This is a genomic window from Ruegeria sp. AL1, assembly GCF_056540905.1.
Map to the genome: position 1 here is coordinate 332,103 of NZ_JBQFXP010000002.1, position 57,671 is coordinate 389,773.

Genomic DNA, 57,671 nt, shown 5'->3' on the forward strand with positions numbered 1-57,671 from the left:
GCAAACCCCGGCAGGCGTTTGCCAATGGATGGCTTGGGCTTGAGACCTTTGGCCGGGTAACATTCGTTGCTGTGACACAGGTGGAACCCGCTGAAATTGAACAGATAACCGAAAGTCTGGCCCAGCATTTCGTGCAGTTCTACGGAGCCCCTTCGATCGAGGCGGCCAAGGGCGTGGCGCAAGCTGAAATCGCACATATGTCTGAGTTGTGTGACGAACATGGGCCAAACACGCTGCTGACCGTCGCGCGTGAGTTGACAGGGGCAGGGGTGCACGAAGCGTTTCGCGTGATAACACCGCAGGACGCCGAGTTGGAGGCGCTGGCTGTACACGGTTCACTGGACGAGTGATCAGATCAGATCGGCAAAGCCGCCGAACTGCCCGCGTTTGAAGATCAGGCCCTGACCGGGGCGATGCATGACCTGTTCTACATGTCCGACCAGGATGAGGTGGTCGCCAGCCTCGTGGCAGTCAAACAGGCGGCAGTCAAATCGCGCCAGACATCCCGTAAGCTGCGGTCGCCCCGCCGGATCGCTCTGCCAATCGGCGTGAGAGAAGTCCAGACCGTTGCGGGCAAAACGCAGCGCCTGATCATGCTGGTCCTGCGCCATGACGTGGATCGAGTACGTCTGACAGGTGCTGAACGCATCGAACCGGTTCGACTCTTTGTCCAGACACCAAAGAACCAGCGGAGGGTCCAGCGATACCGAGGCGAAGGAGTTGACAGTGATCGCTACCGGCCCGGTGTCGGTCTGCGTCGTGATCACGGTGACGCCGGTGCCAAAGCACCCCAAGGCCTCGCGAAAGGCAGGACCTTGGTCCGGGCCGGGGGTGAATGTTCTTTCGGTCATCGCGCGCTCGTGTCCTGGGCAGATGTCAGGTGCCACGGGCGGTCCGGTTTGTCCATGGAAAGCTTGCGGCACATCCGCGATTTGTGGTCAGTTCAGATCTTCCAGCAGGCGTCCATGTTTGCGTGTTTCCGAGATGACATCACCAAAGGTCTCCATGCCGCGCGCCGATAGCATCGGCAGCATCCTGACCAGCGCTTCGGCCGTAGCGACGGCATCGCCCAGTGCGGTGTGCCGCAATTCGGCGGGGATGGTGATGCTCAGCCGTTCACACACGGCGTCCAGAGTGTGGGTCTCGCTGGCCCCGAACAGGACGGCGGATAACAGGACGGTGTCCAGAATGGGATGGTCCCATTCAACATCCATCCGTTTCGCGTGCCGACGCAGAAATGCCATATCGAATGGTGCGTTATGGGCCACGATGACTGCATCGCGGGCAAACTGATGAAAGCTGCGTCCGGCTTCGACAATATCAGGTGCCCCACGAACCATAGTGTCGCTGATCTTGTGAACCTTGGTCGAAGCCGGCGGAATGGGCATGCCGGGATCAACCAGCACATCCACACGCTCGCCCTCGACGATGCGTCCGTTCACGACCCGCACTGCGCCGATCTGCACGATCTCGTCCTTATGCGGCAAGAGCCCGGTCGTTTCCGTGTCGAAGACAACAAAGCAAAGGTCCGAGAGCTGCCGGTTCTCAAAAGCATCATCGCCGGGGGTGTCCAGCAGATCAAAATCATAGACCAACGGGCGTGCCTCTTCGGGCTGTATCCGGGCGACGCTGTCCTCGAACACAAGCATGTAACCTGGCGCGTCACCTAGCGGTTTCATCCGAGCCGAATAGGATTGCTTTCCATCCGCGCTGTTGAGCGTGCAGGTCACGTCCAATCCGGTTTTGGACAATTGTGTATAAGCATCCTGTAGTCCCTTCCGCTCCAGATAATCAAAGAGTGAGGCATTCAGACGGGGATGTGCGATCTGGGCCAGCACTTCGGCCGCCTGCGCGTCATAAAGCACGATCTGGTGGGTGGGACCGGCCAATAGAATCGCAACCGGAATCTCGGTCAGCAGGGCGGTCAGGCGCTGTTTCTCTGTGGCCAGATGCGCGGTTTCGGCGGCGACGGCTTCGGCGGTGGACAGGGTGCTGACCGACAATTGCTCGGCCAGACCGGCAGCAGCAGGAGCCAGATCGCCCAAATACCGCGCCGCCTGTACGTCCAGATCGGTGCTGACACCCGCATGGGCCCGCGCGCGCAACTGCGCCGAGAGCCTTTCGATGGGTTTGGCCACGTTGTCGTCGAACAACAGCCAGACCCCGGCGATCAGGGCCAGCAACCCGAACGAGGTCAACAAGCCGCTGAATACAAAGGCGCTTGCGGCATTTTGTGGGTCAAGCCGCTGATACCCGACCCAAAGCGCGGCACAGCTGAGCGCGACACCGCCCAGAGCCAGCAGGCAGAAGAACAGAAAAATCCTCAGACGCAGGCTCAGATGGTTTAACATGATCAGACTCCGCAGGTTGCCTCGATGATCGGGTCGCCTGCGCCAGCGACGAACCAGTCCGCGTTCAACAGTCTTCCGTCATCGGCAAACTCGGCCCCGTCCGCCAGATTGGCGCGGCTGTTGTCAGCGCAGTTCACCGCCACAGGGACCATCGATCTGGGGGCCCAGCGACCAAAGAAATACAAATCCACCAGGCGCTGTTCGGGCAGGTTTTCATTGGTACGAACTGAGACGGTATCGATTGCTGCAAAGCGGTCCACAAACGGGATTGCATAGGTCCAGGGGCGATAAAAGGCGCGGCTTTCGACCTCCTGCACGATGGTCAGTTCTTGCGGCAGGGTTTCACTTGTCCGGTCGTACCATGAATACTCGCTGACGATTGTCATGATGATCATCCCCAGGCCCGCTGCGACCGGCATGGCCCAGCGGGGCAAGCGGCCTCCGGTCAGCTTGTTCAGAACCAAAACAAGGCCCGCAAAAGCGACCCCCGCAAAAATCGTGCCGATCAGTTCCAGAAACATCTGTATCCTCCACCCTTCAGGCGCGTACCGCCCGTTCTTCTCGTTCCAAATACGGTCGCCGAAGGCGATCCTGTGCGGGTGACGCTAGCCCAGCATTCCCTTGCCGTGACCCACCGCCGATTGCATTGTCTTTACCACGACAAAGGCGTCGCGCAGATGACTTCGCTCAAAGTCGGACAAATCTGAGGGCGGCAGGTAGTTATCCGGCGCGCTGCCCGATTTTATCAGATGAACCTGATGTTCCAGCCGGGTTTCCGCGATCAGATCATAGGCGTCCAGCAAATCCCGCGCGCCCGAGGGGCTGAGCACACCGGCAAGCTCAGCCGCTTTCAGACGCGCGCGCGTGTTGGCTTCGGGCAGCTTGCCTTGCAGGCTGTAAATACGGGCAAGGTCCACCACCGGAACAACGCCGTTGTGTTTGAGATCCAACGTATTGCGGTGCTCGCCCGACCGGATCGTGGCGAAGCCCCGCAACAGACCCAAAGGCGGCGTGTGTTTTAGCGAGTTCGAAATCATATGCGCCACGAATATCGAATTGCCTTGCGCCGCGTTGAGTGTCTCGGCCTGAAGGTTTGAAAACAGCTCGGTCGTGCCACCGATCGGACGCAGGTCAAACATCACCGAGGCCAGCATCTGTGCCTCGGGGTTGGGTTTGGCGATCCAACCCTTGAAGTAATCGCGCCAGACGCGCACGGGCTGACACCAGCGCGGATTGGTCGCCATCATGTCGCCGGGGCAATAGAAATAACCACAGACATCCAGACCGTCCGACACGAATTTGGCCAGCGCGTGAAAGTAGGGCATGTCGTCATCGGTGACACTGTCATCCAGCATCAGGCAATTGTCCTGATCGGATACTCCGGTTTGTTCCTGCCGACCTTGCGAGCCGCAGGCCAGCCACAGATATGGCACGGGTGGGGGGCCAAGCTTTTCTTCACCCAGCGCCAGAAGACGTCGGGTCACTGTATCGGCGATGTCGGTGATCAGACGGGTGGTGATCTCATGCCGATTTCCAGCAGCCACCAGTTGCACCAGCAATTGCGGGATTTCCGCTGTCACGCCGGCCATCTGTTTCGCCGTTGTTGCACCGGCGATGCGGCGCACCAGTTCGGCCGAGTTCACGGCCTGATAATGGGTCAGATCAGTCTGCGTGACGATCCCCACAAGGCGTCCGGCCTCGGACACGGGAATGTGGCCGATCCCGCGTTCCATCATCACGTGGAGAACATCCGATCCGACGTCGCTTGGGGCCAGTGTGATCGGGTCGGCTGTCATGATGACCGAGATTGGCGTGTCCTGGGGCATTCCTCCGGCAACGAATTTGCCCGAGATATCCCGAAGGGTGACAATCCCTTTAAGTGCATCTTCTTCCGTGACGCAGAGCGAGGATATGTGTTTGTCGCGCATGATCTGCGCGGCTTTCTGAACCGGGGTTTCGGGCAGGCAGGTCGCCGGATCGCGCGCCATCAGCACGTCGATGGTGCTGGTCGCGAGGCTTTGCGGTCCCGCTTTGGACTCGCGTGTGCGATTGAAGAATTTCGAGACGACATCATGTTTGTCGATCAGGTCCAGCACCAGTTTGGGCGGCAGAACGATCAGGATCGACGATGTATGGGCCCGTGCTCTGGTAGAGGCTTTGCCGTCCTTCAAGAGCCCGCGTTCGCCAAAAGAATTGCGCAGTCCCAGATGAGAGACGACCGAGCCGTTCTCATCCGTGATTTCAACCTGCCCCTCGTAGATGACAAAGACGCCGGGCAGGGGGTGACCCAACTCATAGACCGGGGCGTCCTCTTTGATTTCCCACACGTCGATCTGACGGATCAACTCGTCAAAAGCGTCATCCGGCAACGCGTCATATGGATGGACGGATTTCAGAAACCGGGTGATTTCGTCTTGGGACAGGGGCATCGTATGACTCGGGTGTACTTAGGAAAAATCCCGCCCGGTGGTGTGCCGGGCGGGAGCAGTCAGTCGAAAGACGCGGCCCTGTGAGCTTAGCCCAGGGCCGCATCAGGCTCAATGATCCTGAGCTGCGCCCGCACCACGGGGAATGCGGATGCTTTCGACCATATCTTTGATCTCCTGCGGGGTCTCTTTGGTTGCGCCCGAAACGAAGTAGGCGACAGCAAAGTTGACCATTGCACCAATCGCGCCGAACGAGGTCGACTTGATCGGGCCCAGCAGCGGGTCAGCATCGGTGAACGAGTTGGTGCCCGGAATGAACAGCCAGCCCTTGTGCAGGAAGATGTAGACCAGTGTGACGACCAGACCAGCCAGCATACCTGCAACCGCGCCGGTGTTGTTGATGCGGGTCGAGAAGATCCCCATCATCAGCGCCGGGAAGATCGAGGCAGCCGCCAGACCAAAGGCCAAGGCCACTGTCTGCGCCGCGAAGCCCGGAGGATTCAGACCCAGATAGGTTGCCACAACAATGGCCACAGCCATTGCGATCCGTGCCGACAGAAGCTCGCCTTTTTCCGAGATCTGCGGGTTGATCGCGCCCTTGATCAGGTCGTGGGACACAGCCGACGAGATCGCCAGCAACAGGCCCGCAGCGGTCGACAGAGCAGCAGCCAGACCACCGGCAGCGACCAGACCGATCACCCAACCCGGAAGGTTGGCAATCTCGGGGTTGGCCAGAACCAGGATGTCACGGTTGAACTTGGTCAGTTCGTTGCCCGCCCAGCCTTTTTCCTCGGCAATCGCGTTCAGAGCGTCCGACTTGTCATTGTAGTACTGGATTTTGCCGTCGCCGTTCTTGTCTTCCCAGTCCAGCAGACCGGTTTTCTGCCACGTGGCCATCCAGTCATAGCGCGGGTCATTGTTGATTTCCTCGACCGAGACAGCGCCACCTTCGATGCCACCATTGGGCCACATCATGTCACTGATGTTCAGACGGGCCATTGCGCCAACCGCAGGGGCGGTCAGGTACAGCAGCGCGATGAAGACCAGCGCCCAGCCAGCGGACCAACGTGCGTCAGACACTTTCGGCACGGTGAAGAAGCGCATGATCACGTGCGGCAGACCGGCGGTACCGATCATCAGCGACAGCGTGAACAGCACCATGTTCAGTGTGTTCGAATGGTGTGTCGTGTACTCGTTGAAACCCAGCTCGGTCACGATGGCATCCAGCTTGGTCAGCAGGGGCTCACCGCTAGCGGTGTCACCGAACAGACCCAGTGCCGGAATAGGAGTACCGGTCAGCTGCAGCGAGATGAAGATCGCCGGGATGGTGTAGGCGGTGATCAGCACGCAATACTGAGCGACCTGAGTGTAGGTCACGCCTTTCATCCCACCAAACACCGCGTAGGCGAACACAACGGCAGCACCGATCAGCAGGCCCGAGGTGTTGGACACTTCGAGGAAGCGGCCAAAGGCCACGCCAACGCCGGTCATCTGACCGATCACGTAGGTCACCGAAGCCACGATCAGGCAGATCACCGCAACGATCCGTGCGGTCTGGCTGTAGAAACGGTCGCCGATGAATTCCGAGACGGTGAATTTGCCGAACTTACGCAGGTAAGGCGCAAGCAACAGTGCCAGCAGCACGTAGCCGCCGGTCCAACCCATCAGGAAGGTCGAGTTGTCATAGCCGGTAAAGGCAATCAGGCCCGCCATCGAGATGAACGAGGCCGCAGACATCCAGTCTGCCGCTGTCGCCATACCGTTGGTGACCGGGTGAACGCCGCGACCAGCGGCGTAGAATTCCGACGTGGATCCCGCACGGGCCCAGATCGCGATGCCGATATACAGCGCAAAGGATGCGCCGACAAACAGCAGGTTGATGGTAAACTGGTCCATGCTGTTACTCCTCGTCGACGCCGTATTCAGCGTCCAGCTTGTTCATGCGCCAGGCGTAGTTGAAGATCAGCACCAAAAAGACCAGGATCGATCCTTGCTGAGCGAACCAAAAGCCCAGATCTGTACCTCCGACGGAGATGCCCGACAGCAGCGGACGCAGCAGAATGCCGAATCCAAACGAGACCAGCGCCCAAATGATGAGGCTGATGTAGATGAGGCGCAGGTTGGCCTGCCAATAGCCCTTGTCGGACTCGGCAGCCTGCGCGGAGTTTGTAGATTGATCCGCCATGCGGTTCCTCCTTCGCTTTCTCGTTGGGCGGCCCGTTGCCCAACTCCTCCAGTGCGTTGGGCCGCTTCTCGATTGTGCCAGACGCCCCGTGACGTCAGACAAAACTTCTCTGGTCCGCCAAGGCGGGTCCTTCGAAGTATTCTGTTTTGGGATCAAAGCCCTAAGGCTTATCTCCCCCCTTTTCAGGTCATCGCTTCGCCGACGATCGTTTCAAGATCGTTCGCGATTGCGTTGATCTCTCCCATGGCCGGTTGGCGTTTCAGAACGCCCTGACCCTGGTAATAGTCAATCAGCGGCGCAGTCTGTGCGTGATAGGCCGACAGCCGCGAGGCCACGGTTTCCGCATTGTCATCCGCACGCCGCTTGAATTCGGTGCTGCCACAGTTGTCGCATTTGCCTTCGACGGCAGGTACCTTGTACGTGTCGTGATAGCCTTCACCGCACATAGCGCAGGTGTAGCGACCAGAAATTCGGGTCACCATCTCCGCGTCCTCGACTTCGAGGCTGATGGCAGCGTTGATCTTCTGTCCGCTTTCCGACAGCAGGTCATCCAAAGCCTGTGCCTGAACCGTGGTGCGCGGAAAACCGTCCAGAATGACGCCTTTGGCGCAGTCGGGCTCGGCCATGCGGTCGCGCAGGATGTTGATGACGATCTGGTCGCTGACCAGTTCACCCGCTTCCATTACGGCCTTTGCCGCCTTGCCTGCTTCGGTTCCGGCTGCGACCGCTGCGCGCAGCAGGTCTCCGGTGCTCAACTGAACCAGACCGAACTTGTCTTCCAGCATCCGCGCCTGTGTGCCTTTCCCGGCACCCGGAGGGCCGAGAAGGATCAACGCGGCTGGTGTTGTTGTCGCTGCGATGGTCATTATTTCACCGCCCGGTTCTGGATCAGATCATCGACAACCGACGGATCAGCCAGCGTTGACGTATCACCCAGCGCGCCAAAGTCATTCTCGGCAATCTTGCGCAGGATACGGCGCATGATCTTGCCCGAACGGGTCTTGGGCAGGCCCGGGGCCCACTGAATGACGTCGGGCGAGGCAATCGGACCGATCTCGGTCCGGACCCAAGTGCGCAGCTCTTTCAGCAGATCATCCGAAGGCTCACGGTCATTCATCAAGGTGACATAGCAATAGATGCCTTGCCCTTTGATTTCATGGGGATAACCCACAACGGCAGCCTCGGCGACGGCGGCATGCGCGACCAACGCGCTTTCCACTTCGGCGGTGCCCATACGGTGACCCGAGACGTTGATCACGTCATCGACGCGGCCGGTGATCCAATAATCGCCGTCTTCGTCGCGGCGGCAACCGTCACCGGTGAAGTAATAGCCTTTGTAATCCGAGAAGTAGGTCTTCTCGAACCGCTCATGATCACCCCAAACGGTGCGCATCTGGCCGGGCCAGCTGTCTTTGATACACAGAACGCCTTCGACACCGTTGCCGTTGATCTCGACACCCGATTGAGGGTCGAGAACCACAGGCTGAACGCCAAAGAACGGTTTCTGGGCCGAGCCGGGCTTGAGCGCATGCGCGCCGGGTAGGGGGGTCATCATGTGGCCACCGGTCTCGGTCTGCCACCATGTATCGACGATGGGGCATTTGCCTTTGCCGACCACGTCATTGTACCAGTTCCACGCTTCGGGGTTGATCGGTTCGCCAACGGTGCCCAGCAGGCGCAGATCGCTCAGATCGTGCTTTTCGACCCATTCGTTGCCCTGACCCATCAGCGCGCGGATCGCGGTGGGGGCGGTATAGAATTGGTTGACCTTGTGCTTGGCGCAAACCTCCCAGAACCGGCCCGCATCGGGGAAGGTCGGAACGCCCTCGAACATCAGCGTGGTCGCGCCATTGGCCAGAGGGCCATAGACGATATAGCTGTGGCCCGTGACCCAGCCCACATCGGCAGTACACCAGTACACGTCGCCCTCGTGATAGTCGAACGTGACCTCATGCGTCAGCGAGGCATAGACCAGATAGCCACCGGTTGTGTGAACAACACCTTTGGGCTGACCGGTCGAGCCGGAGGTGTAGAGCACAAACAGCGGGTCTTCGGCGTTCATCTCGGCGGGGGCGCAGTAATCGTCGGCCTCCAGTGCCATTTCGTTATAGTCAAAGTCGCGACCGTCGATCCATGTGGTCTGGCCTCCGGTGCGCTTTACCACCAGACACTTCACGGTGTCCTTGCAGTGCAGCAGCGCGGCATCGGCGTTCGACTTGAGCGGCGTTTTGCGCCCGCCACGGGGTGCCTCATCCGCTGTGATGACAACCTTGGCGTCGCAGCCATTGACCCGCGCGGCCAGCGCATCCGGCGAGAAACCGGCAAAGACAATCGAATGGATCGCGCCGATGCGCGCACAGGCCAGCATGGCATAGGCGGCCTCGGGGATCATCGGCAGGTAAATGATCACACGGTCGCCCTTGCGCACGCCCATCGATTCAAGAATGTTGGCCATCCGGCAGGTGCGGCGATGCAGCTCGGCATAGGTGATGTGCTGAGCAGGGTCCTTTGGATCGTCCGGCTCCCAGATGATTGCTGTTTGATCGCCGCGTGTTTTCAGGTGGCGATCCAGGCAGTTGGCGGATACGTTCAGTGTGCCATCCGCGTACCAGTTGATCTTGACCGAGCCGAAATCGTAGTTGACGTCCTTGACCTGCGTAAAGGGCTTGATCCAGTCGACACGCTTGCCTTGCTCGCCCCAGAAGGCCTCGGGGTCGGCCACAGATGCTGCATACATCTGGTCATATTTCTCGGCATCGACATGCGCGCGCGCCACGGTTTCTGCGTTTGGCGGATAAACTTTGGCATCTGCCGGAACAGCGGTGGTCATTCTGAGGCTCCTCCCTCTAGGACTGAAATTCGTAGGATCTTTCTTGCCCGCAGAACCGGCAATGTCGATCCGCTTCCTCCCAATACCGAATAATACGGAGATATGAAAACAAGGAAATAAATTACCGAAATCTATGGATTAGTTTGTAAATAAATTTCTTATCGGTGGTTTAATCTGTAAACATATGTGAAAAAAAATATAGAAAAACGTTAATTTGCCGAAACATAGATGTCATTAACACGTGTTTGAGTCAGACCGCGGGAAACGGCAATAATCTGCATCTAAAACGCATCTTCAGGTTGTTAGCGCATGACACATCCCGCTTGTCGCTCGGTAAAGAGGCAGCAGGAGTTGGCACATTTTTATGTTGGCGCTAGCTTGAAGCCCAAGCGCCTCGGGAAAGGGGCGCACCAAAGGGAGACTTCACGATGAAAAAGATGTTGAGCGGCGCAGCTGTGGCCGCTTTGGCGGCGGCTTTTGTAACCGAGGCTGCAGCAACCGAATGGAACGCATCGGTCTGGGGCAAACGTCGCGCCTTTACTGAACATGTGGAAAAGCTGGCAGAGCTGGTGAGCGAGAAAACCGATGGAGAGTTCACCATCAATGTCAGCTATGGTGGTCTGTCCAAGCCGCGCGAAAACCTGGATGGGATCGAGATCGGGGCGTTTGAGATGGCACAGTTCTGCGCCGGATATCACCGGGACAAGAACCGCGCGATCACCGTTCTGGAACTGCCTTTCCTCGGCGTGAACACGCTGGACGAAGAGGTTGCGGTTAGCCACGCCGTATACGATCATCCGGCCGTCAAAGATGAGATGGCGCAGTGGAATGCGCGCATCATCATGACCTCGCCCATGCCACAGTATAATCTGGTCGGCACCGGTGATCCGCGCGACAAGCTTGCGGATTTTGACGGAATGCGGGTGCGTGCCACAGGTGGTCTTGGTCAGGCATTCGAGGCCGTGGGCGGTGTCCCGACATCCGTGCCAGCGACCGAAGCGTTTAATGCGATGGAATCGGGCGTTGTTGACACCGTCGCCTTCGCCCAGCATGCGCATCTGTCCTTCGGTACCATTAACGAGGCCGACTGGTGGACGGCCAACCTCAACCCCGGCACGGTGAATTGCCCGGTGGTCGTGAACATCGACGCATATGAATCTCTGCCTGCAGATCATCGCGAGGCTCTGAACAGCTCGATCGACGAGGCCATTGATCACTATCTGGCAAACTATGCCGGGCTACTTGAGCAGTGGGATGGCGTTCTGGCCGAAAAAGGCGTCGAAAAGGTCAGTATCGACGAGTCGGTGATCGACGAATTCCGCACCAAAGCCGCTGATCCCATCCGCGAGGAATGGATCGCCACCATGTCTTCGCAAGGTCTTCCGGCACAGGATCTTTATGATCTTGTTCAGGCGACTCTGAAACAGCAGCGCGGCGGCAACTGATCGCGCAGAACCGGGCGCTTTCCAGGCGCCCGGAGCTTGTCGAAGTAAAGGATCACCGCGATGGCAGGACAGGCCACGGTGCTGGAAGACGGCAGTCGACTCAGCCGTCTGGATCACAGCTTGTTAAAACTCGAACGCGTGCTGGCGCTGATCAGCGGTATGGCGGTCTTTGGGCTGATGGTGCTGGCAGTTGTTTCTGTCAGCGGGCGCAACGCCTTCAACGCGCCGCTTCCCGGATATGTGGACTGGATCGAACAAGCGATGCCGCTGATCGCCTTTCTCGGTATATCCTATGTCCAGCGGGATGGCGGGCATATCCGAATGGACATCGTGATCTCACGTCTCAAGGGACGTGCACTTTGGCTGTTCGAGCTGATCTCGGTCCTGTTGATCCTGCTTCTGATGCTGGCGTTGGTCTGGGGCAGCTGGTCCCATTTCGACCGCTCTTTCGACTTTGGCGCGCCTTTGTGGAGCCGCGACAGCTCCATTGATATCGGCATCCCGATCTGGCCGGCCAAGTTACTGGCGCCGATTGCTTTCTCGGTGCTTTGCGCACGCCTGATGGTGCAGGTCTGGGGCTATGGCCGCGCCTTCCTTCTTGGCCTTGAAAGCCCGGTCGCCGTACCGTTGGTGCAGGATGCCGCTGCTCAGGCCGCAGCGGAAGCCGAGCAATTCGAAGGGCAAGCCTGACCCATGGATACAATTGACATTGGCCTTTGGGTGACCGGTGGGTTGCTGGTTCTGGTTGTTGCGGGGATGCGCGTGGCCTTCGCTGCCGGGTTGGCCGGGCTGATCGGTCTGGTTTGGATATTCTGGGCCAAGTTCGGCTATGATCCCGACCGGTTCGGCAAGGCGCTGACCGTGGCCGTAAAAACAGCCGGGCAGGTGCCGCATTCCAAGGTCGCCTCGCATACCTTAAGTCTGATCCCGACATTCATCCTGATTGGATATCTGGCCTATTATGCCGGTCTGACACGAGCCCTGTTCGAGGCGGCCAAACGATGGGTCGCCTGGGTTCCGGGCGGGTTGGCAGTGTCGACGATTTTTGCCACGGCCGGTTTTGCAGCTGTGTCCGGCGCATCGGTGGCAACATCGGCCGTCTTCGCCCGTATCGCCATTCCCGAAATGCTGAGCGTAGGTTACAACAAACGCTTTGCTGCAGGCGTCGTTGCCGCCGGCGGCACACTCGCCTCGCTTATCCCGCCTTCGGCGATCCTTGTGATTTATGCGATCATTGTCGAACAGGATGTGGGCAAACTGCTTTTGGCGGGGTTCATTCCCGGCGCGTTCTCTGCCTTGATCTACGGTCTGTTGATCGTAGGTATCGCTGTTGTGTTCAAATCCGTTGGCCCCCCGGTCACCGGATTTACATGGAAACAGAGATTTGCCGCCCTGCCGGGGGCGCTGCCCATTGTTGCCGTCATCCTGATCATCATCTGCTTTGTCTACAATCCGTTTGGCGATCAGGCCTGGGGCACACCGACCGAAGGTGGTGCAATTGGGGCATTCATCGTGTTCTGCTTTGCCCTGTTTCACGGGATGCGCTGGCAGCAATTCAAATCGGCGCTGCTTGAAACCGCTAAACTGACAGCCATGATCTTCGCGATCATCTGGGGCGTGCTGATCTATGTCCGGTTCCTGGGATTCGCGGATCTGCCGGGCGCGTTTTCCGACTGGATCACATCGCTGGACATGTCGCCTATGCTAATTCTGATCTGCATCCTGCTGGCTTATGCTGTGCTTGGCATGTTCATGGATGCGATCGGAATGCTGCTTCTGACGTTACCGGTCGTCTATCCTGCCGTGATGGCTCTCAACGGTGGTGAAACTGTCAGCGCAGCAGAAAGCGCCTTTGGCATGTCCGGACCAATGTGTGCCATCTGGTTCGGTATTCTGGTTGTGAAAATGGCCGAGTTCTGCCTGATCACCCCACCGATAGGATTGAACTGTTTTGTTGTGGCAGGCGTCCGACCGGATCTGAGCGTCCAGGACGTTTTCAAAGGCGTAACCCCATTCTTCCTTGCGGATGCTATGACGATCGCGTTGCTCGTAGCCTTTCCGGGGATTGTATTGTATCTGCCGTCGCTTGCCGGGTAGTTTTTTGCGAGGCTCTGCCTCGCGCTCCGGAGTATTTTGAAAAAGATGAAGTACAGGTATTCTCTTCATCTTTTCAAAAAATACTCCCGGGGGAGACGCGGCTTGCCGCGGCGGGGGCAGAGCCCCCTTACCTTGCGAATGTTATGTGGCCCGCATAAGCATACCGAATAGATCCCGTGGATCGTCTGGATCCGCGAGCATATCCAGAGCTGTAAAGTAATCCGTGCCTTCGATGGCTCTTTTGATGTAACGCAAGGATGAGAAATCTTCGATTGCGAAGCCGACACTGTCGAACAGAGTAATTTGGCGGTCGTCCGTGCGGCCTTTGGCTGTGCCGGTCATGACCTGCCACAGTTCGGTCACCGGGTGATCCTGTTCCAGAGCCTGGATCTCGCCTTCTATGCGGGTTTGTTCCGGGTATTCGACGAAGATGTCAGACCGCAAGAGGATGTCACGGTGCAGCTCGGTTTTGCCGGGGCAATCGCCGCCGATGGCATTGATGTGAACCCCCGGGCCGATCATGTTGTCGGTCAAAATCGTGGCGTATTTCTTGTCTGCCGTGCATGTGGTGATGATCTGTGCGCCTTCGATGGCATCTTCGGGCGTTGTGCAGGAGATGACTGTCAGACCAGTTCCTTGAAGATTGGATGCGCATTTCTGAGTCGCGTTTGGATCCGTGTCATACAGCCGGACAGTCTTGATCCCGCACATTGCTTTGAAGGCAAGACATTGGAATTCGGATTGGGCGCCATTGCCGATCATGGCCATGGTTGTCGCGTGTTTAGGGGCCAGATAGCGTCCCACCAGCGCAGAGGTCGCCGCCGTTCTCAGGGCAGTTAGCAGGGTCATTTCGGTCAACAAAGTCGGATAGCCGGTATAGACATCGGCCAACAATCCAAAAGCCGTGACAGTTTGCAGCCCTTCCGAGGTGTTCTTGGGGTGGCCGTTGACGTATTTGAACCCATAGGCCTCGCCATCCGAGGTTGGCATCAACTCGATCACGCCGTGGGGAGAATGGGCCGGGATGCGCGGGGTTTTGTCAAAGCTTTCCCAGCGCTTGAAGTCGGCTTCGATCTGATCTGCGATTTCGGTGATCATGCGTTCGACGCCCACGTGATGCACCAGTCGCATCATGTTATCGACGGATACAAAAGGGACGAGGGCTTTGTCAGAGGGTTGGGTCATCAGAAGCTCCGGGTCGGGCGGTCAAAGATGCGGCGGCCGAACAGGGATGCCGTCAGGTCGACCATCAGTTTCGCGGTGCGGCCGCGTTCATCAAGAAAGGGGTTCAGTTCGACCAGGTCCAGCGAGCAGACAAGGCCACTTTCGTGCAACAACTCCATCACCAGATGGGCTTCGCGTACGGTCGCGCCACCGGGTACGGTCGTACCGACTGCGGGCGCGATGGATGGGTCGAGAAAGTCGACATCCAGTGACACGTGAAGCAGCCCGTTGGCCGCTCGTACTTTGTCGAGAAAGGCCAGCAGCGGGGCTTTGATACCGTGTTCGTCCACGGTACGCATGTCAGCCAGCATCGCGTTGTCTTCTTCCAGCCGCGCCCGTTCGGCCGGATCGACGGACCGTAACCCGATCATGCCCACACGGTCTGTCGGGACCGGGGCGGCCAATGGTGGGAAGGCCTCGAACCCGTGCTGACCGGTGACATAGGCCACGGGCGTGCCATGCAGATTGCCGCTGGCGGTGCTGTCTGGAGTGTGGAAGTCGCTATGCGCGTCAAGCCACAGAACGAACAGAGGTCTGTTGATACTGTGCGCATGCGCCGCCATGCCTGAAACGGTTCCCATCGACAGGGCGTGATCCCCACCCAGAAAAATGGGCAGCCCGTCTTGCGCGGCCTCTTGCGCCGCCCGGCTAAGTGCGCGGGTCCAGCCGACGCAGTCGGGCAGTGCAAACAGGTGCGGATGATCGGGTGTGTCCACCGGATCCGGTTGCGTATCCCCCACATCCCGTGTGGCGTGGCCCAGATCGGTCAGCGCTTCGGCCAGCCCGGCCACACGATAGGCGTCAGGTCCCATGCGGCATCCTTGTCGCCGTTTTCCGGCGTCCATGGGAGCGCCGATCAGTATGAGGTCTCTTTTGTCCATAAGCCTATCTATGGGCGCGTGTTGGGTTGCGAAAAGAGAGCAAAATGCTCAAAATGAAATGCGGGCTTTCGTTTTGGTAAAGAAATATGGACAAACTGGATAACAAGCTGCTGAATGCGTTGCACAGGGATGCCCGGGCGTCGCTGTCGGAACTGGCTGATGTTCTGGGCGTGACACGGACGACGGTGCGCAGCCGGTTGCACCGGCTCAAGCAGTCCGGCGAGATTGTCGGTTTCACCGTGGTAACCCGACAGGCCGTTTCGGAAAGCCCCGTTCGAGGTTTGATGATGCTGGAGATCGAGGGGCGTGGCACCGAGCGGATCATGTCCCGCATCGCGGCCATGCGGCAGGTCAGGGCCGTACATTCCACCAACGGCAGTTGGGATCTGATTGCCGAGATCGGTACTGAAACTCTGGTCGAGTTGGATGAGGTTCTGTTCCAGATCCGGCGGATCGACGGAGTAACACGGTCTGAAACCAATCTGTTACTGTCTACGCGTAAGGGGCGAACATGACTGACGTTTCCTTGATCTTTGCCATCGACCGAATCTGTGCAAAGCTCTGGCCCAAAGCCGTTCTGAACGGATGCTTAGACAAATCGGCATGGTCAGTGGCAATGGGGCAGGGGCGTTCGCAATGAACTCAGACATCGCACAGGACGTGTCGCGCGTGGCACGCATGGCTGCGCGCGTCACGGCGCTTTTGGAGAGGCCATTGGTCAAGATCGCCGTGCCGGTGCTGGTGACGTTGCTGGCGCTGTTTGTGCTGCATGACCTCTCGGTGCATGTGAAATGGTCGGATGTTCAGACCGACATTGCAGGAACATCCTGGCGGCTCATGTTCTTTGCGCTGTGTTGGACCGCCGTCAGCTTTCTGTCGTTGTCCTTTTACGACGTCCTGGCCGTGCAGAGTGTCGCCGATGGCAAAGTACCTTTGCCGGTCGCTGGGCTCGCCGGAGCCAGCGGATATGCGGTGTCCAATTGTCTGGGTTTTTCCTACATCACGGGTACGGCCATCCGGTACCGGATTTATGCCTCGCTGGGGTTGGATCTGGGGCGTGTTGCGGGGGTGATTGCCACGTCGTGGGTGGCGTTCTGGATGGGGTTCGTGCTGCTGCTGGGACTGCTGCTGACCTTTCATCCAGACGGTGTCGCCAAGGTTGTGCCGATCAGCGAGACGGTCGAGACGGTGATCGGCCTGAGTCTGCTGGCGGCACTGGCGGGGCTGTTTGTCTGGTTGTCCAGTGGCGGGCGCCGATTGGGCTATGGCGGGTTCGGATTTAACCTGCCCGGCGGCAAGCTGGCGGGACTGCTGACCGTCTCCGCCGTTGGCGATTTGTTCGGTGCATCGATGGCCCTGTATGTTCTGATGCCCGATGATTTGGGTGTTGGGTTTCCATATTTCTTCACGATTTATATCGCGGCCATCGCCGTTGGGATCATCAGCCATGCGCCGGGTGGTATCGGAGTGTTCGAGGCCACGTTAATCGCGGGCCTCGGCGCATCGGGCCGATCTGATGTGATTGCGGCGCTCTTGCTGTATCGCGTCGTCTATACTTTCCTGCCGTTTGGCATTGCCACCGTGTCAATCGCGGGGGCATCGGCCATCCATCACAGACGCCGGATTGGCGGCGCGGCGACATGGCTTTACCGCGCGATCCGTCCGATCATTCCGATGGTCGCTGCCGGGGTGGCTGCAGTGGCGGGGGTGATCCTGCTGGTCTCGGGCGCATTGCCGGGCAGCTCGCAAAAGCTGGGCGTTCTGCGAGAGGTCCTGCCGCTGTCCTTTGTCGAGGCTTCGCATCTGCTGGGCAGCGCCGTGGGGGTCCTGCTGCTGCTGGTCTCGCGCGGATTGTTCCGCAAGCTCTATCGCGCGTGGATTGTCGCCATGTTGCTGATGGTGGCGGGGTTTGCCGCCTCGCTGGCAAAGGGGCTGGACACGCATGAGGCGCTTTCGATGCTGGCGACCATCGCGCTATTGGCGAGTTTCCGCGATGCGTTCTACCGGGTTAGCGGCGCGTCGGTGTTTCGTCTGAATATCCCCTGGCTGGTCAGCGTGGTCGCGCTGCTTGCGGTGATCTTCTGGGTCGGTTTGTTTGCCTATTCGCATGTCGAATACCAAAACGCCTTGTGGTGGGAGTTCGCCTGGAACGGGGATGCTTCGCGGTTCTTGCGCTCCAGCCTTGTGGTGGCCGTGATCCTTGGTGTGGTCGCTGTGAATTCCTTGTTCGGGCGCGAGATACCGGCACCGGTCCGCACAGAGATCCCCGAAGTGGTCGAACGGTTGGTGATGGAGTGCGAGGACACCGAATCCCAGATCTCGCTGACCGGAGACAAGCAATTCCTGATTGCGCCGGATGACAGCGCGTTTTTGGCCTATGCCGATACCGGCAACGCGCTGATTACCAAAGGTGAGCCGGTAGGCGACGAGGCGGCAGGCCAACAGCTGATTTGGCAGTTGCGCGAACGGGCTGACCGCGAGGGCAAGCTGTGCGCCTTCTACAGCGTGTCGACCAAATACTTGCCGACTTTCCTTGATCTGGGCCTGTCGATTCTGAAAATCGGCGAGGTCGCGCGGGTACCGCTCAAGGACTTCACATTGGACGGCAAATCGCGCAAACGCTTCCGTCAGGCCAGGAACCGCGCTGCGCGCGAGGGCTATGTTTTCGAGATCATTCCGAAACAGGATCTTGCGCCCGTTCTGCCAGAGCTGAAGGCTATTTCAGATCACTGGTTGTCGGGCAAGTCAGGCGAGGAAAAGGGATTTGCGCTGGGTGGGTTTGATGAGAAATACCTGTCCTATTTTGACCACGCGGTCCTGCGTAACGAAGCGGGCAAGATCATGGCCTTTGCCAATCTGTTTCAGGGCGGCAACAAGTCGGAACTGTCGCTGGACCTGATGCGATATGAGCCCGACAGCCCCAGCTTTGTGATGGACGCGCTGTTTGCCGAGATGATGTCATGGGGGTCCGAGCAGGGCTTTCACTGGTTTTCGCTGGGTGCCGCGCCGTTTTCGGGGATTGAAAACCGGCAATTGGCCTCGCTCTGGAACCGGATCGGCGGGTTCGTCTACGAGCATGGCGAACAGTTCTATCATTTCGAGGGGCTACGGTCGTTCAAGCAGAAATTCGACCCGGAATGGAGCCCGAATTACCTGGCCAGCCCCGGCGGGCTGGCGGCTCCGCGTATTCTGTACGAGGTGAATATCCTGATCTCGGGCGGCCTGCGCGGGCTGACCAAATAATCCCTAGTTCAAGCTGGCGCGTGTCGGGGCCTGCTCCAGCAGATCACCCCAGTCTGTGCGGTATGCCATCTCTGCCAGAACCGTGTCCGGCAGGAACTCCTGATTCTGCCGGATTTGCCAGCCGCCGCCCAGCCCTTTGTAAACGGACACCAGATTGGCCGAGACCTCTTGCTGCGCCTGAATCAGATTGGATTGGGATCGCAGCAGCGCGGTTTGCGTGTTCAGGACCCGCGAATAGTCGGCGATGCCATCGCGGTACTGATTGACCGCGATTTCAGAGGCTTTGCGCGATGCCTCGACGCTGCGTTGGTAGAAGGTGACTTGTTTGCGGGCTTCGGAGTAAGCGACCATGGCGCTTTCAACCTCGGAATAGGCGGACAGGACCGTATTCTGGTAATTGGCGATCAACGCCTGATACGCCGCGTCCTGCGCCCGGACATTGTTCTTGATCCGTCCGTAATTCAGAACGTTCCAGACCACCCCGGCACTGGCCAGCCCGGTCGTGCTGTTGGACGAAAACAGATCGCGCCCGCCCGAGGCCTGCAGCCCGATCGACCCAGACAGGATGAACTGCGGATACAGATCAGCCAGCGCGATTCCCACCTGCGCCGATTGCGTTGCGGCGGCCAACTCTGCCGCCCGCACGTCCGGGCGACGCCGCAGTAATTCAGCAGGAACACCCACGGCGACATTGGACCGCGCCGAAGGGATGGTCCCCGAGCGGCTGAGCATGCTGTTCACCCGCGATGGTGTGTTGCCCAGCAAAACCGCCATCGCGTTCTTGCCCTGCTGCAACTCGGTTTCCAGTTGTGGCACAACGGCCTTGGTGTTGTTCAGCAAGGCGGTGGATTCCTGCACGTCCAGCTCGGTCGTCACACCGTTGTTGAACCGCAGTTGAGTCAGGTCGGCAGATTCTTGTTGCAGCCTGATATTCTCGCGCGCGACACCAAGACCCTCCTGCACGGCCCTAATGTTGATGTAGAGCGCGGCCACATCCCCGGTCAGTGTCACCAAAGCGTCGTCGTAATTGGCAACCTGCAGCGCCAGATTGGACCGGGCGGCCTGTACGCCGCGCCGCTGCTGCCCCCAGATGTCCAGTTCCCATTGCGCATCGAACCCGACCTGCGAGGTCGAAAACTCGGTGTCCAAAGGAATGATCCGGTTGATGTCGGAAATCGGCCCCAAATTCTCGCTGATCTGACGCCGTTCAATCGAGCCTCCGATGGCCTGCGACTGCGGATAAAGCTCTCCGAAAGCAATGCCAAGCTGGGCTCGGGCCTGCAAGACGCGGGCTCCGGCCACCTGTAATGTCAGGTTTTGGGCATAGGCTTCGGCGATCAGTGTGTTCAGGGTGGGATCGTTGAATGTCTCCCACCATTTCACCACGGGCGCGCTGCGCGATGTCAGTCCGCTGGCATTGGCATCGGGGCTGTTGACCTCGATCCACTGTTTCACGACCGGAGAGTTTGGCCGAACAAAATCCGGCCCGACCGGCGCGCAGCCGACCAAAAAAGCGGCGCAGATCGCCGATCCCATCAGACGTCGGAAGGTCGATTTTCCCATGGTCAGATATCCAGTGGTCTGATGAAGTTGGCGAAAGAATACAGGCGTATATTGATGCGTCTGAGGAATTCAAAGCTTTTGCCTTGCCCGGTGTAGATGGCCACCGCTGCATGCCCGCCTGCAGGCAAGATATGGTGTTCGGGCAGCTCAACGCTGATCTGGACGGCGATGCGGCCGGGCAGCTCGGGCAATTCGAACCCTGGCAACCGCCCCGAGGGAAGGTACTGGCCCTGACGCGTGGCCCACCAGATCGCCTCGACCTTGCCGGGAAGGATTTCGCCGGGATACAGGTCCAGCGCCACTTCGACCGGCTGCCCGGGTTCCACGAATTTCAGGTTCTGCTGCCGGAACGTGGCAAGGATATAGGGGTTGTCTTCGGTCACGAAACTGGCGATTGCGCCTAGCCGAATATCGCCGACCACCAGCCCGGGGCGGGCCTGTTGCGATACGATCATTCCATTTTCAGGCGCATAAATCGTTGTGTTCTCGAGGAAATACTTGGCTTCGGCCAGTTCCGCCTGGGCCTGCAGAATGCCTGTGTTCACCCCGTCAATCTGAGATTCGAGCGCCAGTTCCGCCTTCTTGAGGTTGGCCAGTGCCTGCTTCACCGCGGCCTCATCCTCGGTCACCTGTTCGTTCCAGCGATCCAGCTCGTCCTGTCGGGCGCCACCTGCCGGAACAAGCGCCTCGTATCGGGCTTGCTGAGTGAAAGCATAGTCCAGCTGCGCGTTGGCGCGTTCAACAGCTTCGGTCGCGGCGACCACATCCTGTTCCAGGATTTTGGCGTTCTGCTCGGCCCCGACCAGCTGTGCCTGAGCCTTCTCAACCGCCAGCGCGAAGACCGTGTCGTCAAACCGATATAGCGGATCGCCTTTTGTCACCTGCGTATTCGGTTCGACCAGAACCTCGGTCAGGATGGTCGGTTGTGTGAGACGCGGCAGAATCTGGATGGTCGACCGGACCACGTGACTGTCGAGCGAGAAGGGCTGAAAGAACCGCAGCGCGACCAGAAAGATCAGCAGCAGATGCGCGCCAACCCAGAACGAGACGATGCCCCAGGTGATGTTGAATTTCAGCCATTTGACCTTGAAGAAGATGAACCAAACGAAAATGACATAAAAAAGCGTGATGCCGAGGGCGACGAACATAATGTGTGATTTCCTTGGGCGTTAGCTTTTCTGCGTCGGGTCGCTGTCGGTCCGGTCCTGATATTCGGGTTTGACCTCGCCGCCCAGCCGTTCGATTTCTTTGCGAATGGCGTCTTTCTCTTCATCGGGGCCGCGCCGCATATCGACCGTGACCCCATCGTGGAAGGCCCAGATAAAGGCGTGAACCCATGGGATTATGGCCAGAAATCCCATCCAGCCCATTATTTTGACCGCTTCGGCGTGTGGGTGATTGCGCTTGATCGCGATGCGTCCGGGCAGCCCCATGATGAACAGGAACAGCGCCATCACGGCTGCAAGCAGCAGGATCAGTGCCACAAATGTCAGATAGTCATAGTAGCCCAGCGGCTGCCCCAACAGTCCCATATCCTTGCCTCCGTTTGGGAAGGTTGTGTCTATCCTCAGGTGTTGCCGCGTCGTTCGTCAATCAGTTTCTCGCGGCCCGACCCATATACGCTGTCGCGTGCCCGGTGTTGGCCATAAAACCGATTTGGCACGTTTTCCGAAGTTGATGCCGCATTTCGAAAACACCAAACGCGGTAGAAGTTCGGCAGATAGGGCGAATCAACCAGACATTGTTTCGTCAGCGTACCTGCAGACCACGATCTCCGTCTGCCAGTCCTGGCAGGCGCGCGCCAAAGAGCTGTTTAACGGGGCATCGGTGAAGAACGTGTCGATATCGGCAAGCGAGGCAATACGCGCGGGGGCTGTGCGCTGGAATTTGGAATGATCCGCCACAAGACACGTGTGTCGCGCCTGTGCAATTATCGTCTGGCTGACCAGAATCTCTTGCAGATCAAAGTCCAGCAGATCGCCCTGCGCATCCAGGGCCGAACATCCGATGACTGCGTTATCAAATCTGAATTGCTGAATGGTCGATACTGCCAGATTTCCCACCAAACCGGCATCCGACCGGCGCAGTACGCCGCCCGCCAGCACGATCTCGCAATTCGGATTGTCGACCAGAATGTTGGCAACATTCATGTTGTTGGTCACAACCAACAGGTTCCTGTGAGACAGCAGTTGCCGGGCAACGGCCTCGGTCGATGTGCCTATGTTCAGAAAGACTGAGCTTCCGTCCGAGATGCCATCGGCGCAACGCTTGGCGATCTCTGCCTTGATGTCGGCGTTCAGTGCGCGCCGGTCATCGTAGCCGATATTCGAGACGCCAGACCGCAAGACGGCACCGCCATGAACCCGGTCCAGCAGTCCCGCTTCTGACAATTCGGTCAGGTCGCGGCGGATGGTTTGTACAGTGACGTCAAAGCGCGCTGCCAAGTCCTCGACCGCGACGCGACCGTCTTGTCTGGCGATGTCTAGAATGTCGGATTGACGGAATGAGAGGGACATGAGGTGCTCCGGATGGGGTTATTTTCGTTTTTGTTCTTTTCTCCCCTTAAGGCAATAAAAACTTGGTAAGATCAGCGCGAAAATGACTCGAAGTTTAGAATATCGCGATTATTCGCGTAAAATCGAAAGAAATCGAAAAATATAGTTGACGGTGCGCGCGCCGATCCGGTTAATGCGCGCAACTCCATCGGATAGGGAATCGGCTGATTATGTCGTCGCAAAACGCTGAGGTGACCGATCTTTTTGTGATCGGTGGCGGGATCAACGGGTGTGGTATCGCACGTGATGCGGCAGGGCGTGGTCTGTCGGTGACGTTGGCCGAGATGAATGATCTGGCTTCGGCCACGTCTTCGGCCTCGACCAAGCTGTTTCACGGCGGGCTGCGGTATTTGGAGTATTTCGAGTTCCGCCTGGTGCGCGAGGCGTTGATCGAACGCGAGACATTGCTGCGCGCGATGCCTCATATCAGCTGGCCGATGCGGTTCGTCTTGCCTTACCACGCTGATATGCGTTTCGATTCCGATACACCGACCTCGCGTTTATTAGGGCTGGTGATGCCCTGGATGCGCGGCCGGCGCCCAGCCTGGCTGATCCGGTTGGGATTGTTCATGTATGACCATCTCGGCGGACGAAAGATTCTGCCGGGAACCCGCTCGGTCAATCTGCGCATGGGGCCCGAAGGAAAGCCGTTGCTGGGCAAGTTCGAAACTGCCTATGAATACTCGGATTGCTGGGTCGAGGATTCCCGTCTGGTGGTCCTGAACGCCCGCGATGCCGAGGCGCGCGGCGCGACAATCATGGTCCGGACCGAGGTTGTATCGGCTGAGCGTGTGGGCGATCTTTGGGAGGTTACGATCAGGGATCGCGACAGTGGTGAAGTCAAAAAAATCCACGCAAAGATGCTGATTAACGCAGGCGGGCCGTGGGTTGGCGATATCATCCAGACCAAAATCCGAATTAACTCGCGCGAGGGTGTCCGTCTGGTGCGCGGCAGCCATATCGTGACGCGTAAGCTATACGATCATGACAAGTGTTACTTCTTTCAGGGCCAAGATGGTCGTATCATTTTCGCCATTCCCTATGAGCAGGATTTTACTCTGATTGGAACGACCGATCAGGATCACTCTGATCCGTCGGAACGCCCGGTCTGTACCGAAGCCGAGCAGGATTACCTGTGTGCCTTCGCGTCAAAATACTTCGAAACCGCAATCAGCCGCGATGATGTTGTCTGGACCTACTCCGGCGTGCGTCCTTTGTACGACGACGGGGCCAGCAGCGCGACGGCGGCCACGCGGGATTATACGCTGAAGGTGGACGCCGAGGGTGGGGCGCCTGTGCTCAATGTTTTTGGCGGCAAGATCACAACGTATCGCCGCCTTGCCGAAAGCGCACTGGAAAAGGTGGCCGAGCAATTTCCAGATCTTGCAGGGCCATGGACGGCGGGTGTTCCATTGCCGGGTGGGGACTTCCCGGTGGACGGGGTGGAGGCTTTGGTCGATGCCCTGATGCGGGATTACGGTTTTCTGGACCGACCCTGGGCAGAGCGCCTTGTACGTGCCTATGGCACCGACGCGCGTATCATCCTCGGGTCGGCGCACAAGCCCGAAGATCTGGGTGAAGCCTTCGGTGCGACACTGACCGAGGCAGAGGTGAAATGGCTGATCGACAAGGAATATGCGCGCCGCGCCGAAGACGTTGTCTGGCGGCGCAACAAGCAGGGACTACGATTGTCTGAACCCCAGATCGCGCGGATCGATGCGTGGATGGCGACTCAGCTTTAGCAGGCAAATGCAGTAATCAAAAAAAAGCCCCGCCAGCTTGGCGGGGCTTTCAGCTTTGGCGCTCAGGCCGCTGTTTCAGTTGGGTCCGGGTCTTTCTTGCCGCCCTTCAGAAGCTCTCGCAAACTCTGCATCACGGCGTAAAGGACAGGTACAAGGATCACGCCAAACAGCGTGGCTGCAAGCATTCCGCCGAACACGGCGACCCCGATCGCCTTTTGGCTGGCCGCACCCGCGCCGCTGGCGGCCAGCAGCGGGACCACACCCAACAGGAAGGACAGGGCCGTCATCATCACCGCGCGGAAACGCTGGTACGCGGCCTCGGCTGCGGCGTCCTTGATCGAACGCCCACTGGCGCGCTGTTCCATCGCGAATTCCACGATTAGAATCCCGTTCTTCGAGGCAAGCCCCACCAGCATGATCATCCCGATCTGCGTATACAGGTTGATGTCACTGCCCACGATTGCCACGGCGGCTACCGCGCCAAACAGAGCCACGATCACCGACAGAAGGATCGAGACAGGCATCGTCCAGCTTTCATATTGTCCCACAAGGAACAGATAACCGAACAACACCGCCAGCCCGAGGATCACAATCACCAGCCCGCCGGACGCCAATTGTTGTTGTGCCGTGCCGGTCCATTCGAACGTGTAACCCGGGGGCAGGGCGGTCTCAGACTCTTCCGTCATGACCCGGATCGCATCCCCCGAAGACAACCCTTCTGCCGGGACGGCAGTCACCGTCGCCGAACGGAACAGGTTATGCCGTTTCAGCAAGACCGGCCCCAACACGTTTTCCACGTCGATCAATGTGCCCAGCGGCACCATTTCGCCTTTGGTCGAGCGGACATAGAGGTTCGAGATATCCTCGACATTGTCACGATAGCTGCCATCGGCCTGGATCATGACGCGGTAGACACGGCCAAACAGGTTGAAGTCGTTGACGTAATACGACCCCAGCTGCGCCTGCATGGTCTGGAATATCTCTGAGACCGACACTTGCAGGGTCTTTGCTTTCTCGCGATCCAGATCGACGAACAGCTGCGGCACGTTGGCCCGGAAGGTTGTATAGGCCTGCCCGATTTCCGGCCGCTGGTTGGCTGCGTAGACGTAAGAGCCGACAGCCGAGGCCAGGTCCTGTGGCGATCCGCCACCGGTTTGCTGAACTTCCATTTCGACGCCCGCTGACATGCCAAGACCCTGAATGGGCGGGGGGTTGAATGCCACGATTGACGCGGCGGATTCGCCGTTCGCGATGGCGAGAACCTTGCCCAAAATGGCGTCGGCGGTCAGGTCGTCGTCCTGCCGTTCCTCCCAGTTGTCAAGGTTGACAAAGATCGCGGCGCCGTTGGTGATCGTGCCGTTCAGCAACGAAAACCCGTTCACCAGAACCGTATTGGCGACGCCGGGAATCTCTCGGATTTGATCATCGACCCGTTTGGTCACGGTTTCTGTCCGCTCCAGCGTCGCGGCATCGGGCAGCTGCACGTCCACAAACAGATAGCCGTTATCCTCCAGCGGAAGAAAGCCCGACGAGGTGTTCGACATGATGGTCACGCCGCCAAAAGCGAAGGCGCCGATGATCGCCAGCGAGACGACCGGCAGGATCAGTAACTTGCGCACAACGGATACATAGCCGCCTCGGATGCCGCCGATGAACGATTCAAAGACGGCCAGAATGCCCTTGGGCGGGCCAGAGCGTGCGCGCAGCACAAGACCACACAATGCGGGCGACAGGGTCAGCGCGTTGATCGACGAGATGACCACAGCGGTCGAGATCGTCACCGCGAATTGCGAGTAAAGTCGCCCCGAGATACCCGGCATGAAGGTGACGGGCACGAAAACGGCAAGCAGAACCAGTGTTGTTGCGATGACAGGGCCAGTGATCTGCCCCATCGCTTTTCGTGTCGCCTCGGCCGGAGGCAAGCCTTCGTCGGCAATGATACGTTCAACGTTTTCGACTACGACAATCGCGTCATCCACCACGATCCCGATGGCCAGAACCAAGGCAAACAGCGAGATCGTGTTAAGCGACATTCCAAACAACAGCAGGAAGGCAAATGTTCCGATCAGAGACACCGGAATAGCCACGGCAGGAATGATGGTGGCCCGCCAACTGCCAAGGAAGACAAACACAACCGAGATCACCAGAATGAAGGTCAGGATCAGGGTGGAAACCACGTCATTTAACGATTGCTCGACGAAATCCGTGGTGTTGAACGGAACATCATATTCCACATCTGTCGGGAAGGTTCGGGACAGACGGTCCAGTTCGGTCTGAACACGCTCGGCCACCGCCAAAGCGTTGGCGCCCGGCGCCTGATAGATACCGATCACCGTGGCTGGAACGCTTTGGTAAAAGCCCGAGGCGGCATAAAACTGAGCACCCAGTTCGACCCGCGCAATGTCACGAACCCGAACGATCGAGCCCGCATCACCTGTGCGGATCACGATATCGCCGAATTCCGCAGCCGATGTCAGCCGGCCTTTGGTCTTGATCGTGTATTGAAACGTCTGACCTTCGGGCACCGGGGGCGCGCCGATGGAACCGGCTGAGACCTCGATATTCTGTTCCCGAATGGCGCTGATCACATCCCCGGGCGTGATCGACAGGGCCGCCATTTTGTCCGGGTCCATCCAGATCCGCATGGCGTATTCCAGATTGGTCAGGACGTCGGCTTTGCCGACGCCCTGAATCCGCGCCAGCGCGTCTTTAAGGTTGATCGACGCATAGTTGGACAAAAACACACTGTCATAGGTGCCGTTCGGTGATGTCAGGGTCACCAGAAGCAGCATGTTTGTAGAGGATTTTTGCGTGACGACGCCCGAGGCTGTCACCTCGGTCGGCAGCGATGACATGGCCTGCGCCACCCGGTTTTGCACGTTGACCGACGCAATGTCGGGGTCGGTGCCCACCTCGAAGGTCACGTTCAGCGAGTAAGAACCGTTATCGGAGGAAGTCGACGTCATGTAGATCATGTCGTCGACACCATTCACCTGCGCCTCGATCGGGGCGGCAACGGTATTCTCTACGGTCTCTGCGTTTGCGCCGGTATACGAGGCTGAAACACTTACAACGGGCGGCGTGATGTCAGGAAACTGCGCTACGGGCAGGACCAGATAGCCGATGCCGCCCATGATGGTCAGCAACAGCGAGATGACAAGCGCCAGCTTCGGCCGGCTGATGAACAGGGCTGAGAACATCTGTTACTCTCCCGGCTGATCAGACGCGACAACGGCGTCCACGGCCACCCCGGGGCGCACGCGTTGCAATCCCTCGACGATCACACTTTCGCCTTCGCGAAGCCCGTCCTTGACGATGACAGATGTCTCAAAATTGTCGCCGGTGGTGATGTAACGCTGTTCGACCATCTGCTGATCGTTGACGACCAGAACAAATGCGCCGCGCTGGTCCCGCTGCAACGCGGCCTGCGGGATCAGAACCTCCAGTGTCGGTTGCAGGGCTTCAATGTGAACACTCAGAAACGCTCCATCAATGATCAATCGGCTGGAATTGTCGAACTGGGCGCGGATGGTAATTGCGCCGGTCAGAGGGTCGATCCTGTTGTCCACAAAGACAATTTTGCCTTCTTCATCCAGTTCCGACCCATTCGGGAGCGTCACGCGGACGATTGGGCTTTTGTTGCTCTCCGCCAGGCTGGCAGCATTCTCGCCTACCACTTCCAGAACGCTGGTAAACTGTTTTTCATTTAGTGAAAAATTGACGTAAATCGGAGCTTCGCTGACGATATTCACCAGAGGCGGGTTCGTAGGTCCGACCACGTCACCCACACTGATCGCAACCCGTCCGATACGCCCAGTAAAGGGCGCGTGAATTTCTGTATAGCTCAGGTCCAGTTCGGCTTGCTGGATTGCGGCCTTCGCTGCTTTGACCTCGGCTTCGGCCACCAATTCATTGGCTCGCGCGATATCGCGTTCGGATTCCGGTGTGGCGTCTCGCTTGTACAGCTCTTCCTTACGCGCCAAATCGACCTTGGCCAGCTCCAGATTTGCCTGCGCCCGGTCCAGGTCGGCATTTCGCGCTTCAAGCGTGGCCTCATAAAGATCGGGTTCGATTGTGAACAGAACATCGCCTTCGTTCACCAATGCGCCGTCTTCGACATTCTGACTATCCAGAAATCCACTGACGCGGGCCACGATATCCGCCTTGTTCAGCGCTTCGGCCCGACCGATAAAGACAGCCTCTTCGGTAATCTCCTGCGTGTAGGCGGCTGCGATGGACACTTTGGGCGGAGCCGCGTCCTCGGCACCTTGTGCAAAGGCGGTCTGCGCCAGGCTCGTGCAGATCACCATCGCCGAACAGGTTAAAATCCCACGCAAAAAGCTGCCGGAGCGGGATGTTGCGAAGATCGGTACAGGGGACATGATAATTGCCTCGTCATGGTAAATCAGGGCGCGACGCCAATCGGGTTTAGCCGACCGAGTCATCTGAGCTTGGCTTGAGGATGGCGGGTTTGCCCGAATTACTCAAGCGTGTTGGTCGCCACGACAGGCGTTTGCGTGCAGAAAATATGCTTTCGCAGCGCAGGCTTACCGCCACACCTCGCAAATCAGCGGGTGACGGAACAAAGGTAATGTCAAACGCAGGTGTAACGGCCAGAGGGTTCCCCCTCTGGTCTCATGTGCGTTTGACTGGCTCAGGTGCGCGTACCGGCAAAGCGGGATTGCCAATCCTCGCGCTGTTCATCGGCGATCTTGGTAAACAATACATCGGGAACCGTGAACTCGTGACCCGCGGGCAGGGCGTTCAGCGCGGCGTCGACGTCGTCAGGCCAACCCGTGTCCAGCGTGTTCATCGCGCTGAACATCCGGGCTGAGGCATCGGGAATGAACGGTGCGCTGAGTACGGCATACAGACGGATCAGGTTCAGACCCAGGCGCACCTGTGCCGCTGCCTGCTCGGGGTCTTCCTTAAATTTCGACCACGGCGCGGCGGCTTGCAGATATTCGTTCCCAGCAACCCAGATGGCCCGCAGTTCCTGAGCGGATTTGCGAACCTCCATCGCCTCCATAAAGCCCTCATAGGCCCGAACGCGTTTCGTGAGCTCCGTGATCAAAGCCTGTTCGCGTTCACCGTGCGAACCGCCTTCGGGCACAGCCTCGCCAAACTTCGAACGGCAGAATTTGGTAATCCGGCTGACGAAGTTGCCCAGCACATCGGCGAGGTCCTTGTTCACGGACTGCTGGAAGTTCTCCCACGTGAACTCACTGTCGCTGCTCTCGGGCGCATGGCTTAGCAGCCACCAGCGCCAATAGTCGGCAGGCAGAATTTCCAGTGCCTGATCCATGAACACGCCGCGACCTTGCGAGGTCGAGAACTGGCCACCGTCATAATTCAGATAGTTGAACGATTTCAGGTGATCGACCATCTTCCACGGCTCGCCCGAACCCAGAATGGTGGCCGGGAAAGAAAGCGTATGGAAGGGCACGTTGTCCTTGCCCATGAACTGCACATACCGCACGTCATCCGCGCCTTTGTCGGTGCGCCACCAGCGCTCCCATTCGGCATCCGGTTTGCCAGTGGAATCAGCCCATTCCTTGGCGCAGGCAATGTATTCGATGGGGGCATCGAACCAGACATAGAAGACTTTGCCCTCCATGCCGGGCCAGTCCTGATCACCTTTTTTGACCGGCACACCCCAGTCCAGATCGCGGGTGATGCCGCGATCCTGCAGCCCGTCGCCATCATGCAGCCATTTCTTGGCGATGGATGTGGTCAGGATCGGCCAATCGGTCTTGGAGTCGATCCACGCGTCCAGCTGATCTTTCATCGCGGACTGGCGCAGATAGAGGTGCTTGGTCTCGCGCACCTCCAGATCGGTCGAGCCGCTGATCGCGCTGCGCGGTTCGATCAGATCGGTCGGGTCCAGTTGCTTGGTGCAGTTCTCGCACTGATCGCCGCGCGCACGGTCATAACCGCAATTGGGGCAGATGCCCTCGATATAGCGGTCCGGCAGAAACCGGCCGTCGGCATTGGAATAGACCTGCTTTTCGCTGACCTCACGGATCAGCCCGGCCTCGTCCAGCTTGCCCGCAAAATGCTGGGTCAGATGCTTGTTCTGATCGCTGGACGAACGACCAAAGTGATCGAAGCTAAGCCCGAAACGCTTGGCGATATCGGCCTGTACCGCGTACATATCCGCACAATACTCCGCAACCGGCTTGCCCGCCTTGGCTGCTGCCAGTTCAGCAGGAGTGCCGTGTTCGTCGGTGGCGCACAGAAACATGACCTCGTTCCCCCGGCCACGCTGATAGCGTGCGTAAAGATCGGCGGGCAGCTGCGAGCCGATCAGGTTGCCGAGGTGTTTGATCCCGTTGATGTAGGGGATCGCCGAGGTGATGAGAATCCGAGCCATGTTCCGTTTCCACGTATCTAACTGCGCGCTCGTCTACCTTATGTGACCGCCCAGCAAAAGCCCGGCTTTCATGGTGTTGTCGTTTTAGTCCCCCGGGAATTCAAAAACAGACTTGTTTTGCGCTGCCGGATTGCAACTCTGGGATTGGCGGGATTATCCATAGGTTGAAATATAGAATCACAAACTCTTGAAATTAATGAGATGACCTCCCATCTTAATTGCATACCAAAGTATACAATAAAAGGGACATTGTGCTGATGTTCAGCTTTCTGCTTGAGGGTGCGTTTGTGCCCTTTACCATTGCGCTTGCGCTCTTGTTCGGCCTTCTGGGGCTGGAACTGATTGCGCTGATGCTGGGCGGCAGTCTGATGACGGGCGAGGGCGACGTTGATCTGGAAGTAATCGATGCCCCCGATCTGGACGTCGCTGATTTTGATCTTGATATCGATGCGGATATCGACCTGGGCGATTTCGAACTGGCCGAGGTTGAGGCCGAGATGCCCGAGGGCGCATCAGCTGGGCCTTTCGGGTGGCTGGGCATTGGCAAGATGCCGTTCATGATCTGGTTGGTGGTTCTGCTTGCAGGCTTTGGTCTGTCCGGCATGGGTCTGCAACTGGCCCTGCGTGACCTGTTGGACTTTGACCTGCCGACTTGGATGGCCGCGATCCCTGCCTGCGCCTTCGGCCTGTGGTTCGCACGTGGATTTGGCGGCGTTTTTGCCCGCCTTCTGCCCAAAACCGAAACCGAAGCGATGTCCGAACGGATGCTCGCCCGACGTCGGGGCGTGATCACGCAGGGCACTGCATCCCGAGGCCGTCCCGCCGAGGTGCGCGTGATGGATCGGTTCGGAAACACTCATTACCTGCGCGCAGAACCGCTGCAGGACAAGGATGCGCTGGATCAGGGAACCGAAGTCCTTGTTCTGCGTGATCGACGGCGCGACCGGTTCGTTCTGGTCGGCATGTCTGACTAACCAAGTTTTTTTAACCCCAAGAAGGAGGATTTGCATGGAACTTCAATTCCTGGCCGTCACAGTTGTGACCATTTTAGCGGTACTTTTATTCATCGGTCTTGTGCTGGGCCGTCTCTATCGTCGCGCGACCCGCGAAGTCAGCCTGGTCAAAACCGGAGCAGGCGGCAAGAAAGTCATCATGGATGGTGGCGTCATCATTGTGCCGCTGTTGCATGAGGTGAGCCCGGTCAACATGAAGACCCTGCGCCTTGAAGTGCAGCGCAGCGGCGAGGCTGCCCTGATTACCAAAGACCGGATGCGCGTGGATGTTGGCGTTGAATTCTACGTCTCGGTCATGGCCACCGAAGAGGGGATCGCGCGCGCAGCCCAAACGCTGGGTGATCGCACCTTCGACGTCGAGCAACTGCGCGAGATGATCGAGGGCAAGCTGATCGATGGTCTGCGCGCCGTGGCCGCTCAGATGACCATGGACGGTCTGCATGAAAACCGCGCCGACTTTGTGCAGGAGGTGCAGAATGCGGTGTCTGAGGATCTGTTGAAAAACGGTCTGTCGCTGGAATCTGTCTCTTTGACTGCGCTGGACCAGACGCCGTTCGAAGCTCTGGACGAGAACAACGCGTTTAACGCCGTTGGTATGCGTAAACTGGCCGAGGTGATCGCGGTTTCCAAGAAAGAACGCGCCCAGATTGATGCCGAGGCCGAGGTCGAAGTGCGCCGCGCCGCGATGGAGGCTGAGCGCCAGAAGTTGCTGATCGAACAGGACGAAGCGCAGGCGCGGATTGAGCAGACGCAGAAGGTCGAAACCCTGCGCGTGGCGCAAGAGGCCGAGATCGCGGCGCGGACCGAGGACTCGGTCCGTGAAACCGAGCGCGCCCGGATCGCGCGTGAAGAGGCCATTCGTGCGGCTGAGATTGAGCGGGAGCGCAAAATCCGCGACGCCGAGATCGCCAAAGAGCGTGAGATCGAAGTGGCCGAACAGGAACGTCAGATCATCATCGCGCAGAAATCCGAAGAGGAAAGCCGCGCGCGTGCCTCTGCTGATCTGGCCCGCGCCGAGGCGACCAAGGCGACCGAAGCCGTGGCGACTGCGCGTGAAGTGGCTGAGGCCGAGCGTCAGAAGCAGATCGTTCTGATCGAAGCGACCCGTGAAGCCGAACGTCAGGCCACCGCGATCCGTCTGGCCGCGCAGGCCGAGAAAGAGGCCGCTGCCGACCGCGCCGAAGCGCGCCGTGAGGAAGCTCAGGCCGAAGCGGATGCGCTGAATATTCGCGCGGAGGCCAAGAAGAACGACATGCTGGCCGAAGCGGAAGGTAAGCGTGCGATTGTCGAGGCTGACAACGCTCTGTCGTCCGCTCAGATCCGCATGAAGGTGGATCTGGCACGGATCGAGACTATGCCCTCTATCATCTCGGAAATGGTCAAACCGGCTGAGAAGATCGACTCGATCAAGATCCATCAGGTTGGTGGTATTGGTGGTACGACTGGTGGCAGTGCATCGGGCGGAGACAAGCCGGTGGTCAATCAAGCTCTGGATTCGATCATGGGGATGGCGGTGCAGATGCCCGCGCTCAAGAAACTGGGCGAGGAACTGGGCCTGTCGATGGAGAATGGCGTTGGTGGCGTGGTCAACGGGGCGCTGGATGCAACGCCCGACCCGGCCGACACCGTTGAGGTGCTGGAGGATGAGATGCCTCCGACCCAATAACCAAAGCAAGGGCCGGGATTTCCCGGCCCTTTATTCTTCGCGCGATCGTTTCAGCAAGCGCCCGATAGTAAAGGACGTGCGCGGGGCATAGACATAATTGGTGCGTTCGTCTGGTGTGGGGCGCGACCGCATTCGGGCCAGTCCAAACACAATCAGGAAAACATGACCCAACGCGACAAAGGCAAACAGCGCTCCGGGTCCATACTGCTGGATCAGTGAGGACGAAACATAGGGCGAGGCGATCGCCCCCAACGCGTACCAGAACATCAGAGCAGCGGAAAGCTCGACCCGCTGCTCGGTCGTGGCAAAGTCGTTTGCGTGCGCTGACGAAACCGAGAAGATCGGGAAAGTGGTCAGCCCGAAGAACCCGGCGGCCAGCATGACGCCGACCGTTCCTGCCGAACTGGCCAGCATGGTAATGCCGCAGCTGAGAACCGCGGCTGCGGACAGCCAGATCAAGACCCAACGACGGTCATATTTATCGGCCAGCCAGCCCAGCGGATACTGTGCCAGCGCGCCGCCCAGAACAAAAGACGCAAGAAAAAACGCGATCTGATCAACGCCCAGGCCGACCTCTTGCCCATAAACCGGCCCTACCATACGCATGGAGGCCGAGCTGAGCGCTGCGACGATCACACCCGCCACGGCCAGAGGAGAGCTGTGCCATGCAAGCCTGGGTCTCAGGCGCGGTGCGTCCGGGGTTTTGGGTTGGCTGGCCCGTGTCAAGGTCAGCGGCAACAGCGAGGCACAGCACAGGATCGCCAGAATGTTATACGACACATAAGAGGCAGGCGGCAGTACTGCGATGATCAGCTGCGCGCAAAGCGAGGCACCCATATCGGCGATCCGATAGGTGCCCATCGCACGCCCGCGGGTTTCATTGGTCACCTTGGCGTTCAGCCAAGCCTCGATCACCGTATAGCATCCCGCAACGCAGGTGCCCGAGGCAATCCGAAGGACTGCCCAATTACGGGGATCGTCTGTCAATGTATGCCCCAGCAGCCCCATCGCGCCCAGCGCGGTGCAGACCGCAAAAGCCCGGGAATGGCCCACATTGCCCATCAGGCGTGGGGCCCACCAGCAGCCGATGAAGAAACCCAGAAAATGCGCCGACCCCAACAGACCGATCTGTTCCGTCGAGAACTGAAGTGTCAGGCCCGAGATCGCATCCAACGGACCAACTCCGCCCGTCGACAATTGCAGCAGAATGACCGAGAGAAACAGGGCAGCGAAGGAAATAATCGTACGCATAATGGGTTAAGCTTGCCGCATCACCCTGCCGATGCGCGCGGCTTATCGACTTTCTCGCGTCGTTTTTGGCCTATTCGGCCTTTTTGATTTCGGCCCGGATGTCCAGCCCCACGGTGTCCTGTACCAGATCAGCATAGCCGGACGCGCCGAAGTCATGCCGGTTCAGCGCTCCGGTCAGGCGAATGGACAGGTCATCCAGGTTATCCGACGTACTGCCCGGCGGGCGGTACAGATCGGCTTTCAGAACAATCGGGCGTGTGACGCCGCGCACGGTCAGATCTCCGCTGATCTTCGCCCCGCCGGATATTCGCCCGTCTTCACCAAGTTGCACACCGGTCGAGACAAACTGGATCGTCGGAAACCCTTCGGCGTGCAGAACGCTTTCACTCAGCATCGGTTTGCGCGCGAAAGGCAGTCTGGTGCGGGCTTTGGCGACATTCAGGACCACATCAACGCGGCTGTTGAGCAGATCGTTCAGATCGATCTGGATGTCGGCGGATTTGATCGGCATGGTTCCCGACTGGGCGATGCCCGAGACGTCAAAGGTGAAATCAACCGAGGTCTCATCCTGCACCAGCTCGTAAGCCAGTGGCGCGGCCAGACCCGGGCCGGTCAGCGCCAGAGCGGCAAGCCCGGCCAACAGCGTGCGTCGTGTGGTTGAAGTCATGCCAGAACCTCTTGCCTGCGGGGACGCGACCGTTTCAACAGCATCAGCAGGATTGCGATGTTGATCCCGTTCCAAAGGATGCCATTGATAAAGGCCAATTGATAATTTCCGGTTAAGTCGTAAATCCAGCCGGACATCCAGCCGCCCAATGCCATGCCCATGATGGTCATCATCATGACAAACCCGACGCGGGCACCGGCCTCTTGCGGGGGCATGTATTCCCGTACGACCAGCGCATAACTGGGCACGATACCGCCCTGTGCCAATCCGAACATCAGGCTGATGATGTAAAGTGAGACCATCCCGTCGTAGGGCAGGAACAGGAACAAGGCGATGCATTGAAGGATCGACCCGATCAGCAAAGTCATCAACCCGCCCAGCTTATCGGCCACCATTCCCGAGATGACACGGCTGACCACGCCGCCCAGCAACATCAGCGACAGCATCTCGGCCCCGACGGCGGGGCCATAGCCCAGCCCGACGCAATACGAGACGATATGAACCTGTGGCATCGACATCGCCACGCAACAACCGATCCCGGCGAGACCCAGGATATACTGCAGTGCGCGGGGCGAGATTCCGACGCTGCTGGCGTTGATCTGCGCGTTTGTGGCGGCAGTCTGATGCGCCTCGGGGGGGACGTTTCGGCGCAAAAGCAGAGACAGGGGGACGACCACAATCAGCGTGATGACGGCCAAAGTCAGATAGACCTGCTGCCAGCCGTCGCGTGCCAGAATGCCCGACAGCAGGGTGGGCCAGATTGCTCCGGACAGATAGTTCCCACTGGCCACCAGTGCGACCGCGATGCCGCGCCGTTTCATGAACCAGTGCGAGATATCGGCGATCAGCGGCCCGAACCCGATCGAGGTGCCGAGCCCCAGAAACAGATGCGCCAGCGACAGCATTGTCATGTTCGGGGCCAGCGCCACCAGAAGATAGCTTATTGCACTCAGGACGGCGGCCCCGATCAGGGCCTTGGTCACGCCCAGCCGGTCGACCAGTTGCCCCAGCCACATGTTCCCCAGCGCAAAGCCGATCATTGTCAGAACGTAGGGCATCGACGCGGCTGCGCGGCCCGCGTCGAACTGTGCTTCGATGGCAGGCATCACCACGATCACCGCCCACATGCCCACATTCGCCACCGTTGCAATGGCGAGCGTGATCAGAAGGCGCAGCCAGGAATAGCGGCTATCGTGGATTGCGTGGGTCATCCCGGAACGCTAGGGCGGGGCCGGGTCTTTGGCCAGTCACATCTTGCGTGATCACCTGAAGAGTGTCACGCCAAAGCCGCGTCAACCCCGATCCTTTGCAGGTTCAGCCCGGCGCGTGGCTTGGTCTGGGTGGCCTGCCAGCTGACCGGGGGCAGGGCGCGGGCGCGGCGGCGGGTCAGGGTCCAGCAGCGGGCCTCTCCGGCATGATCGGCAGCCATGTGCCAGCGCGTCTCAACCCCCTGCGCGCCGCCATCTCCGGGTGTCAGCAGCAAGCCCAGCGGAGCACGTCCCATCGCGCCGCCCTGTTCGGCGGCCAGATGCATCCGCCGGACCGGCGTCAGCCCCGGCGCACGGGGCAGATCGCCGATGACCAGCGGGATCGCCCCGCTGCGCAGCGCCTCCTCCATGCACCACAGAAGGTCCTCGGGCCGGGTGGGGCGGACAAAGAGGAACCGGGCAGGATCGGCGAAGGGCATCATCCCGTCGGGGTTCAACTGACCAGGCTCCCACGCGGGGGAAATCCACAGGACCTGACCCTGCGCCTGACCGGCCAGCCACATGGCAAAGCTGCGCCGGGCAGGGCCGCAAGCCTCGTGCACGCGGGCCAGTTGCAGGGTGATCTGAGGATGCAGCACCAGCCCTGGTGCGGCACGCGCGGGTTTGCGGCCAAGAAGATTTGTGGACATGCCGTCAGATTAGCATGTTCTCATTTTGTTCTCAATCTGGAAATGCCGTCAGCGCGACAAGACCAGACGACCCTCGGCGAACTGGATATTCGAGAACCGGTGCAGGTAATCCATCCCCAGCAGCGACTGGTGCAAGTCACCCTCGTTGATCGATGCCGGGACATTGCGGTCCGTAATCGGCCCCAGCGTCAGCGTCTCCAGTCGCACCGGAGCGGTCCGGACCTCGCCATTCGCGGTGAGCGCGCGGCCGAAATAATTCAACTGGTCGGGATCGATCCCAATGCGCTCGGCGTCCCGCGCGCTCAGAACAATCTGGCTGGCACCGGTATCGACCAGAAAGTTGATCGTTTCGCCATTTACCTCGACCGGCAAATAGTAATGACCGTCCGGTGCGCGGGGCACCTGGATTGTCTGACCCGTTACTGTCATCTGCGGGACAGGGGCCACGGTGGTTCGGATATCTTCCCACAATCCAACCACAGCGATAACGCCGATAAAAATGAACACCCAGGCCATCGCCTGTTGCAGCGTCTTGTTCAGATTCTGACGGTTCTGCGAGACAAACCACGCCACCACAGCCGCCCCAAGCAGGCTCAAATATGCCAAACGCGCAATGTTGTCGCCATCCATGCTGCTACCCTAACCAATAACCCCGACAGGTATATGGGGATTCAGGATGCAAAACCAAAGGCCTTGAGACCGTCAAGAATGAACTGAACCGACAGTGCAGCCAGCAGCATGCCCAGCAACCGGGTCAGCACGTTCAGGCCGGTTTTGCCCAGTACGCGCGCCACGGCGCCGGATGACAGATACATCACGAACACCATCGCCAGAACGACCAGCATGACGCCGATGACAACTGCCAGCCCCTGAATTCCGGGCTGTTGTCCGGCCAGCAGGATCATGGTGGCAATCGCACCGGGACCGGCAATCAGAGGAATTGCCAGAGGAAAGACCGAAGGGTCGGGGTGTTCTTCTTCTTCGGCACTGTTTTCGCGCCGCTTTGTCCGCCGCTCGAACAACATATCCAGCGCGGTCAGAAACAGCAGCACACCACCGGCCACCCGGAAGGCTTCCATCGAGATGCCGACAAAACCCAGAACGGCCTCGCCGAAGGCTGCGAAAACGGCCAGTATGATACCCGCCGTCAGGCACGCCCTGATCGCAATCGAGCGTCGGGTGTGCCAGTCCATGCCCTGCGTCAGTGCCACAAAGATCGGTGTCTGGGCGGGTGGATCGAGAACCACAAACAGCGTTGTGAATGCGGTGATCAGAAATAGGCTGTCCATCATGCTGCTTTCTCTGCCTGTTCAAGCCGTTCGGCGGCGGCCACCCAAAGGGCCTCGGCCTTTTGCATGGCCTCGACCACTTCGGCGAACTTGCGGTTCCAGGTTTCCAGATCGTTGACACGGTCATCTTCATACAATGCCGGATCGGCCAGCTTGGCCGACAGCTTCTCGTGCATGTCCGATAGTTTCTCGATCCGGTCTTCGCACTTACGTAGATCGGCGCGCAACGCCAGTAACGTATCGCGCGAGGGGCGTTTTGGCTTGGCTGCCTTTGGCTTTTCTTTCACCGGCTTTTCGCGCGCCAGCAGAAGGTTGCGATAGGCTTCGAGATCGCCGTCAAAAGGTTTGACGGTACCTTCGGAAACAAGCCACAGCCGGTCGGCCACCAGCGACAGCAGGTGCATATCGTGGCTGACCAGAACCACTGCACCGGAATAGGCGGTCAACGCCTCGACCAGCGCCTCGCGGCTTTCGATGTCCAAATGGTTGGTCGGCTCGTCGAGGATCAGCATATGCGGCGCGTCGATGGTGGCGATCAGCAGCGACAGCCGAGCCTTTTGCCCGCCCGACAGGCGGCCAACCACTGTTTCGGCTTGATCTGCATTCAATCCGAACCCGGCAAGACGCGAGCGCCACTTGCCCGGAGCCTCATCCGGGCGCAGGCGGCGCAAATGGTCCAGCGGTGTTTCGTCAACGTAAAGCTCATCCACCTGATGCTGCGCGAAATACCCGATGCGCAGCTTGTTGCTGCGTGTCATCTTGCCCGCCATCAGCGGCAGGCGGTCCGACAGCAGCTTGGACAGCGTGGACTTGCCCTGGCCGTTCTTACCCAGCAATGCGATCCGATCATCCTGATCGATGCGCAGGTTCAGGCGGCGCAGCACTTCGGTTTCGCCATACCCGGTCACGCCACCTTCGATCTGAATGATCGGGGGTGACAATTCCTCGGGTTCGGGGAAGGAAAACGCGCGCAGGGCGGCCTCTTGCGGGGTTGAGACCAACTGGATGCGTTCGATCATCTTCAGGCGCGACTGGGCCTGAACGGCCTTCGACGCCTTATAGCGAAACCGGTCCACATAGCTTTGCAGATGGGCGATGCGGGCCTTGGCTTTGGCGTTTTCCGATTCCGCCTGCGCCAGACGTTCGGCACGGCGCTCGGCGAATTTGTCGTAAGGCACCGCGTAATAGGTGAGCTTGCGATCTTCCAGATGCAGGATCGACCCCACAGCGCGGTTCAGCAGTCCCCGGTCGTGGCTGATGATGATGACCGTGTGAGGGTACTTGGCCAGATAGCTTTCCAGCCAAAGCGCGCCCTCGAGGTCGAGATAGTTGGTTGGTTCATCCAGCAGCAGCAGGTCGGGCTGCGCAAACAGCACCGCCGCCAAAGCGACACGCATTCGCCAGCCACCCGAGAAATCCGAACAGGGTTTCAGCTGATCTTCGTCATCAAACCCCAGACCTTTGAGGATCGAGGCCGCACGCGCCTCGGCCGACCAGGCATCGATATCCGCCAGCCGGGTCTGGATCTCGGCGATGCGGGCAGGGTCGGTGGCGCTTTCGGCCTCAGCCAACAGGGAACTGCGTTCGGTATCGGCGGCCAGAACGGTATTGATCAGCGAGACATCGGACGAGGGGACCTCTTGCGCCACACCCCCGATGCGCGCGCGTTTGGGAACGGCGATATTGCCCGATTCCAACGACAACTCACCCCGGATCAGGCGGAACAACGTGGTTTTGCCGGTCCCGTTGCGACCCACAAGGCCGACCTTGTGGCCATCGGGAATAGTCGCGCTGGCCCCGTCGAACAGGGGACGGCCTTCGACGGCATAGGTGATGTCTTCGATCCGTAGCATGGGGGCTGTGTGGCTCAAGCAGAAAGCCGGGTCAATCCGTCATAAGGCATAGACAGGTTTTGAAAGACGGATCGGCCGTGTTAGGCTTTATTGTATTCACAAAAACAGTCTTACAGCCGCATATATTTCGGAGGTTTCCTGCCATGGCCAACATCATTGTCTGCTGCGACGGAACCTGGAATTCGGCGGATAACAGCGATGATGGGCTGCCGGCCCCGACCAATGTACGAAAATTCTATGCCGATGTCGCCAAGCAGGACGGGAACGGAGTTCCGCAAAAATCCTATTACCGCAATGGCGTGGGCACCAGCGGGGGTTTTCTGAAACGCGCATTGGGGGGCGCGATTGGCCTTGGGCTCGAAGATGACATCAAAAGTGCGTACAAGTTCCTGGCCGAAACCTACGAGGGTCCGCAGGACAATATCTATTTGCTTGGTTTCAGCCGTGGCGCCTATACGGCGCGCAGCCTGGCGGGAATGCTGGGTCAGATTGGGTTGTGCGATCTGACCGATCCCGAACTTGCAGAGAAAGAGAAATGGGACGCGGTCACCGCCTCGTTGCTTTGGTATCAGGCAAAAAAGCGGGATGGTGATCTGCGCTTTATGCAAAAGCACGTGTGGTTGAAAAACTCGAAAACACCACTGCCTCAACTGGATTACAGGGAAATCAACATTCATTTTCTTGGGGTCTGGGATACGGTCGGCTCGCTTGGTGTTCCGGACGATCTGGGTTTGCTGAATGCGTTGATCGGCGATCCGCGTAAACACGCGTTTCACGACACCAAGCTGGGAGATTGCGTAAAACAGGCCCGCCACGCTGTGGCGATAGATGAGCGTCGACTGGATTTTACACCAACGCTTTGGACCGAGATCGATGAAAGCCGCGTGAAACAGGTCTGGTTTCCCGGTGTGCATGGTGACGTGGGGGGCGGGTATGCACAGCACAGCCTAGGCGACACAACTTTGCGCTGGATGATGATGGAGGCAGAAGACGAGGGGCTGCATTTTCGCAGAGACCCGAAAACCGCGTTGACGGCGAACCCGCAGGGACTGTTGCACGACTCCGTCTCGGGCGTGTTCCGGTTTCGCCGCACCCGCCCACGCTCAACCCCCAGCTTCGTCACACACCGGGACGACCTGTCCAGCCTCAGCGGCGAGGCGATTGCGCGCAACAACCTGCCTGCGCTGGGTGAGCCGGACTACTGGCCTTGCGACCATCTTGATCTGAATGCATCCGTAACTCTGCGGATCAGCGCACGAGAAAGATGGAACCGAACAGGTGTTTTTGTGCAAAAGGGCGAGGAATACACCCTGACCGCGCGGGGGGAATGGCTGGACGCGGGAATCACAGCCTCACCGCGCGGAGCAAATCCCGGCTTCAAACCGGCCAAAGCCGCCTATCTTCTGGCCAAGATCCCCGAGTCCTACCGCAGGACGCTGCGCCGGTTCAGGCAGACGCGAAACGCGGACAATTCGTTTTCCAGACGATTTTCCGAAGCCCCGTGGTTTTCGCTGATCGGGATGGTGTCGAATGGAAAAGGAGTCGACCCGGGTTCCATGAAGCTGGATACCCACCAGTATTTTGAAATCGGGGAAGGCTGTACACTGACCCCTAAGGAAGATGGCTTTCTGTACGCCTTCGCCAATGACGCCTGGGCGACCTATGGCAACAACTCGGGACACGTCGAATTGACAATTGAACGCATAAAGTGACCCTCTGCATCAGGTCCAATGCTGTTCTGGCCATGTTCATCTTGCGGATGATGTGTTAGCGCTGTGCCGGTTGGCATATTTAGACGGCTATTCCCATGCGCGCGGCTCAGTCGCCCCCATCACTGATTACATTGGTTCTGATCACGGCGCTGTCGGTGCTGTCACTGAACATGTTCCTGCCGTCGCTGCCGCATATCGGCGCCGACCTGGAGGCCAGTTATGGGTTGGTCAATCTGTCAGTGGCGGGATATCTGGCGTTGTCGGCGGTGCTGCAACTGATCATGGGGCCGCTGTCAGACCGGTACGGACGTCGCCCGGTTCTGTTGATCTGCATGGGGATATTCGTTCTGGCATCAATCGGATGCGCGCTTGCCGGGTCGATCTGGGTGTTTCTCGGGTTCCGAATGTTGCAGGGCGCGGTTATTGCGGGACAGGTACTGGCCCGCGCGGCAATCCGTGACATGCACCCGCCGAACGAAGCTGCAAGCAAGCTGGGATATGTCTCGATGGCCATGGCACTGGCTCCGATGCTGGGCCCTATGCTGGGCGGTGTGCTTGAGATGCTGTTCGGTTGGCGGGCCGGGTTTGCACTTTATGTCCTGATGGGAGCCAGCCTGCTGGCGCTGGTCTGGGTCGATCTGGGTGAGACCAACACAAACACCACGGCCACATTCGCCACCCAGATGAGGCTGTATCCGCACCTGTTCAACTCTCGCAGGTTCTGGGGGTATTCGTTCTGTGCGGCGTTCTCGATCGGGGGGTTCTACGCCTTCATTACCGGCGCGCCGCTGGTTGCGGCCACGTGGTTTGACCTGAACCCGGCTCTGCTGGGCTTGGGGATCGGGATTATTACATTGGGCTTTATGGCGGGCAGTTACCTGACCGGACGAATGGCGGGGCATACCCGGCTGAATACCCTGATTCTGGCGGGGCGAATAATTGCTTCGGTCGGCCCGGTTTTTGGGTTGATGAGCTTTGCAGCCGGGTTCGGCAATGTCTGGACCTTTTTTGGTTCGGCCGTTCTGGTGGGGTTCGGCAATGGATTGACGGTGGCCAACGCAACGGCGGGTCTGATGTCCGTGCGCCCGCAGTTGGCAGGCAGCGCGGCTGGTCTGTCCGGGGCGATGACGGTGGCACTGGGCGCTGTGCTGACCTTTGCCACAGGCACATATGTCACCGCAGCCAACGCCCCGTTTCTGGTTCTGGGTATGATGTTTGTCAGCAGTTTCGCGGGTCTTGTTGCCATCTTCTACGTTCGTTGGGTGGACCTGCAAGATCCATTGCCGGATACGATCTGAACCTTGGCCCACATAGTGCTTTTCATAGGCGACAGACCATGCTAGGCGGCCCGCGATGGATTTCGGCGCGGGGGTCGCGCCTTATAGTAAGGAGAGGCCGACATGGCACTGGAACGCACATTCTCGATCATCAAACCCGATGCAACCCGCCGTAACCTGACCGGTAAGATCAATGCCAAGTTTGAAGAGGCTGGCCTGCGCATCGTCGCGCAAAAGCGCATCCACATGACCAAAGCGCAGGCAGGCAAGTTCTACGAAGTTCACGCCGAGCGTCCGTTCTATGACGAACTGTGCGAATTCATGTCTTCGGCACCGGTCGTTGTTCAGGTTCTGGAAGGCGAAGGCGCCATTGCGAAGAACCGCGAAGTCATGGGCGCAACCAACCCCGCAGACGCCGCAGCCGGCACCATCCGCGCCGAGTTCGCTGAATCGGTTGGTGAAAACTCGGTCCACGGTTCGGACGCACCGGAAACGGCTGCGGTTGAGATCGCATATTTCTTCTCGGGCATCGAACTGGTCGGCTAAGCCGCAAAAAAACCAAGCTTCAAGCCGTTCCCGTGTTGGGGACGGCTTTTTTATTGAGTTTCCAGGTCACTGGCCGAGATGCGAACACCAATCGCATCCAATTCCGAGATCATCTGGTTTTTCGGTGCGACCATGGTGCTTGATTTGATTGCGTCAAACCTTTGACGTAACGCCTTTTTCTCATCGCCTTTACAATCGTTCCATGGGCGTCCCTGAAGGCCCATCACCAAAACGTAATAGCCGATGAAATGCGGGCGGGATCCGGATTGCAGCAGCCGGGCATATGCTGCATCCGCCCCCAGTTCACGCAATTCCTGCGCAGAATGGATGCCCGCACGAGTGCAGGCTTGTTCGAATGCAGGGCCGAGATTGCGGATTGATGAGACCGGATCAGACATGCCCTCAGTCTTACCGCTGCGCCGTGGCGCTGTCACCTGACAGTTTCATCGGACCGGACGGATTGGAGATCCGATCAACGGGTCGAAGATGCCACTTGCACGCTTATTCCAAACGCGTACTCATGTGATCAAATGACCGTTTCCTTCCAAAGACGGAGCGCCTGTTGACCAGACTGCTTGGAAGCGCCAGCGGTCAGATTACCATTGATGTGCGGGCCGAGAACAACCTCGGGTCATCAGGAAGGGGCGGCTCATGACTGGAAGACACGGTTCGGTTTATGTCTTCCCGCAGGCGTTGAATCTGAGCGCGCTGTCGGATCGCCTGAACACATTGACCATTCAACGGCAAACCGGCACGGCACCACAGCCGTTCCAGCTGTTGGATTGCCACGACCAGTCCCTGCGAAAATCCAATCAGGTTCTTCTGGAAAGTGGCGGCGAGGCCCATCTGATTGAGGATGGAAGGCCAATTCTGACCCAGTCGATTCTAGCCAAGGGGCAATTCGTGCAGAACTTGCCTGACGGCCCGGTTAAGAACGCAATCCGTGGGGTTCCCAAACTGCGTGCACTGATAAGCTGGGGCGAGGGTCAGCTAGAGCAGACGCTTTTTGTCGTTCAGGATGATCTGCAAAAGATACATGTCCGGGGCGAGATGATTTCGCTTACCTCATCTGATGGGCAGGTCACGGTTGTCTCGATCCATTCGCTGCGGGGATACGAAAAATCCGGCGCGGTTGTTTGCGATGCGCTGCGCGGGATGCGGCCCACACGCGATGCGGGGCGCGTCATCGAGCTCCTTTTTCCGTCGGTGATGCCTTACAATCCCAAACCCGAGATTGTGATGAGCACAGATGAACCATCAATTCAGGTGGCCAAGGATATTATAGAGGTTTTTCTGAAGGTTGCGCGGCAAAATGAATGGGGGGCCGTCGCGGATATCGACACAGAATTCCTGCACGACTACCGCGTGTCTCTGCGCCGCATCCGCTCGGTTCTGAGCCTGTTCAAAGGGGTCTTTTCCGAGCAGCAAACGCGGGTGTTGAAACAAGAGTTTTCTGACTTGATGGCCGCAACCGGTCGGTTGCGCGATCTGGATGTGTATCTGCTAGAAAAAGACAGTTTTTACAATTTTGTGCCATCAAAACTTCATCCAGGGGTCGACGCGATGTTCGGCGCGTTTCAAGCCGAGCGGAACCGCGAGTTGATCAATCTGTCCAGACATTTGCAAAGCAAAGCTTATACCCAAAAAATGGACGACCTGACCGCGCTGTTTGCCGATGTGAACCACCTTGAGCCAGGTCCAAATGCGGACCGGGCCGCCTATGATTACGCCTGCGCGCTGATCTGGAAACGCTATCGTAAAGTTTGCAAAATTGCGCGCCGCATCACGGTGGACACACCGGATGACGTCATTCATGCTTTGCGCATTGATTGCAAGAAACTGCGTTATCTGATGGAGTTTTTTGCCCCGTTATTCGAAGCGCCTGCTTTCAAGACGATTATCAAACCCTTGAAAAAGCTCCAAAACAACCTGGGTTATTTTAACGACTATGCGGTGCAGCAGGACGCATTGATGACGTATGTAAGCCAACGGTCTGCTACGCACACAAAGGCGGACATACAAGTGACGTTGGCTGTTGGCGGCCTGATTGCAGTGCTCAGCCAAAGACAAGCCGCCGAGCGAGATCGCGTGATGGCCAATTTCGCGCATTTTGACAGCGAGAAAATCAGGGCATTGTTTCAGGACCTGTTTCACCGGAAGGAGCGTTGAGGGATGAAGATTATTGCTTGCTACAGCAACAAGGGCGGTGTCGGGAAAACCGCGACCTCGGTCAATCTGGCCTATGCTTGCGCGCAGGCGGGATTGCAGGTTCTCTTGTGCGATCTGGACCCGCAAGGCGCGTCGGGTTTTTATTTTCGGGTCAAACCGTCGAAGAAACTGACCGAGGCCCGGTTCTTCGAGGACGTGAAGCGTTTCACCAAGTCAATCCGGGCCAGTGACTACGAGGGTTTGGATGTTCTGCCCGCCAATCTGACCTTTCGTGACTTCGATATTTTCCTGTCCCGCATGCGCAACAAACGGTCGCGTCTGAAAAAGGCGCTGACCTCGGTCGGCGGGGATTATGATGTGATCATCCTGGATTGCCCCCCAAATTTCTCGACCCTTTCCGAGAATATCTTCAAGGCCGCTGACACCATTGTTGTGCCGGTCATTCCCAGCACCTTGTCCGAGCGCACGTTCAGCCAGTTGGTGAGCTTTTTCGACGAACATAAAATCCCGAAGAAAAAGCTGCGTGCTTTCTTTTCGATGGTCCAGAAACGCAAGACCCTGCATCTTGAGACAATGCAGGCGATGCGGAAACAGTACCAAAAACGGTTTCTCAAGTCCGAGATTCCATTTGTCGCCGATATCGAGCGTATGGGATTGCATCGCGCGCCGGTGCTGACCTATGCCGGTCGCAGTGCGGCGGGTGCGGCGTATAATGCCCTGTTTAAAGAGCTGAAAGCGGGATTGGGGTCGCGCAAATGAGCAATGAGATCGAACGCAAGTTTCTGGTCGCTCGGACACCCGACCTGATGCGGGCGCAAAAAGCGGTGGTGCGGCAAGGGTATCTTACCGCGCCCGAGGATTCGACCGAGCTGCGGCTGCGGCAAAAGAACGACACCTATTATCTCACTCTGAAAGGGGCCGGCGGCATGGTGCGCACTGAGCGTGAGTCGGAGATACCGCAGGCTCAATTCGAGATGTTCTGGCCCGAGACCGAGGGGCGCCGGGTCGAAAAAGAGCGGTTCACCGGATCACTACCTAACGGAATGATTTATGAGTTGGACGTGTTTCTGGGCGACCTCGCTCCGCTGCGTCTGGTCGAGGTTGAGTTCACGACCGAGGCCGAGGCGCTGAGCTTCAACGTACCCGATTGGTTCGGACCCGAGGTGACGGATGATAAACGCTATAAAAACAAGAATATGGCGATCAATGGTAAACCGGATTAAGGCTGCCGTCTGATCCGGATCGTTGTTTCAAGGCCGGGATCACAATTCCGCGCCACAAACCGGCCGCCGTGCATATGCGATATGGCGGCGACCAAGGCCAGACCCAGACCCGCATTGCGTTCCGTTCGCGCCGGATCGAGCGTGACAAAGGGCATCTGCAGGCGCGGAAGGTCGGCCTTGGGCACGCCCGGCCCGCGGTCGCGAACGCTGAGCAGTGTATCTGGTCCATCCTCGCCCACATGGATCGTGATCTCGCTGTCCGGTGGGGCATAGCGCAACGCATTCTCCAACAGATTGGACAGCGCTTGCGACAAAAGCGGCCGGTGACCCTGTATCGGAGGGGCGGTGCCTGTGACCTCAAGCCGGATACCCTGATCGGCGGCGACAGGGTCGTAAAGCTCAACTGCGTCTGCAACCAGCCGCAGGATATTGACGGTTTCGAATTGTTCGCGGCCCAGCCCGGCTTCGGCGCGGGAAATCTCGGTCAGTTGGCTTAGCACGCGCAACAGATGGTCGATCTCGCCGGATGCGCGCGCGGTGTCGATTTCGCGCTCCTGATCTGTTTTGCCGGGCTCAGCCAGCGCTTCGACGCGCTGTCGCAAGCGCGACAGGGGCGAGCGGAGGTCATGCGCGATGGAATTGGATGTGGTTCTGAGATTGCTGATCAGTTCCTCAATCCGGTCCAGCATGTTGTTCAAGGTACCTGCGACCTGATCAAACTCATCCCCGGTGCCGCGTATCGGCATTCGCTGAGACAGATCGCCGGACACAATCGTATCCGCCGTGCCCGCGATATCTTTCAGCCGCGAGAAGACCAGACGGGTCAGTAGCCATCCGGTCAGAAGGCTCAGCGCTAATGCGGTCGCAAGTGCCAGTGCGACAGACCGCAGCAAGACGCGGTCAAACTGCTGCCGGGCCAGCGCGTCACGCCCGACCAACAGCCGTTCACCGCCCGGCAGTCGGATTGAGGCGGCAGAGATCGGGACAACCTGATCCGCCTCGCCCCGGTGTAGCTCCAGATCGACCCAGCCGCTGCCCGCCACAATGCCTTCAGGCCATCGGGTGAGGTTTCCGGCAAGTTTGGTGCCCTGACGTCCGGTGAGCAGATACAGCGCATCGCGCTCGGCGGCTGTGGGCAGGCGGCGTTCGATTGCGGTGATCAGGCCGATCATGCCGCGCCGCTCGTATTCATCCGCAAGGCCGGTCAGTTCGGCGGATACAACCGACCGTGTCTCGCCCGAGATGGTCCGGTTGGCGGTGACATAAACCATGGCCAGAACGGTTGCGGTCAGCAATGTGCTCAGAACCATGCTGGCCAGCACCAGTCGGGTTCGGGAATTCTTCAAGGAAAGTCGAAGGTTATCCATCCGAGACCATGTAGCCGGCCCCCCGGACGGTTTCAATGATCGGAGAAGCCCCGTCTTCGTCCAGCTGACGGCGCAGTTTCGAAATATGCACATCCACCACATTGGTGTTGGGGTCAAAATGATAGTCCCAGACGCCCTCTAGCAACATCGTGCGCGACACGACGCGGTTCTTGCGGCGCAGGAAAAACTCCAGAATCTGGAATTCGCGCGGGGTCAGGGTGATCTCTCGTCCGTCGCGAGTGACTTTGCGGGTCAGCAGATCCATTTCCAGATCACGACAGGTCAGGGTAGGGGTTTCTTCGGATTCCTGCGGACGTCGCAACAGCGCCTCGATCCGGGCGTGCAGTTCCTGAAACGAGAATGGTTTGACCAGATAGTCATCCGCCCCGGCCCGTAGGCCCTTGACGCGTTCGTCAACTGCACTCATCGCGGTCAGCATCAGAACCGGTGTCTTCAAGCCAGCGGCGCGCATGGATTTGATCAGGGACAATCCGTCCAGCCCCGGCAACATGCGATCCAGCACGACCGCGTCAAATCCTCCGTCGGTTGCGTGGTAAAGCCCTTCGCGGCCGTCAGCGGCCACTTCGACCACGTACCCTTCTTCGCTGAACCCTTTTGCGATGAAGTCCCGCGTGTCCTGGTCATCTTCAACGATCAATAGTCGTCTGCTCATGCTGGGGGTCCTTTCACTGGCAATTTAAACATATCTGCTGGCTGAAAAAAACATGCCGGGTGCGACGCCGCACCCGGCAGTCCCGGCGGTACGTGGACAATCCGCACCGCTGGAAAAGCGCACCATATTTCCCCATCATGTGGCGCGCTTTGGTTTTGGTCAGGCGATCTCGACGGCGACGAAGATCTGGTTACCTGCCCTGTTGATCAGAACCAGCGCTGGATCGGTCTTTTCGCTGTCTAATGCGGATTTCAGGGCTTCCGGCGTTGCCGTGTCCAGATTGCCCAGGCGGACGATCACATCGCCGCGTTGCAAACCGGCCTTGGCCGCCGGGCCATCGGGGTTCAGCTCGGTCACCACGACCCCGTCAACATTGGTGTCCACACCCATCTCGGCGCGCGCAGCCTCGGTCAGCGGGGCCACCATGACGCCCAGCGAGGTGCCTTCGAACTTTTCTTCGACCACGCTGTCCACCTCGGCCGAGGCGGTCTGATGTTGTCCGATGGTGATCTGCAGCTGTTCTTCCTTGCCGTTTCGCAACACGGTCAGGGTGCTGTCAGTTCCGACCTTTGTGGTGCCCACAAGGATCGGCAGATCGCTGCTGGAGTCCACGGCTTCGTCGTTGAACGACAGAATGACATCCCCTTGCTGCAGGACACCATCCGCGGGGCTGTCGGCCACGACGTCAGAGACAAGCGCGCCTGAGGTGGCGTCGATTCCCATGGCAGCCGCCAGCTCAGGGCTGATATTCTGGATCGACACACCCAGCCAGCCGCGGCTGACCTGACCATCGTCCCGCAGGTCGGCGGTAATGTGATCGACGATGTTCGATGTGACGGCAAAGCCCAGACCCACTGACCCACCGCTGGGCGAGTAGATAGCTGAATTTACGCCGATAACTTCACCCTGCATGTTGAACAGGGGGCCGCCGGAATTGCCCTTGTTGATGGCCGCGTCCGTCTGAATGAACTCGGCATAAGGCCCTTCCGAGATATTGCGGCCCTTGGCCGACACGATCCCGGTCGTCACGGTTGAACTCAGCCCAAAGGGGTTGCCAATTGCGACCACGTCTTCGCCCACGCGGATCACGTCGCTGTCGCCCATCTGAACGGCCTGCAAATCCTCGCCCGCGTCGATTTTAAGAACCGCGATATCGGTCAGCGGGTCGGTGCCCACAACCTCGGCCTCGAAAGTGCGGTCGTCGTTCAGACGCACCGTGATGGTGCTGGCATCGTCGACCACGTGGTGGTTGGTGACGATATAGCCATCCTTGTCCAGCACAAAGCCCGAGCCCAGCCCCTGGCTTGGGCCGCGCTGCGGTGTCTGGAACCCTTCAGGGCCGCCGAACCGCTTGAAGAACTCGCCAAAAGGATGCCCTTCGAAATCGAACTGCTGACCCTGCGCCGGGGCGGGCGTTGTGTCCTGTTTTGCGATGATGGTCACAACCGATGGCGACACGGTTTCAACAAGGTCGGCCAATGCTTCATCCGCCATCGAGGGCAGGGCAGTGGTGGCCAACATGGCGGCACCCAGGGCACCAGCGCCAACCATGTTGGAAGTGCGGGGGAAAAGCAGTGAGGATTTTCGGATGCTCATTTTGTCTCCTGTCTGTGTTTGGCGGTTGCGTCCGCGCTTGTGAGACGAAATGCGCTACGAGTATTGGTGGTTCCTGTTCAAAAGATTAAGAAACCTTAATTTTGCCACTTTGCCGCTGTGAAGTCTGCGAGGCTGACAACATACATCGGGACAGAATCAAACGGCAGTCGCGGCCTCGAATCGGTGAATTGTTGCTCAAAAATGCAAGCCTGTAAGAAAACAGTTGCATTGATTCAGATTTGTTAACAAAGAAAAGGTAAGACGCGTGCTCTCATAATGATGCAACCTATGAGAGTATCTATTATCTAAAGTGCTCAAATAACCGCCAGACAGCCTTCTGAAATACGTGGTTAATCGAACTCATGTCTGAGCATGTTGCCCAGGTGATGGACAAGCCATGCGCGGTGCCACAACCATAGGGTGAAAGTGTAGTGTTGCGCCGTTGCCCTGATTTTTTGCAACCACACTCGAAATTAACCGTTTCTTCCAATTTTACGTTGTTTGAAAGCACTCAATCGGCGAGGATGTTCTTGCCCAAGTGAGGGGGCCTGAAACACTAGGGGGTGTTGATGGCACATCTCAGTCTCTGTAGCGCAGAGCGGCATGTTAACGAGGGGGTCTTGTTTAGGTTCGGCAGCGAAAAAATCGGAATGCCTGTCAGGCGATCCGGTTGCGCTTTGGGAGATTGATGAAAGTGGTAGTCCTGTATTGGGCAGCCGGCCCGGTCGATTTCGACCGGGCCGTGTCATTTTAAGCCTCCGGGCGTGATCTCCATGCGGCCCAGTCTTCGGGCGTGTCCAGATCCAGCAGCGCGTGCCGGGATGGCAAACGGTGCAGATGGACCCGGTCATTGTTCGCCTTTACGATCTTTTGCGCGCCGTCATCGCCGGACAACTTCAACAGGTCGTCGAACAACGCGCGGTCGAATACAACGGGATGGCCCGGCGCGCCTGTATCTGTTGCGCCGCGCCAAATAGCACAGTCCGGGTTCTCATCCCGGGCGCGCAATACGCCCCGCAAGTCATCGGATGTGAGATCGGGCAGGTCAGCCAGCATCACCATGACAGCGGGCGCGGTTTCTGGCACTTCGGACAAGGCCCGGCGCAGGCTGGCGTTCATACCTTCGGCGGCATCTTTCACTTCGACCCGATTGACCACTAACCCGTCTAACGTTTCATAACGGGCATGCGGGGATGGGGGCAGGGCGACGATCGTGGGCGCAACGGCCTGTGCCCTCAGCGCCGAGCGGCGCAGCAGTGGCACGCCATCAACGGGCTGCATCAGCTTGTCTGTGCCGCCCATGCGGCTGGATTGGCCTGCGGCCAGCAGGATGATGGGAATCTGTGTCATTGCCAGACTGTGGCGTTGCGGCCGTCGGTTGTCATCCCCGCATTCGCACGCCATCCGCATCAAATAGCGGGGTCGAGATCACGTGGGCCGGGCGCATCTGGCCGAGTATTTCAATCTCGACCCGCAGCCGGTCTTTGATACGTTTGGTTGGTAGAAAGCCCATCGCGACGGATTTCTGCGCAAAGTGGGAATATCCACCTGATGTGCAGAACCCGATAACCTGCCCATCCAGCCAGATCGGCTCATAGGCGTTCACATCGGCATCGGATGCGTCCACCTCGAATGCGACCAGTTTTCGGACTGTGCCGGTCGCCCGTTCTGCCTCGGCTGCGTCACGTCCGATGAAGTCCGCCGTTTTCGAGAATTCAATGAACCGGTCCAACCCGGTTTCGGCGGCTGTGTAGTCGGGCGAGAATTCCCGCATCCAGGAACCGAAGAACTTGTCCAGCCGCAAGCTCATCATGGCGCGCATGCCAAAAGGTGCCATGTCAAAGGCCTGACCGGCCTGCCACAAGGTCCACCATAATTGTCTTTGCGCCATTGGATCGCAATAAATCTCATATCCCAGATCGCCGGTATAGCTGACGCGTTGCACGATGCAGTCGGTCATGCCGACGGTCATGCGGCGCACGTCAAGGAAGCGCAAAGCTTTGATGTCGTCGCGCGTGCAGATGGCCAGAACCTCAGCCGCTTTTGGCCCGGCAATCTGGAAGCCGTTCAGTCGGTCGCTGACATTGTCGATCGCAACGCCGTCCTGCGCGTTCTGCTGGAACCATCGCATGTGAAAGGCCTGACTGCCGTACGAGGCGGTCAGCTGGAACTCTGTCTCGCTCAGGCACGAGATGGTAAAATCGCCAATCAGTTTTCCTTTGGGCGACAGCATTGGCGTCAGCGACAGGCGACCGGGTTTCGGAATACGACCCGCCATGATCCGATCCAGCCAGTCCCGCGCGCCGGGTCCGGTGATGCGGTACTTGCCGAAATTATGCACCTCGTTGATACCGACACCTTTGCGGACGGCCCGGACCTCGCGCCCGGTGGCGTCAAACGCATCCGAACGGCGAAACGACGGGGTTTCATAGTCTGGTTCGCCCTCCCGGGCGAAATAGTTCGGAACCTCCAGCCCATATTGCTGCCCCCAGACCGCGCCGAGATCCGAAAAGATGTCATACATGGGCGTCGTCCGGTTGGGACGGGCGGCGGGCAGCTCCTCGTTTGGATAGGCCACGCTGAAGCGTTTCTGATAGTTCTCGATCACTTTTGGACGGGTGTATCCGGGGCTGATCCAGTCGCCGAACCGGGCGACGTCCATGGCAAACACATCCCGCTCGGGTTCGCCCTCGATCATCCACTGCGCCAGCGTCAGGCCAACGCCGCCGCCCTGGCTGAATCCGGCCATCACCCCGCAGGCTGACCAATAGTTGCGCATTCCCGGCACAGGCCCGACCAGAGGGTTTCCGTCAGGCGCAAAGGTAAATGGGCCGTGGATGACTGATTTCACCCCGGCCTCGGCCAGAACCGGAAAGCGACGATACGCGAATTCGATGCTGTCGGTGATCTTGTCGTAATCGTCGGGCAGCAGTTCATGGCCGAACTCCCATGGCGTTCCATCGACGGCCCAGGGCTTGCAGGGCTGTTCGTAAAACCCGATGCACAGGCCGCGCCCTTCCTGTCGCAAATAGCTTTCGCCAGCCGGGTCCATCACATGCGGGTGCTCGCCACCCGCATCAATGATCGCCTCGATCTGTGGGATCGCATCGGTGACCAGATATTGATGCTCCATCGGGTGCAGCGGGAAATAGACGCCGGCCATCGCACCAACTTCGCGCGCCCAGAGACCACCGGCATTGACCAGATGTTCGGCGTGGATCGTGCCGCTATCGGTGACCACGTCCCAAGTTCCGTCCGGCCGCTGGTTCGTTTCGCGCACCATGCAATGGGTTTCTATGGTAGCGCCCCCCATCCGTGCGGCCTTGGCATAGGCATGCGTAGTCCCCGATGGATCCAGATGACCATCCAGCGGATCATAAAGCGCGCCGATGATACCGTCGGTATTGGTGATCGGAGCAATGTTGCGGATCTCGTCCGGCCCGACGATTTCGGTCTCAAGCCCCATAAAGCGATGCTTGGCGCGTTCGGCCAGCAGCATGTCGAACCGGTCCTGATTGTCTGCCAGAGTCACTCCGCCCACATGGTGCAATCCGCAGGACATGCCGGTGATCTCTTCCAGCTCTTTGTACAGCCGGATCGTATACCCTTGCAGCGCGGCCATATTGGTGTCGCCGTTTAAAGTGTGAAACCCACCCGCCGCATGCCAGGTCGAACCGCTGGTCAGTTCGGACCGTTCCAGCAACATAACATCCGACCAACCCAGTTTGGTCAGATGATACAGGACGGAACATCCGACGACACCTCCGCCAATGACTGCAACCTGCGTAGTGGTCTTCACGCGTAAGCCCCCTGTGTTTTGGCAAAGACTGTGGGCGCGGTCAGTGTATTACTGTTCCGTTCACGACAGCCTTGGTCGCATATGTCATCTGAGATCAAAGCGCGCAGATCGCGCCTGCCGCGTCGGTTGCCGAAACCATCAGCAACACTGTGTCGCTATAGTGGACGCACCTTCAGCGCGGTCACCCGATTGCCTTCACGCGCCGTGACCTCGAACCGAAAACCGTGAAACAAAAAGACCTGTCCGACAATCGGGATCATCTGCGCCTCGTGGATCACCAGCCCGGCCAGCGTGTTGGCTTCTTCGTCGGGCAGAGACCAATCCAGCGCACGGTTGGCGTCGCGGATCGTCATGGCACCTTCCACAAGGAACTGACCGTCGTCGGTGCGGGTCACGGGGACTTCTTCCTCGATATCGAACTCGTCCGCGATTTCGCCTACGATCTCTTCGAGAATATCTTCCAGCGTGATCAGGCCACGCAGCGAGCCGTATTCATCGACCACCAGCGCGAAATGGCTGTGCATCTGAAGAAACTCGCGCATCTGATCGTCCAGCGTGGTTGTTTCCGGCACGAAATAGGGATCGTTGGCGACCTTGGTGATGTCAAAACTTTTCAGCCGTTCCCTGCTGTCATCCGCACCGCCTGCCTGTGCGTACATGGCACGAAACAGATCTTTGGCGTGTACCACTCCGATGATGTTCTCGGGTTCTTCCCGAAAAACCGGCAGCCGGGTGTGAGGGCTTTCCAGACATTGCTTGAGGATCGTCTCGGGGTCGTCGTCCGCATCAATCATCTCGATATTCGAGCGGTGCAGCATGATTTCCTCGACGACGCGGTCCCCAAGATCCAGCGCTCCCAGAATCCTGTCGCGGTCTTCCTTCTCGACCACCCCTTCGGAATGGCCCAGCTGGATCGCTCCGGCGATTTCCTCGCGCACGGCAAGAATGTTGCTGTCCGGGTCGATCTGAACACCGAACAGGCGTAAAACACCGCGCACAAACAGCCGCACGGCGGCCACGACCGGCGAAAATACGGTGACCACGACACTGATGACGGGTGCCACAAGAGCGGCAGCCTTCTCGGCATTTGTGATGGCATAGGTCTTGGGCAGAACTTCGGCGAAGATCAGCACCAGAAGCGTCATTACCAAAGTCGCCAGGGCCACGCCGCTTTCACCGAACAGCCTTGTAAAAAGGGCGGTTGCCAGCGAGGTCGCCAGAATGTTCACAAGGTTGTTGCCCAGCAGGACCGACCCAATCAGACGCTCGTTGTCGTCAGTGATCTCCAGCGCTTTCTGCGCGCCGCGTGATCCCTTGTCCGCCTGTGTGCGCAGCTTGCCGCGCGATGACGCGGTCAGGGCGGTTTCCGAGCCCGAGAAAAAGCCCGACAACACGAGCAATAGAAGGATAGAGCTTGCGGTGATCCAAAAAGCGCCGTCGAGCAGGGAAGAAGTGGGTTCCATCGGTCCTAGAATATTCTTGTTGATGCATTCGTTATGGGGGCGCGACACCCGCCGATCAAGGGGTTAGCCCTTGTCGGTTGGTTCATCCTTTGCCAGCGGGTGATGTTCCAGCACCAGTTCGGACAACCGTTCATCCAGAACATGGGTGTAAATCTCGGTCGTCGCGACATCGGCATGCCCGAGCAGGGTCTGGATCGAACGCAGATCGGCCCCGTTTGCCAGCAGATGCGTCGCAAAGGCGTGCCGCAGGGTATGAGGGGTCACTTTCTGCGGTGAGACACCGCCCCCGACCGCCAGATCCTTGATCAGCAGGAAAAACCAGTGCCGGGTCAGGTGCCCGGATTTCCCGCGCGACGGGAACAGAAACCGAGAGCGTTGTCCGCCATTGGCCACCGCTTGATCCTCTGTTTCGTCACGTACTACCAGCCAGGCGGCCAACGCGTCCCGGGCAGGTGGGGACAGGGGGACCATACGTTCCTTACCGCCTTTGCCCAGCACCAGCAGCATGCGTGGGTCGCCGCGTGCCGAAGACACAGGCAGTGACACCAGCTCGGTCACGCGCATGCCGGTGGCATAAAGCAGCTCCATCAGGCAGGTGTTGCGCAGCCTGTCCGCTTTGGTGCGACCGGTTTTGCGGGCGGCTTCAAGCAGCCGGTCGACCTCGGACACATCGAGGGTTTTCGGCAGGCGTTTGGCACGACCAGGTCCTTTGATTTGTATGGCCGGGTTGGTCTCGCGCCAGTTTTCCTCAAAGGCAAAGCGATACAGCTGCTTGATTGCCGAAAGGCGCCGCGCGCGGGTCGAACTGGACAGGCCCTGAGCGTCGCAATCGATCAGGTAACCTTCGATCTGATCCCGGTCGGCGCGGTCAAATGTCGAATTTTGTCGGCTCAGCCAATCCGAGAAATCCTTCAAATCCCGCCCATAGGCCAGCAATGTGTTTGTGGCCGCGCCCAGCTCGGCTGCCTGCGCCTCAAGAAAGGTGGAAATCCACTGATCCTGATTGTCCGGTGCGCGCATGATCACGCTCCGTTCAGGATCATCAGCTGCAGGGCCGCGCGCCGGGCGGTGTCTTCCAGTCCCACCCGGCGCAGCGTGGCGATTGCGGCGGTCAGGTCCACAAGGTTTCCGCGCGCGCCGTGGGCGAACAGCTGCATGGCTTCCAGAATGGCTTCGCCCAAACGATTGTTGGTCAACAACAGGTTTATGTCGGACGGGATTGGCGCAGACCACGCAAACCCCTCGGCAATCGCGTCCGCCAGAGGCGATGGCGAGGGCGCGCGGCCTGGATCGCC

48 protein-coding genes (2 of these 48 cut by a window edge) are annotated in these 57,671 nt (G+C 58.8%); 15 read left to right on the forward strand and 33 right to left on the reverse strand.

Annotated features, from left to right (window positions below; all coding sequences use genetic code 11):
- Positions 1 to 350, forward strand: partial view of a DUF6505 family protein gene (locus tag ACRZ9X_RS04770; RefSeq protein WP_480516323.1) — the 3' portion only. Its footprint begins 130 nt before the window's first position; 350 of the gene's 480 nt are visible here — the last part of the coding sequence; the start codon falls outside the window, past its left edge; it ends in the stop codon at positions 348 to 350.
- Here the strand turns inward: ACRZ9X_RS04770 and ACRZ9X_RS04775 are convergent, their stop codons facing one another.
- The 8 genes from ACRZ9X_RS04775 to acs form a co-directional block, all read right to left on the reverse strand.
- Positions 351 to 851: a flavin reductase family protein gene (locus ACRZ9X_RS04775; RefSeq protein WP_480516325.1), complete on the reverse strand. Its 501-nt coding sequence runs from the start codon at positions 849 to 851 to the stop codon at positions 351 to 353.
- Between the two features lie 87 nt (positions 852 to 938).
- A complete protein-coding gene (locus tag ACRZ9X_RS04780) occupies positions 939 to 2,351 on the reverse strand; it encodes a 3'-5' exonuclease (protein ID WP_480516327.1) in 1,413 nt (470 codons plus the stop codon).
- Between the two features lie 2 nt (positions 2,352 to 2,353).
- On the reverse strand, positions 2,354 to 2,872 hold the full coding sequence (locus tag ACRZ9X_RS04785; protein ID WP_480516329.1) for a hypothetical protein: 519 nt from the start codon (positions 2,870 to 2,872) through the stop codon (positions 2,354 to 2,356).
- Positions 2,873 to 2,956: 84 nt separating this feature from the next.
- Positions 2,957 to 4,780, reverse strand: coding sequence for a putative nucleotidyltransferase substrate binding domain-containing protein (locus ACRZ9X_RS04790; protein WP_480516331.1), 1,824 nt, complete (start codon positions 4,778 to 4,780; stop codon positions 2,957 to 2,959).
- A gap of 108 nt (positions 4,781 to 4,888) precedes the next feature.
- The gene (locus ACRZ9X_RS04795; protein ID WP_480516333.1) at positions 4,889 to 6,673 is read right to left on the reverse strand and encodes a sodium:solute symporter family protein; all 1,785 of its coding nucleotides are present in this window, start codon (positions 6,671 to 6,673) and stop codon (positions 4,889 to 4,891) included.
- A 4-nt stretch (positions 6,674 to 6,677) separates the two neighbouring features.
- Complete coding sequence (locus ACRZ9X_RS04800; protein WP_480516335.1) at positions 6,678 to 6,962, reverse strand: DUF4212 domain-containing protein; 285 nt, start codon at positions 6,960 to 6,962, stop codon at positions 6,678 to 6,680.
- 182 nt (positions 6,963 to 7,144) lie between these two features.
- Entirely contained in the window at positions 7,145 to 7,828 is a 684-nt protein-coding gene (locus ACRZ9X_RS04805) for an adenylate kinase (protein WP_480516337.1), read from the reverse strand.
- The gene (gene acs, locus ACRZ9X_RS04810) at positions 7,828 to 9,792 is read right to left on the reverse strand and encodes an acetate--CoA ligase (protein WP_480516339.1); all 1,965 of its coding nucleotides are present in this window, start codon (positions 9,790 to 9,792) and stop codon (positions 7,828 to 7,830) included. Before acs ends, ACRZ9X_RS04805 begins: the two co-directional genes overlap by 1 nt.
- A gap of 428 nt (positions 9,793 to 10,220) precedes the next feature.
- Between acs and ACRZ9X_RS04815 the strand changes: the two genes are divergently transcribed.
- The 3 genes from ACRZ9X_RS04815 to ACRZ9X_RS04825 are packed head-to-tail and all read left to right on the forward strand — an operon-like array spanning position 10,221 to position 13,334.
- A complete protein-coding gene (locus tag ACRZ9X_RS04815; RefSeq protein ID WP_480516341.1) occupies positions 10,221 to 11,237 on the forward strand; it encodes a C4-dicarboxylate TRAP transporter substrate-binding protein in 1,017 nt (338 codons plus the stop codon).
- A gap of 60 nt (positions 11,238 to 11,297) precedes the next feature.
- A complete protein-coding gene (locus ACRZ9X_RS04820; protein ID WP_480516343.1) occupies positions 11,298 to 11,927 on the forward strand; it encodes a TRAP transporter small permease subunit in 630 nt (209 codons plus the stop codon).
- A gap of 3 nt (positions 11,928 to 11,930) precedes the next feature.
- Positions 11,931 to 13,334, forward strand: coding sequence for a TRAP transporter large permease (locus ACRZ9X_RS04825; protein ID WP_480516345.1), 1,404 nt, complete (start codon positions 11,931 to 11,933; stop codon positions 13,332 to 13,334).
- 141 nt (positions 13,335 to 13,475) lie between these two features.
- Here the strand turns inward: ACRZ9X_RS04825 and ACRZ9X_RS04830 are convergent, their stop codons facing one another.
- Both ACRZ9X_RS04830 and rocF read right to left on the reverse strand, forming a co-directional pair.
- On the reverse strand, positions 13,476 to 14,519 hold the full coding sequence (locus ACRZ9X_RS04830; RefSeq protein WP_480516347.1) for an ornithine cyclodeaminase: 1,044 nt from the start codon (positions 14,517 to 14,519) through the stop codon (positions 13,476 to 13,478).
- Positions 14,519 to 15,439 carry an arginase gene (rocF, locus tag ACRZ9X_RS04835; protein ID WP_480516349.1) on the reverse strand — a complete coding sequence of 307 codons (921 nt, stop codon included), beginning with the start codon at positions 15,437 to 15,439 and terminating at the stop codon, positions 14,519 to 14,521. Before rocF ends, ACRZ9X_RS04830 begins: the two co-directional genes overlap by 1 nt.
- An 86-nt stretch (positions 15,440 to 15,525) precedes the next feature.
- On the opposite strand from rocF, the gene ACRZ9X_RS04840 reads away from it, so the two are divergent.
- Together ACRZ9X_RS04840 and mprF are read left to right on the forward strand one after the other, a co-directional pair.
- Positions 15,526 to 15,954, forward strand: a complete 429-nt coding sequence (locus tag ACRZ9X_RS04840; protein ID WP_480516351.1) for an Lrp/AsnC family transcriptional regulator — start codon at positions 15,526 to 15,528, stop codon at positions 15,952 to 15,954.
- 121 nt (positions 15,955 to 16,075) lie between these two features.
- Entirely contained in the window at positions 16,076 to 18,682 is a 2,607-nt protein-coding gene (gene mprF / locus ACRZ9X_RS04845; RefSeq protein ID WP_480516353.1) for a bifunctional lysylphosphatidylglycerol flippase/synthetase MprF, read from the forward strand.
- A 3-nt stretch (positions 18,683 to 18,685) separates the two neighbouring features.
- Here the strand turns inward: mprF and ACRZ9X_RS04850 are convergent, their stop codons facing one another.
- The 4 genes from ACRZ9X_RS04850 to ACRZ9X_RS04865 form a co-directional block, all read right to left on the reverse strand.
- Entirely contained in the window at positions 18,686 to 20,245 is a 1,560-nt protein-coding gene (locus tag ACRZ9X_RS04850) for an efflux transporter outer membrane subunit (protein WP_480516355.1), read from the reverse strand.
- Between the two features lie 2 nt (positions 20,246 to 20,247).
- Positions 20,248 to 21,393, reverse strand: coding sequence for an HlyD family secretion protein (locus ACRZ9X_RS04855; RefSeq protein WP_480516357.1), 1,146 nt, complete (start codon positions 21,391 to 21,393; stop codon positions 20,248 to 20,250).
- Between the two features lie 21 nt (positions 21,394 to 21,414).
- The gene (locus tag ACRZ9X_RS04860; protein WP_480516359.1) at positions 21,415 to 21,777 is read right to left on the reverse strand and encodes a DUF3302 domain-containing protein; all 363 of its coding nucleotides are present in this window, start codon (positions 21,775 to 21,777) and stop codon (positions 21,415 to 21,417) included.
- Between the two features lie 198 nt (positions 21,778 to 21,975).
- Entirely contained in the window at positions 21,976 to 22,761 is a 786-nt protein-coding gene (locus tag ACRZ9X_RS04865; protein ID WP_480516361.1) for a DeoR/GlpR family DNA-binding transcription regulator, read from the reverse strand.
- Between the two features lie 209 nt (positions 22,762 to 22,970).
- Between ACRZ9X_RS04865 and glpD the strand changes: the two genes are divergently transcribed.
- The gene (gene glpD, locus ACRZ9X_RS04870; RefSeq protein ID WP_480516363.1) at positions 22,971 to 24,542 is read left to right on the forward strand and encodes a glycerol-3-phosphate dehydrogenase; all 1,572 of its coding nucleotides are present in this window, start codon (positions 22,971 to 22,973) and stop codon (positions 24,540 to 24,542) included.
- A gap of 62 nt (positions 24,543 to 24,604) precedes the next feature.
- Here the strand turns inward: glpD and ACRZ9X_RS04875 are convergent, their stop codons facing one another.
- The 3 genes from ACRZ9X_RS04875 to metG all read right to left on the reverse strand — a co-directional run bounded on the left by ACRZ9X_RS04875 (position 24,605) and on the right by metG (position 30,915).
- Positions 24,605 to 27,742 (reverse strand): efflux RND transporter permease subunit, encoded by a 3,138-nt coding sequence (locus tag ACRZ9X_RS04875; protein ID WP_480516365.1) that lies wholly within the window; start codon positions 27,740 to 27,742, stop codon positions 24,605 to 24,607.
- A 3-nt stretch (positions 27,743 to 27,745) separates the two neighbouring features.
- Positions 27,746 to 28,852, reverse strand: coding sequence for an efflux RND transporter periplasmic adaptor subunit (locus ACRZ9X_RS04880; protein ID WP_480516587.1), 1,107 nt, complete (start codon positions 28,850 to 28,852; stop codon positions 27,746 to 27,748).
- 344 nt (positions 28,853 to 29,196) lie between these two features.
- Positions 29,197 to 30,915 carry a methionine--tRNA ligase gene (gene metG, locus ACRZ9X_RS04885; RefSeq protein WP_480516367.1) on the reverse strand — a complete coding sequence of 573 codons (1,719 nt, stop codon included), beginning with the start codon at positions 30,913 to 30,915 and terminating at the stop codon, positions 29,197 to 29,199.
- A gap of 257 nt (positions 30,916 to 31,172) precedes the next feature.
- Between metG and ACRZ9X_RS04890 the strand changes: the two genes are divergently transcribed.
- Together ACRZ9X_RS04890 and ACRZ9X_RS04895 are read left to right on the forward strand one after the other, a co-directional pair.
- Entirely contained in the window at positions 31,173 to 31,889 is a 717-nt protein-coding gene (locus ACRZ9X_RS04890; protein WP_480516369.1) for an OB-fold-containig protein, read from the forward strand.
- Between the two features lie 34 nt (positions 31,890 to 31,923).
- A complete protein-coding gene (locus ACRZ9X_RS04895; RefSeq protein WP_480516371.1) occupies positions 31,924 to 33,594 on the forward strand; it encodes a flotillin family protein in 1,671 nt (556 codons plus the stop codon).
- Between the two features lie 30 nt (positions 33,595 to 33,624).
- Here the strand turns inward: ACRZ9X_RS04895 and ACRZ9X_RS04900 are convergent, their stop codons facing one another.
- The 7 genes from ACRZ9X_RS04900 to ACRZ9X_RS04930 form a co-directional block, all read right to left on the reverse strand.
- Complete coding sequence (locus ACRZ9X_RS04900) at positions 33,625 to 34,845, reverse strand: MFS transporter (RefSeq protein ID WP_480516373.1); 1,221 nt, start codon at positions 34,843 to 34,845, stop codon at positions 33,625 to 33,627.
- A 70-nt stretch (positions 34,846 to 34,915) separates the two neighbouring features.
- Positions 34,916 to 35,512, reverse strand: coding sequence for a YceI family protein (locus ACRZ9X_RS04905; RefSeq protein WP_480516375.1), 597 nt, complete (start codon positions 35,510 to 35,512; stop codon positions 34,916 to 34,918).
- Positions 35,509 to 36,723, reverse strand: coding sequence for an MFS transporter (locus ACRZ9X_RS04910; protein ID WP_480516377.1), 1,215 nt, complete (start codon positions 36,721 to 36,723; stop codon positions 35,509 to 35,511). The genes ACRZ9X_RS04905 and ACRZ9X_RS04910 overlap by 4 nt, the downstream gene beginning before the upstream one ends.
- 65 nt (positions 36,724 to 36,788) lie before the next feature.
- On the reverse strand, positions 36,789 to 37,409 hold the full coding sequence (locus ACRZ9X_RS04915; protein ID WP_480516379.1) for an ImuA family protein: 621 nt from the start codon (positions 37,407 to 37,409) through the stop codon (positions 36,789 to 36,791).
- A gap of 48 nt (positions 37,410 to 37,457) precedes the next feature.
- On the reverse strand, positions 37,458 to 38,039 hold the full coding sequence (locus ACRZ9X_RS04920) for a retropepsin-like aspartic protease family protein (RefSeq protein ID WP_480516381.1): 582 nt from the start codon (positions 38,037 to 38,039) through the stop codon (positions 37,458 to 37,460).
- A 41-nt stretch (positions 38,040 to 38,080) separates the two neighbouring features.
- A complete protein-coding gene (locus ACRZ9X_RS04925; RefSeq protein ID WP_480516383.1) occupies positions 38,081 to 38,701 on the reverse strand; it encodes a MarC family protein in 621 nt (206 codons plus the stop codon).
- On the reverse strand, positions 38,698 to 40,551 hold the full coding sequence (locus tag ACRZ9X_RS04930; protein ID WP_480516589.1) for an ABC-F family ATP-binding cassette domain-containing protein: 1,854 nt from the start codon (positions 40,549 to 40,551) through the stop codon (positions 38,698 to 38,700). The genes ACRZ9X_RS04925 and ACRZ9X_RS04930 overlap by 4 nt, the downstream gene beginning before the upstream one ends.
- 143 nt (positions 40,552 to 40,694) lie before the next feature.
- Here ACRZ9X_RS04930 and ACRZ9X_RS04935 point away from each other — a divergent pair, with 143 nt between their 5' ends.
- The 3 genes from ACRZ9X_RS04935 (at position 40,695) to ndk (ending at position 44,086) form a co-directional block, all read left to right on the forward strand.
- Complete coding sequence (locus ACRZ9X_RS04935) at positions 40,695 to 42,263, forward strand: DUF2235 domain-containing protein (protein ID WP_480516385.1); 1,569 nt, start codon at positions 40,695 to 40,697, stop codon at positions 42,261 to 42,263.
- Between the two features lie 95 nt (positions 42,264 to 42,358).
- Positions 42,359 to 43,561 (forward strand): multidrug effflux MFS transporter, encoded by a 1,203-nt coding sequence (locus tag ACRZ9X_RS04940; RefSeq protein ID WP_480516387.1) that lies wholly within the window; start codon positions 42,359 to 42,361, stop codon positions 43,559 to 43,561.
- Positions 43,562 to 43,663: 102 nt separating this feature from the next.
- Positions 43,664 to 44,086, forward strand: coding sequence for a nucleoside-diphosphate kinase (ndk, locus tag ACRZ9X_RS04945; protein WP_480516389.1), 423 nt, complete (start codon positions 43,664 to 43,666; stop codon positions 44,084 to 44,086).
- Positions 44,087 to 44,136: 50 nt separating this feature from the next.
- On the opposite strand, the gene ACRZ9X_RS04950 is transcribed toward ndk, so the two are convergent.
- Positions 44,137 to 44,484, reverse strand: coding sequence for a TfoX/Sxy family protein (locus tag ACRZ9X_RS04950; protein ID WP_480516391.1), 348 nt, complete (start codon positions 44,482 to 44,484; stop codon positions 44,137 to 44,139).
- A gap of 253 nt (positions 44,485 to 44,737) precedes the next feature.
- Between ACRZ9X_RS04950 and ACRZ9X_RS04955 the strand changes: the two genes are divergently transcribed.
- From ACRZ9X_RS04955 to ACRZ9X_RS04965, 3 genes are read left to right on the forward strand one after another with little or no spacing between them, the layout of a single operon-like run.
- Complete coding sequence (locus ACRZ9X_RS04955) at positions 44,738 to 46,255, forward strand: CHAD domain-containing protein (RefSeq protein WP_480516393.1); 1,518 nt, start codon at positions 44,738 to 44,740, stop codon at positions 46,253 to 46,255.
- A gap of 3 nt (positions 46,256 to 46,258) precedes the next feature.
- On the forward strand, positions 46,259 to 47,014 hold the full coding sequence (locus ACRZ9X_RS04960; protein ID WP_480516395.1) for a ParA family protein: 756 nt from the start codon (positions 46,259 to 46,261) through the stop codon (positions 47,012 to 47,014).
- Positions 47,011 to 47,478, forward strand: coding sequence for a CYTH domain-containing protein (locus tag ACRZ9X_RS04965; protein ID WP_480516397.1), 468 nt, complete (start codon positions 47,011 to 47,013; stop codon positions 47,476 to 47,478). The genes ACRZ9X_RS04960 and ACRZ9X_RS04965 overlap by 4 nt, the downstream gene beginning before the upstream one ends.
- Here ACRZ9X_RS04965 and ACRZ9X_RS04970 read toward each other — a convergent pair.
- The 8 genes from ACRZ9X_RS04970 to ACRZ9X_RS05005 form a co-directional block, all read right to left on the reverse strand.
- Positions 47,475 to 48,824: a sensor histidine kinase gene (locus ACRZ9X_RS04970; protein ID WP_480516399.1), complete on the reverse strand. Its 1,350-nt coding sequence runs from the start codon at positions 48,822 to 48,824 to the stop codon at positions 47,475 to 47,477. The genes ACRZ9X_RS04965 and ACRZ9X_RS04970 overlap by 4 nt on opposite strands.
- A gap of 13 nt (positions 48,825 to 48,837) precedes the next feature.
- Positions 48,838 to 49,518 carry a response regulator transcription factor gene (locus tag ACRZ9X_RS04975; protein ID WP_480516401.1) on the reverse strand — a complete coding sequence of 227 codons (681 nt, stop codon included), beginning with the start codon at positions 49,516 to 49,518 and terminating at the stop codon, positions 48,838 to 48,840.
- A gap of 159 nt (positions 49,519 to 49,677) precedes the next feature.
- Positions 49,678 to 51,114 (reverse strand): Do family serine endopeptidase, encoded by a 1,437-nt coding sequence (locus ACRZ9X_RS04980; protein ID WP_480516403.1) that lies wholly within the window; start codon positions 51,112 to 51,114, stop codon positions 49,678 to 49,680.
- A 750-nt stretch (positions 51,115 to 51,864) separates the two neighbouring features.
- Entirely contained in the window at positions 51,865 to 52,464 is a 600-nt protein-coding gene (locus ACRZ9X_RS04985; protein ID WP_480516405.1) for a nucleotidyltransferase family protein, read from the reverse strand.
- Positions 52,465 to 52,495: 31 nt separating this feature from the next.
- Complete coding sequence (locus ACRZ9X_RS04990) at positions 52,496 to 54,913, reverse strand: GcvT family protein (RefSeq protein WP_480516407.1); 2,418 nt, start codon at positions 54,911 to 54,913, stop codon at positions 52,496 to 52,498.
- Between the two features lie 155 nt (positions 54,914 to 55,068).
- A complete protein-coding gene (locus ACRZ9X_RS04995; RefSeq protein WP_480516409.1) occupies positions 55,069 to 56,376 on the reverse strand; it encodes an HlyC/CorC family transporter in 1,308 nt (435 codons plus the stop codon).
- 63 nt (positions 56,377 to 56,439) lie between these two features.
- Positions 56,440 to 57,396, reverse strand: a complete 957-nt coding sequence (locus ACRZ9X_RS05000; RefSeq protein ID WP_480516411.1) for a site-specific tyrosine recombinase XerD — start codon at positions 57,394 to 57,396, stop codon at positions 56,440 to 56,442.
- A gap of 2 nt (positions 57,397 to 57,398) precedes the next feature.
- Positions 57,399 to 57,671, reverse strand: partial view of a hypothetical protein gene (locus tag ACRZ9X_RS05005; RefSeq protein ID WP_480516413.1) — the 3' portion only. 1,251 nt of this gene lie beyond the right edge of the window; 273 of the gene's 1,524 nt are visible here — the last part of the coding sequence; its start codon lies off the right edge, out of view; the stop codon is at positions 57,399 to 57,401.

Coding starts and splice junctions, on each gene's coding strand:
- ACRZ9X_RS04775 (WP_480516325.1), bottom strand. CDS start 851: ATGACCGAAAGAACATTCACCCCCGGCCCGGACCAAGGTCCTGCCTTT.
- ACRZ9X_RS04780 (WP_480516327.1), bottom strand. CDS start 2,351: ATGTTAAACCATCTGAGCCTGCGTCTGAGGATTTTTCTGTTCTTCTGC.
- ACRZ9X_RS04785 (WP_480516329.1), bottom strand. CDS start 2,872: ATGTTTCTGGAACTGATCGGCACGATTTTTGCGGGGGTCGCTTTTGCG.
- ACRZ9X_RS04790 (WP_480516331.1), bottom strand. CDS start 4,780: ATGCCCCTGTCCCAAGACGAAATCACCCGGTTTCTGAAATCCGTCCAT.
- ACRZ9X_RS04795 (WP_480516333.1), bottom strand. CDS start 6,673: ATGGACCAGTTTACCATCAACCTGCTGTTTGTCGGCGCATCCTTTGCG.
- ACRZ9X_RS04800 (WP_480516335.1), bottom strand. CDS start 6,962: ATGGCGGATCAATCTACAAACTCCGCGCAGGCTGCCGAGTCCGACAAG.
- ACRZ9X_RS04805 (WP_480516337.1), bottom strand. CDS start 7,828: ATGACCATCGCAGCGACAACAACACCAGCCGCGTTGATCCTTCTCGGC.
- acs (WP_480516339.1), bottom strand. CDS start 9,792: ATGACCACCGCTGTTCCGGCAGATGCCAAAGTTTATCCGCCAAACGCA.
- ACRZ9X_RS04815 (WP_480516341.1), top strand. CDS start 10,221: ATGAAAAAGATGTTGAGCGGCGCAGCTGTGGCCGCTTTGGCGGCGGCT.
- ACRZ9X_RS04820 (WP_480516343.1), top strand. CDS start 11,298: ATGGCAGGACAGGCCACGGTGCTGGAAGACGGCAGTCGACTCAGCCGT.
- ACRZ9X_RS04825 (WP_480516345.1), top strand. CDS start 11,931: ATGGATACAATTGACATTGGCCTTTGGGTGACCGGTGGGTTGCTGGTT.
- ACRZ9X_RS04830 (WP_480516347.1), bottom strand. CDS start 14,519: ATGACCCAACCCTCTGACAAAGCCCTCGTCCCTTTTGTATCCGTCGAT.
- rocF (WP_480516349.1), bottom strand. CDS start 15,439: ATGGACAAAAGAGACCTCATACTGATCGGCGCTCCCATGGACGCCGGA.
- ACRZ9X_RS04840 (WP_480516351.1), top strand. CDS start 15,526: ATGGACAAACTGGATAACAAGCTGCTGAATGCGTTGCACAGGGATGCC.
- mprF (WP_480516353.1), top strand. CDS start 16,076: ATGAACTCAGACATCGCACAGGACGTGTCGCGCGTGGCACGCATGGCT.
- ACRZ9X_RS04850 (WP_480516355.1), bottom strand. CDS start 20,245: ATGGGAAAATCGACCTTCCGACGTCTGATGGGATCGGCGATCTGCGCC.
- ACRZ9X_RS04855 (WP_480516357.1), bottom strand. CDS start 21,393: ATGTTCGTCGCCCTCGGCATCACGCTTTTTTATGTCATTTTCGTTTGG.
- ACRZ9X_RS04860 (WP_480516359.1), bottom strand. CDS start 21,777: ATGGGACTGTTGGGGCAGCCGCTGGGCTACTATGACTATCTGACATTT.
- ACRZ9X_RS04865 (WP_480516361.1), bottom strand. CDS start 22,761: ATGTCCCTCTCATTCCGTCAATCCGACATTCTAGACATCGCCAGACAA.
- glpD (WP_480516363.1), top strand. CDS start 22,971: ATGTCGTCGCAAAACGCTGAGGTGACCGATCTTTTTGTGATCGGTGGC.
- ACRZ9X_RS04875 (WP_480516365.1), bottom strand. CDS start 27,742: ATGTTCTCAGCCCTGTTCATCAGCCGGCCGAAGCTGGCGCTTGTCATC.
- ACRZ9X_RS04880 (WP_480516587.1), bottom strand. CDS start 28,852: ATGGTGATCTGCACGAGCCTGGCGCAGACCGCCTTTGCACAAGGTGCC.
- metG (WP_480516367.1), bottom strand. CDS start 30,915: ATGGCTCGGATTCTCATCACCTCGGCGATCCCCTACATCAACGGGATC.
- ACRZ9X_RS04890 (WP_480516369.1), top strand. CDS start 31,173: ATGTTCAGCTTTCTGCTTGAGGGTGCGTTTGTGCCCTTTACCATTGCG.
- ACRZ9X_RS04895 (WP_480516371.1), top strand. CDS start 31,924: ATGGAACTTCAATTCCTGGCCGTCACAGTTGTGACCATTTTAGCGGTA.
- ACRZ9X_RS04900 (WP_480516373.1), bottom strand. CDS start 34,845: ATGCGTACGATTATTTCCTTCGCTGCCCTGTTTCTCTCGGTCATTCTG.
- ACRZ9X_RS04905 (WP_480516375.1), bottom strand. CDS start 35,512: ATGACTTCAACCACACGACGCACGCTGTTGGCCGGGCTTGCCGCTCTG.
- ACRZ9X_RS04910 (WP_480516377.1), bottom strand. CDS start 36,723: ATGACCCACGCAATCCACGATAGCCGCTATTCCTGGCTGCGCCTTCTG.
- ACRZ9X_RS04915 (WP_480516379.1), bottom strand. CDS start 37,409: ATGTCCACAAATCTTCTTGGCCGCAAACCCGCGCGTGCCGCACCAGGG.
- ACRZ9X_RS04920 (WP_480516381.1), bottom strand. CDS start 38,039: ATGGATGGCGACAACATTGCGCGTTTGGCATATTTGAGCCTGCTTGGG.
- ACRZ9X_RS04925 (WP_480516383.1), bottom strand. CDS start 38,701: ATGATGGACAGCCTATTTCTGATCACCGCATTCACAACGCTGTTTGTG.
- ACRZ9X_RS04930 (WP_480516589.1), bottom strand. CDS start 40,551: ATGCTACGGATCGAAGACATCACCTATGCCGTCGAAGGCCGTCCCCTG.
- ACRZ9X_RS04935 (WP_480516385.1), top strand. CDS start 40,695: ATGGCCAACATCATTGTCTGCTGCGACGGAACCTGGAATTCGGCGGAT.
- ACRZ9X_RS04940 (WP_480516387.1), top strand. CDS start 42,359: ATGCGCGCGGCTCAGTCGCCCCCATCACTGATTACATTGGTTCTGATC.
- ndk (WP_480516389.1), top strand. CDS start 43,664: ATGGCACTGGAACGCACATTCTCGATCATCAAACCCGATGCAACCCGC.
- ACRZ9X_RS04950 (WP_480516391.1), bottom strand. CDS start 44,484: ATGTCTGATCCGGTCTCATCAATCCGCAATCTCGGCCCTGCATTCGAA.
- ACRZ9X_RS04955 (WP_480516393.1), top strand. CDS start 44,738: ATGACTGGAAGACACGGTTCGGTTTATGTCTTCCCGCAGGCGTTGAAT.
- ACRZ9X_RS04960 (WP_480516395.1), top strand. CDS start 46,259: ATGAAGATTATTGCTTGCTACAGCAACAAGGGCGGTGTCGGGAAAACC.
- ACRZ9X_RS04965 (WP_480516397.1), top strand. CDS start 47,011: ATGAGCAATGAGATCGAACGCAAGTTTCTGGTCGCTCGGACACCCGAC.
- ACRZ9X_RS04975 (WP_480516401.1), bottom strand. CDS start 49,518: ATGAGCAGACGACTATTGATCGTTGAAGATGACCAGGACACGCGGGAC.
- ACRZ9X_RS04980 (WP_480516403.1), bottom strand. CDS start 51,114: ATGAGCATCCGAAAATCCTCACTGCTTTTCCCCCGCACTTCCAACATG.
- ACRZ9X_RS04985 (WP_480516405.1), bottom strand. CDS start 52,464: ATGACACAGATTCCCATCATCCTGCTGGCCGCAGGCCAATCCAGCCGC.
- ACRZ9X_RS04995 (WP_480516409.1), bottom strand. CDS start 56,376: ATGGAACCCACTTCTTCCCTGCTCGACGGCGCTTTTTGGATCACCGCA.
- ACRZ9X_RS05000 (WP_480516411.1), bottom strand. CDS start 57,396: ATGCGCGCACCGGACAATCAGGATCAGTGGATTTCCACCTTTCTTGAG.